The organism is Pseudomonas sp. p50(2008), from assembly GCF_015351605.1.
Taxonomy (GTDB): domain Bacteria; phylum Pseudomonadota; class Gammaproteobacteria; order Pseudomonadales; family Pseudomonadaceae; genus Aquipseudomonas.
The window spans coordinates 458,290-515,960 of sequence record NZ_JACMYF010000005.1; the positions used below are offsets into that span (position 1 = coordinate 458,290).

A 57,671-nucleotide genomic window follows, 5' to 3' on the forward strand; every position below is an offset into this window, starting at 1 on the left:
ACGTGTGGTGCTACCGAGCGTTGGCACCTTTGCCGATGGCGTGGCCGTGGCGCAGATCGGCGCTTATGGATTCGAGGTTTGCCGGTTTTGTGTCGATGAAGTCATCACCGTCAGCAACGATGAACTCTGCGCCGCGATCAAGAACATCTACGACGATACCCGCTCGATCACCGAACCTTCCGGTGCGCTGGCGGTGGCCGGTATCAAGAAGTACGTGGCGCAGACACGAGCAAAAGGACAGACGCTGATCGCCATCGACTCCGGCGCCAACATCAATTTTGACAGTTTGCGGCATGTGGCCGAACGCGCCGCGTTGAACGGCGCTCCGGCCTGAGGCGACCTTTACTCTTGAACGGCTTTTTCGACTTTGCTCGATGCAGACCAGACCCGATAGCGGACGTCGACGTCTTCAGGCACGTAGAGCACGATAGGCAGCTTGCTGTTGTACCGCAGGAGGAATCCATCGCCTACGACCGGTACAAAGTCTTGTTTCGACTTGCCATCCGGACAGGCCATCATCGTGCTCATCGGGCCGATGACTTTTTCGAGTCGGTAAAACGGATAACCCCATCCTTCAAGATTCTTCTCCTCAAGAATGCCGCCTAGGCGCTGACGATTGCAGTCCACCGTCAGCGTCTTGCCGGCGAGGATTTCAACCTGGAAGTTCTCTTCCTGAGGTTGGGACGGGAGATGAATGACCTGCCGGGTGAAACCCTGTTCAGGTTTCGGGAACGGCGCGACTTCTTCGAGTTTGGCAGCGTGTACAACGGTGGACAGCCCGGCAATTATTAGCCCGACGGTCGTGTTAAAGGTCACAGAACCCATGATGCCTCCTTGCTTGTGAGTGGGGTGAGCGGATACTGGATGTATTCCCCGCATTCTTGCTTTCGTTGCCGCTTATAGCAAACCTGTTATGAGAGGGTTGCGTTTTGCATGTGCCCAAACTGGGTTTCTTGCAAATTGCATGAGGCTTTTTTCAGTCGGGTCGCTAACGCATTGATTTGCCGATGAGCTGCACGGCGAACTTCAAGGCATGAATTATGCTGTATCTGCTCCTAAGCCGACCGTGCAGTTTATTGAGTCGGTGTCGAGTTTGATTGGCTATCTCAAAATTAAGGAGAGGGTCGCCATGTTTTTGTCTGCCTTGGAACTTCGTAACATTATTGAAAGTAGCTTTCTGCCGAGACGCTGCCAATGCACGCTGACACCCGATCTTTCGATGACCATAAAAGTCTATTCCGACGGTGCGACGGATCAGCTTGATTTGTGTAAAACCGGAATAGACGCCAAGCAACTCAATGGGAGCCGGGAGATCAATGACCTGATCGCGGGGTTGCGTTCGGACATTGACCATCGAACGCATCTTCAGACACTCCATCCCGATCGAAAAGCCCTGTAGTTGCTCGCCGTAGAATCCCACACCTCAATGTCTGGCCTGGCAACCAGGCCAGACATTGCTTCAATTCTGATAGCTGCACGCATCGGATAATTTGCGATAGGTGATTTCTGCGGGTTTGCCCGTGTTGTCGATGTATTTCATTTCCGCCGTCACCACTTTGCAGTCCAGTGTCGAAGGTTCGGTCAAGGCGACCACCTTGGACACGTGCAATGGCATTCCATAGTGATAGGGCACGGCTTGCGTCTGCGCGGGGTCGCTGGCGTTTGCGATTCCGGTAAATGCCGTGAAGGCGAGGGAAGAAGCGAGCAGTACAGTGCGCACGTTCATGAACTTTCTCCAATGCAGAAGGCTGTCAACTCGACGAGACGATCGTCGGGCCTGCCGCACTGGGCGTCAGAGAAGTCTGAGGGCGTGCGGTCCAGTAAAGTTTTGGACCGCAGTGTTAAGGGATGGTTAACCTGCTTGAGCGCCGCCTGTCGGCTGGTAGAAAGGGATAGATATTCAACATTGCTACCGCCTGATAATCCGCTATCGCGAGCAGGCTCACTCCTACAAGGGTTTGAGGTTATATCGAGCTTTTGGCCGACACACACCGAATGAGGGAGCGAGCTTGCTCGCGATGAGGCCATGGCTTCATCAAAGATCCAATTGATGCCGATACGGCAGATCCGGCCCCGTCTTGCTGCAGGTCAACGCTGCTGCTTGCACTGCAAATTTCAGCATCGCCTCAATCTGCTCACGCGCCAGCCGCTGCACCCCCTCCACCGAATCCATCTGCTGCTCGGTCAGCCACGCAATCAACGCGGCCTGAAAGGTGTCGCCTGCGCCCACCGTGTCAGCAATGTCCACCGGGCGCGCCGCCACCGACCATGAACCGTGCTGCCGACTGAACACCGTCGCGCCTTCGCCTCCGCGCGTCAGGAACACCAGCTGGCAGCGATGTTCCAGCCAGCCCTCGATCACCCGTTGCGGGTCTTGTTCGGGGTACAACAGGCTCAGGTCTTCGTCGCTGACCTTGATCAGGTCGGCAAGCTCGACCAACGTCGCGATGCGAGAACGCCACAGCTCAATGTCGGGCTCAGGATTCAGCCGCACATTCGGGTCCAGGCTGATCAGACGCTTGCCACTTTCACGCTGCACCAGCGCCAGCAGCGTGTCGGCAATCGGCTGCACCACCAGCGAGAACGAGCCAACGTGCAATCCCTTCACCTCAGATCCCAAGGGCGGCAAGTGTTCCAGTTTCAATTGTCGATCCGCACAGCCTTCACCCCGAAAGCTGTAGTGAGGCGAGCCGTTTGCACCCACTGCCACCATCGCCAGGGTGGTCGGTGCGGCGAAATCCACCAAAAAATCCGGGCGCACCCCTTCGTCTCGCAGTACTTGCTGCAGGCGCCTGCCCAGATAGTCGGTGGACAACCCAGCAAACAGCGCGGCTTCCGCGCCTAAACGGCGCAAGCCTACCGCCACGTTGAACGGCGAGCCGCCAGCGATGGCCTTGAAATTAACCCTAGAAGCCAGACCGCTGGCATCGTCTTCGCTGAAGAAATCGAACAGCGCTTCACCACACACCAGATACATAATTGTTCGCTCTTTAAAGTGTTGCGACATGCCGTTGATAGCGCTCATAAGCCTGCTCGAACGCTGCCACATTGGCGGCAATCGGCAGGGTTTCGCTGGCCAGGTCGAGCTTTACACAGCGCTCGCACAGATCCGCCAGGCTGTCCTCGTGTCCAGTTGCCCAGGACGTGCACCAAGCCGCCTGAATCGCCGCGCCGAGCGCTGCGGCTTCACTTTGCTCGGTGCAGATCACTGGCGTGTTCATGATATCGGCGACCATCTGCCGCCAAACCGGGCTTTTCGAGCCGCCGCCGATCAGGCAGATGCGCAGGCTTTTTAAGCCATTGTGGCGTAACAGGTCCAGCCCGTAGCGCAAACCAAAGGTGGTGCCTTCGACAACGGCGCGACACAGATTGGCCTGGGTCAGGTTGGTCATGGTCAGCCCCAGCAGGCTACCGGTGGCGTGGGGCAGGGCGGGCACCCGTTCGCCGTTGAGAAACGGCAGCATGCAAATGCCATCGGCGCCGATCGGAGCTTGTGCAATTTGTTCGTTGAACTGCTCGATAGTCAGGTCGAACAGCTCACGAATCACCCCAGTGGCGTTGGTCAGGTTCATGGTGCAAATCAGTGGCAACCACCCACCGGTCGAGGAGCAGAACGTCGCCACCGACGCATCCTTGCTGACTTTCGGCTGATCGGCGTAAGCGTAAACCGTCCCCGAAGACCCCAGGCTCATGGTGATGGCGCCGGGCTTGATGTTGCCGGTGCCAATGGCACCCATCATGTTGTCACCGCCGCCGCTGGAGACTGTTGCTTTCGGGTTGATGCCCAGGCGCTCTGCGATGCTCCCAAGGACGGTACCGACCGCTTCATGAGCGTCTATCAACTCCGGCAGTGCGGCTTGCAAACGTCCGGTGGGATCAATGTCGCGCAGCAGCTGCAAATCCCACTGACGGGTGCGCACGTTAAAGTAGCCGGTGCCGGATGCGTCGCCGTATTCGCTGCAACTGCGGCCAGTGAGCCAGTAATTAAGGTAGTCATGGGGCAACAGGATGCGTGCGATTCGGGCGAATATCTGTGGGTGCTGTTCCTTGGTCCAGAGCAGTTTGGAAACGGTGTAGCCGGGTGCGATGACAATGCCGAGACGTTCCAGGGAGCCTTCTTCACCGCCCAGATGAGCCAGCAGGCGTTCATTCTGCGGGGTGGATTCGGTGTCACACCACAACTTGGCCGGACGCAGCACCTGACCTTGATGGTCGAGCAGGACCAGGCCATGTTGCTGCCCGGAAACACCGATGCCGAGGATGTCCTGACCGTCGACATTGGCCGCGAGCAGCGCACGGCGAGTCGCCAGGCAAAAGGCCTCGGTCCATTCATGTGTGTCTTGTTCACGCCGGCCATTGGCGCCGCTGATCAGCGTGTGCGGAGCGGCTCCCTGGCCTATGACCTGACCACTGACAGCGTCGAGGATGATGGCTTTGGTGCCTTGGGTGCCGCAGTCGATGCCCAGGAACAGGTGTTGGTTTGCCATGGGAGATCCTTGGGTCTTCAGTTCGATATGAATACACATTCAGCCTATAAGTTGCCTGCTAGTCCGCCTTCGCGGGCAAGCCCGCTCCCACAGTGTTCGGGGATGTAACACAGGTGTGTGAACGACATTTAACCCCGTGGGAGCGGGCTTGCCCGCGAAGGCGACTTCAGCTTCACCCCATCAAGCCAACACCCGCTCCAACGTCCGCGACACCCCCACCTCGCGCAAACTGTTGCAGCACCACTCAAACGCCGCCACAAATTCGGGAGAGTCTGGAATCGCCGTGCCAAAAATCTCCTCGACCGCCAACAACCGCTGCGTGATCAGCGCATCCTCCGCCACCAGCGCCTGGCAAAACACCGCCCGCGGATCGGGGATTGAAAACGTCTCCCCATACTCATCGACACCCTTCAGATACAACGCCCAAGCCGCCACCACCAACGCTGCACGCCGTGTGTCCCGGCCATCGGCAATCAACCGATTGATGGTCGGCACGGTGAACTTGGGAAACTTCGACGAGCCATCCGAACACACCCGCTCCAGTTGGTCGGCAATCGCCTGATTGGAGAACCGCTCAACCAGCGTGTTCTTGTAATCGGTCAAGTCAATTCCCGGCACGGGCGAGAGTTGCGGCGTCACGTCCAGGTCCATGTAGGCACGCATGTAACGCACGAACAGCGGATCGTTCATGGTTTCGTGAACGAAGCGGTAGCCCTTCAGAAACCCGAGATACGTCAGCGCCAGGTGGCTGCCGTTGAGCAGTTTGATTTTCATCTCTTCATAAGGCGTCACGTCGTCGGTGAACTGCACGCCGACCTTCTCCCAGGCCGGGCGTCCGTTGACGAACCGGTCTTCCAGTACCCACTGCACAAAGGGTTCACAGACCACCGGCCAGGCGTCGTCCACCGCGTGTTTGTCAGCCAGTTGCAGGCGATGTTCGGTGCTGGTCATCGGCGTGATGCGGTCGACCATGGCATTGGGGAAGCTCACGTTGTCAGCGATCCAGTCGCGCAGATCAGCATCACGCAATTCGGCGAACGCCAGCAGGGCTTTACGGGTGACGGCGCCGTTGTGCGGCAGGTTATCGCAGGACATCAAGGTGAACGCCGGGATGCCGGCGGCCCGCCGTCGGGCCAGCGCGGCGCAGAGGAAGCCGAACACGGTTTTCGGATTGTCCGGGTTCGCCAGATCATGCTGGATCTGCGGCAGATGGGCCATGAACTCGCCGTTACTGTCATCGATGCAGTAACCGCCTTCGGTGATGGTCAGCGAGACAATACGAATCTGCGGGTTCGCGAGTTTGGCGATCAGTGCCTCGGCGCCATCTTCAGCCAACAACATGTCGCGTATCGCGCCGATGACCCGGACTTCGGTGTCGTCGGTGTCGCCCAGTTCGAACAGTGTGAACAGGCAATCCTGCTCCTTGAGGTCATCCCGGGCGCGACGGTCTTCGGCACGCAGGCCTATCCCGCAAATCGCCCAGTCCAGACCTTCGCCGGTGTTCATCAGCGCGTCGGTGTAATACGCCTGGTGCGCACGGTGAAAACCACCGACGCCGATATGCGCGATACCCTGGCGAGTGTCGCTGAGCGTGTAGGAAGGCAAGACCACCTCAGGAGCGAGGCGATGCATATTCTGTTTATTGAGTTTCATCACAGGCTCTCTAAGATCAGGCCGCTGCACGCAACGGGCGCGTCAACGCCACGCCGTCGGCATCGAACAAATGGCAGTGTTGAGCATCCAGGTGCAGGCTCAGGGTCTCGCCATAACGGCTGGCCAGGTCGCCGCGAACGCGCATCGTCAGTGCTTCACCCGAGGAGGTGACGACATGGCAGAAGGTGTCGCTGCCCAGGCGTTCGCTGACATCGGCGGTGACGTTGAGTGTGCAATCACCGGTTTGCGCAAGCTCCAGATGTTCTGGGCGAATGCCCAGGGTCACGGCGCCACCGACGCTCAGGTTCGCGCCGGACAGCGGCAAGGTAATACGCGTGCCGGCGTCCAGCAGCACTTCGCAGCCCTGGCCGTCGGTGCGGGTGATCTTGCCTTTCAGGAAGCCCATTTTCGGCGTGCCGAGAAAGCCTGCGACAAACAGGTTGGCGGGCTGGTGATAGAGGTCCAGTGGCGAGCCCACTTGCTCGATCTTGCCGCCATTGAGCACAACGACTTTGTCAGCCATGGTCATGGCTTCGACCTGGTCGTGGGTGACGTAGATCATCGTCGCTTGCAGGTCTTTATGCAGTCGCAACAACTCCAGACGCATCTGCACCCGCAGTGCGGCGTCGAGGTTGGACAGCGGTTCGTCGAACAGAAAAATCTTCGGGTTGCGCACGATGGCCCGGCCGATGGCCACGCGTTGACGCTGCCCGCCAGACAATTGTTTAGGCTTGCGTTCCAGCATCGGCCCGAGTTCGAGGATGCGGGCGGCTTCACCGACTTTCTTCTCTACCTCGGCTTTGGATACGCCGGCCAGGTCCAGGGCAAACGACATGTTTTTGCGCACGCTCATGTGCGGGTACAGGGCGTAAGTCTGGAACACCATCGCGAGGTCGCGCTTGGCCGGGCTGACTTCGGTGATGTCACGGCCATCCAGTTCGATGGTGCCGCCGCTGACTTCTTCCAGGCCCGCAATCAGGCGCAACAGGGTGGATTTGCCGCAACCCGACGGGCCGACGAACACCACGAATTCCTTATCGTTCACTTCCAGGTCGATGCCCTTGATGATGGAAAAGCCTTCGAAGCCTTTTTGCAGATTCTTGATTTTCAGGTTGGCCATGATGATGGGCCTCCGCAGTATTGTTATTCGTTTGAGCCGGGCGAGCTTTTTTGCAGGAGTGAGCCTGCTCGCGATAGCGGAGTGTCATTCAACAATGATGTCGACTGACACGGCCTCATCGCGAGCAGGCTCACTCCTACAGGGAATCGCATTGGGTTCGGGATCTTCATTTCACAGCGCCAAACGACAGGCCGCGCACCAGTTGTTTCTGGCTGATCCAGCCAAAAATCAGGATCGGCGCGCAGGCCAGCGTCGAGACTGCCGACAACTTGGCCCAAAACAGACCTTCGGGGCTCGAGTACGAGGCAATCAGCGCGGTCAGTGGCGCGGCTTTCGACGAGGTCAGGTTCAACGACCAGAACGCCTCGTTCCAGCACAGGATCAGCGACAGCAGTACCGTGGACGCCAGGCCACCCTTGGCGATCGGCAACAGCACGCGGACCATTTCCTGCCACAGCGTGGCCCCGTCCAGACGCGCGGCTTCGAGGATGTCTTTGGGGATGTCTTTGAAGTAGGTGTAAATCATCCAGACCACGATCGGCAGATTGATCAGCGTGTAGATGATGATCAACGCGATGCGCGTATCCAGCAGCCCGAAGCTCTTGGCCAGCAGGTAGATCGGCATCAGCACGCCCACCGGTGGCAGCATTTTGGTGGAGAGCATCCACAGCAACGTGCCTTTGGTGCGTTGGGTTTCGTAGAACGCCATGGAATAGGCCGCAGGCACCGCGATCAACAGGCACAGGGCGGTGGCGCTGAAGGAAATCACCACCGAGTTCCAGGCAAAGCTGAAGTAATCGCTGCGCTCATTGATGTGCAGGTAGTTCTCCAGCGTCGGCGTGAAAATGAACTGCGGAGGCGTGGCGAAGGCGTCGATTTCGGTTTTGAAACTGGTCAGCACCATCCAGAAGATCGGGAAGAAAATCAGGATCGCGATGGCCCAGGCCAGGGTGCCGAGCAGCAGGCTTTGCAGGCGACGGGATTGTTGAAGAGTCATGGCAGGCCTCAGGCTTTGTCTGTCAGGTTTTTGCCGATCATGCGCACCAGGATGATCGCCGCGATGTTGGCAATCACCACGGCGATCAATCCGCCCGCCGATGCCATGCCGACGTCGAACTGCACCAGCGCCTGGTTGTAGATCAGGTACGCGAGGTTGGTCGAGGCATAGCCGGGTCCACCGTTGGTGGTGGTGAAGATTTCGGCGAACACCGAGAGCAGGAAGATGGTTTCGATCATCACCACCACAGCAATCGGCCGAGCGAGGTGCGGCAGCGTCAGGTGCCAGAAAATCGCGATCGGCCCGGCACCGTCCAGGCGTGCGGCTTCTTTCTGTTCCTGGTCGAGGGACTGCATGGCGGTCATCAGGATCAGGATCGCAAAGGGCAGCCATTGCCAGGACACGATGATGATGATCGACAGCAGCGGGTAGTGCGCCAGCCAGTCCACCGGTTGCGCGCCGAACAGTTTCCAGACGTAGGCAAGAATCCCCGAGACCGGATGGAAAATCAGGTTCTTCCAGATCAGGGCGCCAACGGTGGGCATGATGAAGAACGGCGAGATCAGCATGACCCGAACGATGCCGCGACCGAGAAACTCACTGGCCTCCAGCAACGCACTGATCAGTACGCCGAGTACGACGCTGATCAGCAGCACACTGCCCACCAGCAGCAAAGTATTGGTGGCCCCGGGCATGAACCCCGAGTCGGTCAGGAAATAGGTGAAGTTCTCCAGCCCCACGAACTCGTTTTCGCCCGGATTGAGCAGGTTGTAGCGAATCACCGAGAAATAGACGGTCATGCCCAGCGGCACGATCATCCAGAGCAGCAACAAGGCTACGGAAGGGCTGACCAGAAACCAGCCGGGATTGGCCAGCCGGCTTTTACGCACCGGCTGGGGAATGTCCATGTGAGCTTTGGCAGTTGAAATATTCATGGCTTTAAACCGATTCTTGCAGACCTATGAGAATTCAATGTAGGAGCGAGCCTGCTCGCGATGGCGGTTGATCAGCCACCCACATTGATTGCATTAGTCCTGTGGGAGCATGGCTTGCCCGCGATTGCCGCGACGCGGTGTTCAGATGAACCGCGTTATCGTTCATCGCGAGCAAGCTTTGCGCCTACAGCGTGCGGGATTACTTGGGATAACCGGCGCGCTTCATCTCTCGTTCAGTAGTCTGCTGGGCGGCGGCCAGGGCCTGATCGACCGAGGTCTGACCGATGAGCGCTGCCGAGAACGATTTGCCCACCTGGGTGCCGATGCCCTGGAACTCGGGAATCGTCACCAACTGAATACCGATGTAAGGCACAGGCTTGAGCGTCGGCTTGCTTGGGTCCGCCGCTTTCAGCGACTCCAGCGTCACCTTGGCGAACGGCGCGGCGCTCATGTACGCCTCGCTGTAGGTCGAGGCCCGAGTGCCTGGTGGCACGTTGGCGATGCCGTCGGTTTTGGCGACCAGTTCACCGTATTCCCTGGACGTGGCCCAGGCGCTGAAGGTTTTCGCCGCGTCTTTCGCCTTGGAACTGGCCGGAATCGCCAGCGCCCAGGAATAGAGCCAGGCCGAACCTTTGTCCGTCACCTGATGCGGGGCATAGGTAAAGCCGACGTGGTCGCTGACTTTGCTCTGGGTCTTGTCGGTGACGAACGAACCGGCAACGCTGGCATCGACCCAGATCGCGCATTTGCCGCTGTTGAACAGCGCAAGGTTTTCGTTGAAACCGTTGCTCGACGCGCCCGGCGGGCCGGATTTTTTCATGATGTCGACGTAGAAATTCAGCGCGTTTTTCCACTTCGGCCCGGTGAATTCCGGCTGCCACTTTTCGTCGAACCAGCGCGCACCGTAGGCGTTGGCCAGGGTGGTGATCAGGGCCATGTTCTCGCCCCAACCGGCTTTGCCACGCAGGCAGATGCCGTACTGTTCTTTGTCTTTGTTGGTGAGTTTGCTGGCGAACTCACCGATCTGCTCCCAGGTCGGACGCTCGGGCATGGTCAGGCCGGCATCCTTGAACAGGTCGGTGCGGTAATAAGTGATGGAGCTTTCAGCGTAAAACGGCAGGGCATACAACGAACCCTTGACCGAGAGGCCTTCACGCACGGAAGGAAACACGTCGTCGAGCGCATACGCGGCGGGCAAATCCTTCATCGGCTCCAACCAGCCCTTGGCGCCCCAGAGTGCGGCTTCGTACATGCCGATAGTCAGAACGTCGAACTGACCGCCCTGGGTCGCAATGTCCGTGGTCAGGCGTTGGCGCAGGACGTTTTCTTCAAGCACCACCCAATTGAGCTTGATCTCCGGATGCTCGGCTTCGAAGGTTTTCGAGAGCTTTTGCATGCGGATCATGTCGCTGTTGTTGACGGTGGCGATGGTCAGGGTCTGGGCGCCGAGGCTGACGCTGCTGAAGGTCAGGCAGGCGAGGGCAAGCAGAGCTTTTGCAGAAGGTTGCATCGTGCACTCCTTTTCTGCACCCGAGGGGGGACAGAAGGACAGTTATTGTTTTTGTGTCTGCCGGAGACCGGAAGAATGTGCACTGATTACAACGTTCAATCGAGCGCGTGACAAATTGTTCATCGCACTCAAACCGATACTATTTTGCACTGACAGGCGGTTGCGAAGATGCCACGTCGGATACTTCTGTACCAGCTGCCGAAGGCTGCGTTCGAGTGCGCAGCGCTCGCCGAATGTGGGTCATACGGCGAATCCAGAGATTAAAAAACGGAAACGATGGCGCCTGCTGCGCAGGTGAACGCAGCCTTCGGCAGCGGCTACAGGAGGAAGCGTCAGTGCTGGTTTTGCTCAGTCAAACGCTGCACCGCCAACCGCCGATAATGCGAAGGCGTCATGCCCTTGAGCTGTTGAAAGCGTCGATTGAAATTGGAAATATTGTTGAAACCCGACTCAAAGCAGACATCGGTCACCGGCTTGTCGCCGTCCGCCAGCAATTCGCAGGATTTGCTGATGCGCAAGCGGTTGACGAACTCGATGAAGCAGCGCCCGGTGGCTTGCTTGAACACACGGCTGAAATACGTCGGCTTCATCCCCAGGTGCGCGGCGACTTCTTCCAGGGGCAGTTCCCGTGCGTAATGGGCAAAGATGTAATCGACCGCGCGGTTGGTGCGGTCAACGTTATGCTCATCGGCCAGTTGCGATGTGGTGGCGCCGGACAGCAATTGGTAATCGTCCGAAGCGGCCAGCAACTCCAGCAAAATGAAAAAATGCCCGAGGCGGGTCACGCCTTGGGTGTCGGCGATACGCTGCATCAGGCTCATCGCCTGGCGGATCGTGCGCTGGCAGCGGAATTCGATACCGTACTGCGCACGCTCAAGCAGTGGCGCCAGGGCCTTGAGCTCGGCGAAGACCAGGTGACCACTGTCGAACAATTCATCCGTGAAATTCACCAGCATGTCGCGCTTGGGCACCACCTCGTCTTCGGCGACCTGGCTGATCCAGTTGTGGGGCAGGTTGGGGCCGGTGAGAAACAGGGTTTGCGGGTAAAAATTGCCGATGTAATCGCCGATGAACACCTTGCCGGAGCTGGCAACGATCAGGTGCAGTTCGTATTCCTTGTGGAAATGCCAGCGCACCAAAGGGCAGGGGAAGCCATGCTGGCGATAGATGATGGACAGACCGTTGTGGTCGTCCATCAACTCGTAGGAGGGGTCGGTAACTCTGGCTGCTCGGCTCATGTCAGGGCGCTTTTATTGTTCTCGCACGCTGATCATGCCTCGTTACGGGTGGTTCATGCCACCCGTAGGAAGGGTCTGACGGTTTTTTGCTTCAATCCACTGCGCCATGTATTGCGTGCTCTTGTGGTGATGGTGGCGCAGCATGCTCCCGGTGAAATTGTCCCTTCTGATCGTGTTTATTTGCTGCTGACAGGCCTGGAGGCGGGCGATCAGCGCCGGGCCATGATCGGTCTTGAGGTAGCGGCGCGACAGCAGTTCCACGCCTGCGGCCTGTGCGTCAAGCCAGGTTTTTTCGTCCTTGTAGAGTTGTACTGCGCTGTCTGCAAATTGCTGTGCGGTGCGGGTTATCGCGCCTGGCCAGGGTTCTTCGCCGTGCATGCCTTCTGCACCGACGGGCGTGGTGACATTGGGCGTGCCGCAGAGCATGGCGTCCACCAATTTGCCTTTGATGCCCGCACCGAATCGTAGCGGCGCGACGCACACCCGCGCCGCCGACATGACTTGCAAGGCATCTTCGGCCCAGTTCATGACATGAAACCCTTGCGCGGCATTGTGTAACGCCGTCGCTTTGGGCGGTGTATAGGCGCCGTAGATGTGGAGTTGGGCAGTGGGCAATTGCTGACGAATCAACGGCCAGATCACCGTTTTAAGCCAGAGAACAGCATCCCAGTTCGGCGCATGGCGGAAGTTGCCGATACTCAGGAAATTCGCCCGCTCTTCGAAGGGTAGGAATGACTGAGTCGGCAAATCGACCATCAACGGGCACCAGTGCAGCAAGTTGCGAGGCACGTTGAACTGCTCAACCAGTAACTCGATTTCCACTTCGGAAATCATCAGCGTCAAGTCACAACGATAAATCGCTGCCAGTTCCCGTTTGGCTAGATCCGTATCGGCCATGTGCTCAAACTCTTCACGCAACGCGGGCGCGAACAGTTCGTTGAAATCGTGGTTATCGTCGCTGACCTTCAACCGGTCCTTGAGTCGTTGGTGTCGGGCGTGTCGCAGACTCTGCAGGTCCGAGGTTTCGAGCACGCGCAAGGCATCGGGGCACTGTTGCTCAACGCGCCAGCCAAACTGTTCTTCCATCATGAATTGATCGAACAGCACGATGTCCGGGGCCAGTTCGCTGACAAAGGTGTCAAAACTGCTGTTGTTCAACTCGATCGGCACTTGGCGAATGCCCAGTGCCGTCAGGTCTGCCGGATGTTCGCCCGCGCCGGCGGGACTGCTGAACGTGATGTCCCAGCCTTGTTGCACAAACGCCTCGAGGATTTGCATGACATGGCCACTGGCCGCCGAAGAGCGGGGTTCGGGCCAGACGTAACCAATGACCAGGACTTTGGTTGCGTGGGGTTGACTCATGAGGCATTCCTTGAAGCAGGCAGGGGCGCAGTGAAAATAAGGCGTGATGTTAACCCATAGCGCAAAACGGTCCTGGACCGCGGCGCTGGATATTGATGGTTTATTCGCGTGCGAGGATGCTTGTGACCTTGTCGCGCAATTGATCAATCGAAAACGGTTTGCCTATTACCGACATCCCCGCCGGCACATCAATGCTCTCGGCATAACCGCTGGCAAACAGAATGGGTAATGTCGGGCGGACCATTCGCGCCTGGGTGGCCAATTCCCGACCGTCCATCACCGGCAGACCGACATCGGTCATCATCAAGTCAATGTGCTGATCTTCATCATTAAGAAACTCCAGCGCTTGCTCGCAGCCGTCTGCCTCAAGCACTTTGAACTCCAGTTCCTCCAGCACATCGACGATCAGCATGCGCACGATGTCATCGTCTTCTACTACGAGAATGATGGACGCGTTGGAGGACATAGTGGGTTCCCAAAGAATAAAAGTACGGTGGCCGGGCGATCAAATTCGCCGGAGTCTTGCTTGAGTAATCGACGGGACCCGAGAAGTTCCCGTGGTGACAGAAAAAGAATAGACCCGCAAGCGCGGCAAGGATAACCGGTCCGTTGCGCGGTAGCAGCTGAATGTAGGATTTTGCGCAAAAACGTGTCAGAAAATTGGATCAAAGCAGCCGTTTTGGGGCAAACTCCGTGGTTTTCAATAGTTCGACAAGGCTGCCCCATGACCTCTGCGTCCTCGGTTGATGAGCAACGTTTCCGTAAACTTCTGAGCCGTAACGTCAGCCTGCCGCTGGGCGTAGGCCTGGTCAGTGCCGTGTTCTTCATTTCGCTGATCACTTATCTGCTGTCGACCATTCAATGGGTCGAGCACACGGACAGGGTGATCAATAACGCCAATGAAGCGGTAAAGCTGACCGTCGATCTGGAAACCGGCATGCGCGGCTTTCTGCTCAGCGGTGACGAGAAATTCCTCGAACCCTACGAAACCGCCCGCCCCAGACTCAAAGTCGCGCTCGATACGCTGCTGGAGCTGACCGCCGACAACCCGGTTCAGACCGATCGCCTTCATCGCCTCGAAGCGTTGCAGGGCGAATGGGCTGACTATGCACAGTCAATGATTGACATGCAGCGTACCAGTGGCGACTACCGCGGTGCGGTCAAGGCCGGGCGTGGCAAGCGGCTGACGGATGAAATCCGCAAGCAGTTCGAAGACGTGATCGACATGGAGCAGCAGTTGCGCACCGCGCGCAATAACGAGGTGAGCCGCACCACGATCTGGAGCATCACCCTTTACCTGCTGTTCGTCGCGGCGATCAGCGGACTGTTGGCCTACATCGGCCGGCGGGATCTGCTCAACCTGTCGCAAAGCTACGGTGCCAATCTTGCCGCCCAAGAGGCCAGCGCCCAACGCCTGGAGCAGCAAGCCTGGTTGCGCAATGGCCAGACCGAGCTGGCAGAGCAGGTCCTCGGACAGCTCAGCCTGAATCTGCTGGGACGCAATATCCTGCAATTCTGTGCGCAATACCTGGGCACGGCGGTGGCGGCTATTTATGTTCGCGAAGAACACGGCGGCCTGAAGCGCGTCGCGAGTTACGGCTTTTCCCGGGAGCAGGAAGCGCTTGATCAACATATTTACAGCGATGAAGGGATTGTCGGTCAGGTGGCGCAAACGGCGCGCCTGATTCGCCTCGACAGCGTCCCGAGCGACTTTTTCAAAGTAAGCTCCGGCCTCGGCGAAGGCTTGCCCCACAGCGTGCTAGTGGTGCCGACCAGTGATGACGAACGAGTCAACGGCGTCATCGAATTGGGCTTCCTGCGCCCATTGAGCGACCGCGATGTCGAACTGCTCGAATTGATTGCCGGCAACATCGGCACTTCCATAGAAGCCGCACGTTATCGCCAGCGATTGCAGGAAGTGCTGGCCGAAACTCAACAGCTCAACGAAGAGCTGCAGGTCCAGCAGGAAGAGCTCAAGACTGCAAACGAAGAGCTTGAAGAGCAATCGCGAATTCTCAAGGAATCCCAGGCGCACCTGGAAACCCAGCAGGTCGAGCTCGAGCAGACCAACGAACAGCTCGCCGAGCAGGCACAGATCCTGTCGGATCAGCGCGACGCCATGGACCAGAAGAACACCGAGCTCAATCACGCCCAGACTCAGCTGGAAGAGCGCGCCGATGAGTTGCAGCGTTCGAGCAAGTACAAATCCGAATTCCTCGCCAACATGTCTCACGAACTGCGCACGCCGCTGAACAGCTCGTTGATCCTGGCCAAGTTGCTCGCGGAAAACCCTCAGGACAATCTCAGCGCCGAGCAGGTCAAGTTTGCCGAGTCGATCTATTCGGCGGGCAATGACTTGCTCAACCTGATCAACGACATCCTCGACATTTCCAAGGTCGAGGCCGGCAAGCTTGAAGTGCGGCCGGAGAACACCAGCGTCGCTCGCCTCGTGGACGGTTTGCGCGGGATGTTCCAGCCGTTGGCAGCGGACAAGCATCTGGATTTCCAGATCGAGCTGCAGGCCGGGTCGCCGATGATGATCTACACCGACCGCCAGCGCCTGGAACAGGTGATCAAGAACCTGTTGTCGAACGCAGTGAAGTTCACCGAGAAAGGCACTGTGACCCTGACGGTGGCGTCGCAGCCAAACGACGGCATCGCCTTTGTCGTGCGCGACTCTGGGATTGGTATTGCCGCCGATCAGCAGGAAAGCATTTTCGAAGCTTTCCGCCAGGCCGATGGCACCACCAATCGCCGTTACGGCGGCACTGGCCTGGGCTTGTCGATTTCTCGCGACCTGGCGGCATTGCTGGGTGGGTCGATCAGCGTCACCAGCGAACCAGGGCAGGGCAGTGTGTTCACCCTGGTACTGCCTCAGCAGTATGTCGAGCCGGGTGAAATACCGGTTGAACCGATGAGGTCTTCACCTGTAGCCGTCACACCGCAGGCCATTCCCGCTGCGTTGGTACCCCTGATAGCCCCGGTTGATATCCCGCGTTTCAACGATGATCGCACCAAGGCACCGTTCACCACGCGCTGCATTCTGGTGGTGGAAGATGAGCCGAATTTTGCGCACATTCTCTACGACCTGGCCCATGAGCTGGGTTACCAGTGCCTGGTCGCCCATGGGGCCGACGAAGGCTATGACCTGGCCAAAGAGTACCTGCCGGATGCCATTTTGCTGGACATGCGCCTGCCGGATCACTCCGGCCTGACGGTGTTGCAGCGCCTCAAGGAACACGCGGAAACCCGGCACATCCCGGTGCACGTGATTTCCGTCGAGGACCGGGTTGAAGCGGCCATGCACATGGGCGCTATCGGTTATGCGGTCAAGCCAACGACGCGCGAAGAGCTCAAGGATGTGTTTGCCCGTCTCGAAGCCAAGCTGACCCAGAAAGTCAAACGCGTGCTGCTGGTTGAAGACGACGATTTGCAACGGGACAGCATTGCCCGCCTGATCGGCGACGAGGATATCGAAATCACCGCCGTCGGTTTCGCTCAGGAAGCCCTCGACCTGCTGCGCACCACCATCTTCGATTGCATGATCATCGACCTGAAGTTGCCGGACATGCTCGGCAACGACCTGCTCAAGCGCATGTCCACCGAAGACATCTGCTCGTTCCCGCCGGTGATCGTCTACACCGGACGTAACCTGACCCGGGACGAAGAGGCCGAGCTGCGCAAGTACTCGCGTTCGATCATCATCAAGGGCGCGCGCTCTCCGGAGCGCCTGCTGGATGAGGTCACACTCTTTTTGCACAAAGTCGAATCGAAGTTGTCCCATGAACGCCAGCGAATGCTCAAGACCGCGCGCAGTCGTGACAAGGTCTTCGAGGGTCGCAAAGTGTTGCTGGTGGACGACGATGTGCGCAACATCTTCGCCCTCACCAGTGCGCTGGAGCAAAAGGGTGCAGTCGTGGTCATCGGCCGTAACGGTCGGGAGGCGATTGAAAGGTTGAATGAAGTCGATGACATCGATCTGGTGCTGATGGACGTGATGATGCCGGAGATGGATGGTTTCGAAGCCACCATCGAGATCCGCAAAGACCCGCGCTGGCGCAAGCTGCCGATTATTGCGGTGACGGCCAAGGCCATGAAGGATGATCAGGAGCGCTGCTTGCAGGCCGGCTCCAACGACTACCTGGCCAAGCCCATCGATCTGGATCGCCTGTTCTCGCTGATTCGCGTGTGGTTACCGAAAATGGAACGCATTTAGTGGAACGCAATCATTCAGAGCGAAATAGCGAAATCGAACTGCGGTTGCTGATCGAGGCGATTTTCCTCAAGTACAGCTACGACTTTCGCGACTATTCCGGTGCTTCGATCAAGCGCCGGGTTCAACACGCGTTAGGCCAGTTCGAGTGCGCCACTATCTCGGCCCTGCAGGAAAAAGTCCTGCACGATCCGACGGCGTTCATGCAGTTGCTGCAATTGCTGACGATCCCGGTCAGCGAAATGTTCCGCGACCCGTCGCACTTCCTGGCCATTCGCCAGGAAGTGGTGCCGCTGCTCAAGACGTATCCCTCGATCAAGATCTGGATCGCCGGCTGCAGCACGGGCGAAGAAGTCTATTCAATGGCGATTCTGCTGCGCGAAGAGGGTTTGCTCGATCGCACCATCATCTACGCCACGGACATCAATCCGCGCTCGCTGGATAAAGCCAAGCAGGGAATTTTCTCTATGGAGAATGTCCGGGCGTACACGGCCAATTACCAGCAAGCCGGCGGCCAGCGCTCGTTCGCCGATTACTACACGGCGGCCTATGGCTATGCCATTTTCGACAAGTCGCTGTGCGAGAACGTGACCTTCGCCGACCACAGCCTGGCGACCGACAGTGTGTTTTCGGAAACTCAATTAATTTCATGTCGTAACGTATTGATTTACTTCAACAAAAAGCTTCAGGATCGAGCGTTCGGTCTGTTCCACGAATCACTTTGCCACCGCGGCTTTCTGGTCCTCGGCAGCAAGGAAACACCGGAGTTTTCAGGCTTTGGCAGGCAGTTCGAACCCTTGGTCAAACAAGAACGGATTTACCGCAAATCATGAACGATGCCCTGCAGCTGCCTACAATTAAAGCCATCGTGATCGGCGCCTCGGCGGGCGGTGTGGAAGCGTTGCTGAACCTGCTGAGCCCGTTGCGCGAAGGTTTCGTGCTGCCGATTATCGTGGTGCTGCACCTGCCTGACGCACGTCGCAGCCAGCTGGCTGAAGTGTTCGCCCGTCGGGTCTCGATGCGCGTGCTGGAAGCCGATGACAAAACGCCGATTGAAGCGGGCACGTTGTATTTCGCTTCTCCCGGTTATCACTTGTCGGTCGAGCAGGACCGCAGCTTTTCCCTGAGCCTGGAAGACCGCGTTCATCATTCGCGGCCCGCGATCGATTACCTGTTCGAGTCCGCCGCTGACGCCTATGGCGAAAACCTGGCTGCGGTATTGCTGACGGGCGCCAACCGCGATGGCGCGAATGGGCTGGCCAAGGTCAAGTACCTGGGCGGCCTGACCATTGTGCAGGACCCTGACGAGGCCCAGGTGGCGACCATGCCATTGGCTGCACTGGATGTGCACCAGCCGGATCACATTCTCCCCCTACGCGGCATCGGCCGTTTGCTTGTCGAGCTGGAACGAATCGCATGCTAAGTAATATCCAAGCCAAACTGCTGATCGTTGACGATCTGCCGGAGAACCTGTTGGCGCTCGAAGCGCTGATCAAGCGTGAAGACCGCATGGTCTACAAAGCCTTGTCCGCGGACGAAGCCTTGTCGCTGCTGCTGCAACACGAGTTCGCCATGGCCATCCTCGATGTGCAAATGCCGGGCATGAACGGCTTCGAGCTGGCCGAGCTGATGCGCGGCACCGAAAAAACCAAGAACATTCCGATTGTCTTCGTCAGTGCGGCAGGCCGTGAGCTGAACTATGCGTTCAAGGGCTACGAAAGCGGGGCCGTGGACTTCCTGCACAAGCCGCTGGACATCCATGCGGTCAAGAGCAAGGTCAATGTGTTTGTCGACCTGTATCGGCAGAGCAAGGCCATGAAACAGCAGGTCGAAGCCCTGGAGCAGAGCCGCCGGGAACAGGAGGCGCTGCTTGTTCAATTGCAGAGTACCCAGCGGGAACTGGAGCAGGCGGTGCGCATGCGCGATGACTTCATGTCCATCGTTGCTCACGAAGTACGCACGCCGCTCAATGGCCTGATCCTTGAAACCCAATTGCGCAAAATGCACCTGGCCCGGGATAACGCCGCTGCGTTTACCCTGGACAAGATGCACGCCATGGTCGACCGCGATGAGCGGCAGATCAAAAGCCTGATCCGCCTGATCGAGGACATGCTCGACGTTTCACGGATTCGCACTGGCAAGCTGTCGATCCGGCCGAGTCGATTTGACCTGGCGGCGCTGGTGCGTGGCCTGCTGCAAAATTTCGCCCCGCAGATCGACGCTGCCGAATCCTCGGTCACTCTGGACGCCGAGGAATCGGTCATCGGCCATTGGGATGAATTTCGCATCGAACAAGTGATCTCAAACTTGTTGACCAACGCGTTACGGTACGGCGCCAAGAGCCCGATCAGCGTGAAGGTGTACAGTGAGAACGGTCAGGCGCGGGTCGAAGTGCGGGATCAGGGGATCGGTATTGGTGAGGAAAACCAGAAGCGAATCTTCCAGCAGTTCGAGCGCGTCACGGCCAAACACGCCGTCGCCGGATTGGGCCTGGGATTGTTTATTTCCGAACAGATTGTGACTGCCCATGGCGGTACCATTACCGTCGAAAGCCGGATTGGCGAGGGCGCCCTGTTTCGCGTTTGTCTGCCGCTGTAGGAAAACAGCCAGATAAACGCAACCTCTGATCGACCCCACGGTCGTATCAGCAGCTATTGACCGAACAAAGGCTTCCCCATGAGTGAAGATGCGCAAGACGTAGTACTGGTCGTCGAGGATGACCCCTCGATTTTGATGGTGTTGTCCGCCTATCTGGCCGGCGAGGGCTACCGCGTGCTGCAGGCCGAAAATGGTGAGCAGGCGTTCGAGATCCTGGCGAGCAAACCGCACCTGGACATGATGATTACCGACTTCCGCCTGCCGGGTGGCATCTCGGGCGTGCAGATTGCTGAACCCGCGGTGAAGCTGCGACCGGAACTCAAGGTGATTTTCATCAGCGGTTATCCGCAGGAAATCCGCGAGACCGACAGTCCGATCACCCGCAAGGCGCCGATTCTGGGCAAGCCGTTCGATCTGGATGTGTTGCAGGAATTGATGCAGGAAATGCTGTCTTGAAACACCGCGAACCCTGTTGAAATGCCGCAAAAAATCGCGACATACCCTGGAGCTGCCGAAGGCGCCGATCTTTTGATCTTGCTTTTATAAAATCAAAAGATCGACGCCTTCGGCAGCTCCTACAGGGTCATCTCGGCTTATCGGCATAATGGGTCAGATCCGGATCATTTCCCGCACCTTCGCCGTCAACAGATCGAAGGTGAAGGGCTTGGTGATCATCTGCATGCCGGGGTCAAGAAATCCGCCGCGCACCGCAGCGTGCTCGGCGTAACCGGTGATGAACAGGACCTTGAGTTCCGGCCGGTATTGCCGACCTATTTCCGCCAGTTGTCGCCCATTCATACCCGGTAACCCGACATCGCTGATCATCAGGTCAATACGCTGGACCGAGTCCAGGATAGGCACCGCGCTGTTCGCATCACCCGCCTCGACAAACGCATACCCCAAGTCACTTAACACTGAACTGACCAGCGCCCGAACGGCAGGATCATCTTCAACGATCAGGATCGTTTCGCCGTTCTGGGCAAAGGGCGCGTAGGGCGTTTCTGCCGGCGAATCAAACGGCACATCGCCGCCGAATCGCGGAAGGAACAGGGTGACGGTCGTACCTTTGTCGACCTCGCTGTCGATCACCACATGCCCGCGTGATTGCTTGCTGAAGCCATAGATCATCGACAACCCGAGGCCAGTGCCCTGGCCAATGGGTTTGGTGGTGAAAAAGGGATCGAAAGCACGGTTGATGGTGCTTTGGGGCATGCCACAGCCCGTGTCCGTCACACTCAGCACCACGTAATCGCCGGGTTCGAGATTGCTATGGGCATCGGTAAATGATGCATCCAGATGCTGATTGGAGGTTTTCACCACCAGCTTGCCGCCATTGGGCATCGCGTCCCGGGCATTGATCACCAGATTGAGCAGGGCGCTTTCCAATTGATTGGGATCGGCCTCGGCCACCCACAACCGATCGCTGAGCTGCATGTCCAGGTAGATGCTCTCGTCGATGCTGCGCTGGAGCAATTCGCCCATCGACACCACCAGGGTATTCATCTCGACCGGTTTTGAATCCAGGGACTGGCGTCGGGAAAACGCCAGCAGGCGGTGCGTCAGACCGGCGGCGCGGTTGGCCGAGGTCACACCCAGATCGATCAAACTGTCCAGATCATCCACACGGCCACGGGCCAAGCGCCGGCGCAGCAGCTCCAGGCTGCCGATGATCCCGGTCAACATGTTGTTGAAATCGTGGGCAATGCCCCCCGTGAGTTGTCCAACTGCTTCCATCTTCTGGGATTGGCGCAGCGCTTCTTCATTGTGCCGCAGCTCGGCGGTGCGCTCCTCAACCTGCTGTTCCAGGGTTTCGAGGGTGTTTTGCAGGCGCAATTCGCTTTGACTCAAATCGATCAAGCGGTCCCTGGCTTCATATTGTCGTCGCCGGCCGCGCAGTGCGGTAGTCACCAGGCTGATCAAGGTCACGGGGTGAAAAGGGCGCTCGAGAAAGGTGACGTTGCCCAGTTGCGGGCCGAATCTGGACGCCGGGTTTTGCTCGGGGCCACCGTGATAAGTCAGCAACACGATGGGCAAATCGGACCAGGCCGGCTGTTGTTCGATCAGCTCCAGCAACGGATCAAGATCGCCCCCCATCAAAGCCTCGGAGGAAATCAGCAACAGGCCTGCGCCTTTTGCAATCTCGCTGCACAGCGATGGCAGATCCCGCGTGATGATGCCGTCGAAACCGGCTTCGTTGAGCATCATCAGAGCAATTTGGCTATCACGTCCCAGCGGCGCGAGGATGATCGCGCGCTCGGACATTGCTTCGCGGACCGTCAAGGGAGTTCATCCCCGAGCAGTGGTTTGCTCGCGCCCATGTAGGTCGGGACGCCGCGCAATACGCCTTGGAACGCGTCCAGTGGTTCGCCGATGGTCATGCCTTTTGCACTGATGCGGTATTCGCGAATGGTCGATTCATGGCTGCCGGTACGTTTTTTGATGATTGAGATGGCTCGGCGAACCTTGCCCAGTGCTTCGAAGTAACGCAGCAGAATCACGGTATCGGCCAGGTAGGTGATGTCCACCGGCGCCTGCATGTCACCGACGAGGCCATGCTGGGCGACCGTCATGAAGGTCGCGGCGCCTTGGCGATTGAGGTACAGCAGCAGTTCGTGCATGTGCAGCACCAGGGCGTTTTCTTCAGGCATCGCTGCCTGGTAGCCGTTGATGCTGTCGATGACGACCGTCTTGATTCCGCGTTCATCTACACAACGGCGAACCCGGTGCGAAAACTCGCCTGGCGAAAGTTCCGCGGCATCGACTTGCTCGATCAGCAGGTTGCCGGTGGCTTGCAGGGCTTGCAAATCGATGCCCATGTTTCTCATGCGCTCGAACAGCAGGCCGAGTTCTTCGTCGAAAATAAACAATGCAGCCTTTTCGCCCCTTGCCACAGCGGCTGCGGCGAAAATCATCGAGATCAGCGACTTGCCGGTACCGGCGGGGCCGAGGATCAATGTGCTGGAACCGGTTTCTATGCCACCACCGAGCAGGGCATCCAGCTCTTTAATGCCGCTGGTCAACTGCGTACGCACGTATTTGCCGCGATGTTCGGCAGCCACCAGCCGGGGAAACACGTGCACGCCGTCACCCATGATGGTGAAGTCGTGGAAGCCACCCCGGTATTTCTGACCGCGGTACTTCACTACGCGTATCCGCCGACGTTCAGCGCCGTAGTTGGGCGTCAATTCTTCAAGGCGAATAACGCCGTGAGCAACGCTGTGCACGGTTTTATCAAGGGATTCAGTGGTCAGGTCATCCAGCAACACCACCGTGGCGTCATAGCGCACGAAGTAGTGTTTGATGGCGAGAATCTGACGGCGATAACGCAGGGAACTTTGGGCCAACAGACGGATTTCGGAGAGGCTGTCGAGCACGACCCGGGTTGGTTTTACCCGTTCGACCACTTCAAAAATCTGTTTGGTCGCTTCGCCTAACTCAAGGTCGGAGGAGTACAGCAGGCTCTGTTGATGTTCTGCGTTAAGCAGACTTTCCGGCGGGGTCAGTTCGAAGATATGGATATGCTCATCGAGCTCCCAACCATGGGACAGCGCACCCTGGCGCAATTCACGCTCGGTTTCCGAGAGCGTGATGTACAACGAGCGCTCGCCGGCTCGTGCGCCGGCCATCAAAAAATGCAACGCGACGGTGGTTTTACCGGTACCGGGTTCACCCTCCAGCAAAAACACGTGGCCGCGGGACAATCCGCCGGCCAGGATGTCATCCAGACCATCAATGCCAGTGGCGGCTTTTGCACTGAACAACTCGTTAGATGTAGACAAAAAATGCCCTCTCATGACTAGGGGAAGCGAGGCAGCAGGCCTGAAGTGCCTGAATGGACTGCCTGTTCACTTGACCTTTTGCCGTTGCGGCGGTTCCACACAATTTGTGTGCACAGCGAATTGTAGGCGTCATGGGGCTGCGTAAATGGCTTATGCACGATCTCAGCGGGAGCAAAGCTTTATTGGCGATCGCTCAAAGCCCTTGCTGCAACGCCGGATCATCGGGATTCATCTGTTCAAGCTGTGCCAAAAGGATCTGCACATTCTGCAGTTGCCCGCTTTCTTTCCAATAGTTGATCAGCAGCACACGGGCCTTGCGATCAGCCGGGTGGCGCTGGACGATCTCCTGCAGCTGCTTCTGCGCCGCCTCCAGCTCCTGCTCATCGTGGAGGGTGGTGGCGAGGTCGTAACGGTAATCCTTGTTGTCCGGCTCCAGCTCCACGGCCTTGGACAGGCCGAGCACGGCGTATTCGCTTTGCCCGTGATGCAGCAGCCACATCCCCAGGGCATGTTGCAGATACGCCGAGTCCGGCTGGGCTTTCAACTGCTTGGCCAGCAGAAGCCGGGCCGCATCGCTCTGTCCTTGCCTGTCCAGCACATCGATCTGCATCACCAGCGCCGGCAGGTTTCCCGGGGCCAGGCGCAAAGTGTTGTCCAATGCCGTTTGCGCCTCTTTCAGTTCGGCGTTGTGCACATGCAAACGGGCCAGTTGATACTGATTGTCAACGCTTTGGAGTTGGCTCTTCAGGTCTTGTTCCCAGGCATCGATGGCTTGCTCCAGTGGCCCGAAATACAACCCAAGGTCATCCGGCGAAAGCCCGAGCAACGCATTGACCGCGGCGTAACGCACGTTTTGTTCTTCATCGTCGAGCAACGGCCCGAGCAATAGGCTGCGCTGGCCATTGGGGACCAGGCCGCTGATGCTTTTGATCGCCGCGATGCGCACGTCGGGCGACTCATGCTGCAAGTCCGCATCCGCCAGCTTCAGGGCCACGGAACTGGGGTAGTTAGGCAACTCGGCATGCAGCCAGATACGGCGTTTTGGGGAAATATCAGGACGGGCCAATTGCTGATAGAGCACGCGCGCTGCGCCGGGTTTTCCGGCGCGAGCCTGGTCCAGCGCTTCGCTGTAACCGCGTTTGATTGCTTGTGGCACGACAGGGGTAGTGTTGCGCAGGAAAAACCAGGCAATCACGAGGGCGAACAGCACGCAGAGGCTGATGATCAGGTAGCGGCGAGACTGGGGCATGCAGAAATCCGTTGCTGGCAAGCGAGTGCAAAGTTGCCAGCTTCGGTCAGGCAGGGCCCTGAGTCAAACCCTGGCTCAGTTCAGCACATACTCCACCGGTTCGAGCGCTGGCGGCAGGTCGGTTTGCCGCTTTCGCAGCGGTTGCAGTGTAGAAGTATGGCGAGCGTCCAATCGCCAGGATTGACGGGCTCCTCAATGGTATCCATCGCTATCACTGTCGTTCAGCCAGGTAGTCAGTCGTCGCCGCAACAATGGCGTTTTTTGAAAGAGGTAAAAACAGCAGCATTTTAGGCTTGTTGAAATGAACCTGCCTGGACCGAACAATCTGATGCTTGCCCCTCGTAACACCACCACTGTCGGTGCTTCGCCACAGCTACCTTTCTCCAACCCCATTGGACGACTGCAAACCCGGCTCTCCAGTGCGGTTTTGAACACCGAGAGTAGCCCTGAACTGATACGCCTCCCGAATATGGGTATAAGCGCAAAGAAGAATGCTGAAATACCTGCGCCACAATTGGACGTTTCGTGCCATTCCTTCAAGCCGGAATTCATTTCTCAGGGGGATGTGGATACTCGATGGACTGCGCTCAAGGAATACTTGACGGGTGCAACCCTGCAGGAGCAGGAAATACTGGAAGTCCTGAGCAGTGGCATTCTGCAAACGGACACAGGCAGGGCCATTAGCGAGCTGTTTGAAAACGCCTTCATTCGCTCGATCAGGTCCCGGGGAAACTTGAGTGAAGCACGACTCAAAGTCATCGTAGATGTCCTGTGCCATTTACCACCTGGCCAATGGCAGGCAGCGCTGGGAGAACAGGCAAGGTTTTCAAGTGATCATCGTGCCGATGGTGTGATGGGGTTTATCCAGTCCAGACTGGATGCTTCAAGCGCTGAGCGGGACGAGAAAATTGCCCACCATCACTTGGTCTCCGATGAACAGTGGGACGCCATCAAGAACATAATCCAGGACGTCGGGCGATATGTTCGTTCCAGCAATAAGGTGCTGCACAGCGCTTTTCAGGTGCTCCAGGACCACCGAGACTTACGTCCATCTCCAAAGGATGCACAAAACCATTTGGAGGACGTAAAGCACGCACTTCGTGATTCATCATCCGGCGAGCGCAGGCGTTGGGATGATTCCCTTATTGATAAGGTCGAAGCCGTCTACGATCAGCTCAAACCCGGGTATCAGGGAGCGTCTGCGGAATCGCAGGCAGTAAACACGGATGAATTGATATCGCTGAGGTTTTTCAACACGCCCACACCTGTCGTGAAGGGACAATTCTCACTACTGGAAGAGCTGCAAGGCTTTGAGCGTCACGCCAACTTTTACACGTACGTCAGCACAACTGGGCCGGTTATTGCGGAGGGTTTTTTTGCCAGGTTCCTTTACGCCTGCAATGCACTGGATACGTTCGGGGCCTTGAGGCTGGACGCTAGTCATATAACCACCAGGCCCGCTTCGATCCCAAGTAGTCACGCCTGGAAAAATGGTGAGTCCGATCTTCCCAAGTCACCGCTTACGCCAGACCCGGAACAGCCCCAAGCCGACGCCATGGATCCTTTGGCCGGGGTAGGCCAGTTCGCGGCACAAGTGGATGAATTGCTGAGCCGGTTTTTCCGCAATGCTGTGCCTTGGGACAGCGCCCATGCCCAAGAGGAGGTGGAGCTGGAGACCATGCTTGAACCGTTTGGAGAGACGCCTTATCAGCCTACAACGACTGGTTTGCCTCCCGATACGTTCACACGCATTTCAGCGGATATGGACGTTCTCAAGGAGCAGCTGGGTAATTGGCTCTCCCGGATGAGCTCCAGCTTGCTCGGCACGGGTGCCGCGGTCTTAAGTCGAACGGGCGATTTGATAGAGCAAAACCCAGGTAAAGCGGTGGGAATGTTTGCGGCCTACATGGCGGTCAGTAACTTTTATGCCAGCTGGTTTCTGCCTGAACCGGAGGAAGCGGGGGATCCTTTACAGGGTGTCCACATCCATCCCGATCCTGTGCCTGACGAAGGAGCCATGGCCCACGAATATGCCATAGAGGGCATTGAAGACATATTCGAGCTTTTTCCAGTATTTGCAGCTGAAGTAAAACAGCTGATAAACAAGACGTCTTACGAGGTGCCCACCGACGATCCAGAGTTGATCGAAAAGCTGGAGGAGTTACTGCGGCAACCTGTTCCCGGTCACCCCAATGTAACCTATGGGGACTATCTCGACGAAATCACTGTAGGGGCAAAGATAGACGCTCATGATGAGTTCGAGGCAGATGACGTCAGCGACTTAAAGGTCAAGCCTGTCGTCACTACTGAGACTCGACTGTTTGTGGCCGACAAACCGGCACACGTAATTAGAACGCGCAGTGTGGATGAAGGGTTGGGCATGTTTTCTAATGTGCAAACGTCAGAGAGTGGCGTCGAAGCGCACTCATATGCGCACTTACTCATTCATGCAGGTCAGCGTACTGCAGATGCCGAGGTCGGTATTGGTCCGGGCGAAGAATTTGTACCGGGTTTCACGATAAGCCAAGTGGCCAGTACGTTTAAAGATGATTTTGCTGAGATGCAAATATTATTGGATTCTTCATTGTTTATTCTGTCGGAGGTGGAGAAATTAGTTTCCGAATCAGATATATCTGATCATCTAAAAAGAACAACAACCGCTACATCGACTTTCCGTTTTGAATATGTAACGCCACTTCCAATAGGTAAACATGTCGATATTTTTCAGGAGCATATAAGGGATGAAAGATTTACCCTGGCGGGGTTGATGGCGGGGCAGCATGATAAAGCAAAAAAAGACCTTGAACGGATGACGGTTCATTGGCCCTCAGGATACACCCAGCATTTTAAGGACGCTGTAAAGAATATTAATCTTGCAGCAGAACACAATAAGCGTTTGGACAGAATGCTTTGGAAGCCACACACCTATAAGCTTTGGAAAGCTGCATTCGATGTTAATTTGAAAAAGCTGTTGACTGAATATCTCGAAAGCCCAGCGGCGTCCGAGGACGCAATAAATATTATCAAGAGTTTTTTGAAGGGGGAAACCCGGGTCAGACCTATTGCTATTAAAAATGGTGCGTTTAGTGATGAATTTCATGTGTCTGATGCTGTTTTTTTAACGAGTAAGGGTAAGAGGACGGAAGGGTTATTTGTTTTTCTGGGGGGGAACGCAACGGTTATCGAGAGCCCCGTTGAGCTATTTAGAGAAGGTGGAAAATCAATAGAGGAGTTCCCACAGTTGAGCAGTGAACTGTCGAAACGAATCCCCCTGAAAATCCTGCTGGGTCGCGACGATGACGATTTTAAGTACAGTCAAGGACGATCTGTCTGGAGTCATGGTATAGATTATAAATGGCCATATGAACCCATTGTTATTGGTCGTATAGATGGTCCTAATCACTATCGCGAGCAATACGATGTTTTCAAAGTTCTATTCTATAGTGCGACTGTCAAAGCCCGGGATAATATGGACACCAGGACGTCCACGTGGGATGAGCGATTCATTGATAAACTATTGGACGTGTTAGCAGATACATTAAGGTATTGCGCAATTTTATCGGGTTTTCCAGGGGCCCCTACCGCAGGGCTTGCTTTCTTGCTTGGCGCGGGTGCGTCAGCAGTTAAATACACGCAAGGAGAATTGAATGATGACCCCTCGGAGGGCAATCGACTCAAAGCCGCAGCGATTAAGGGGCTTGTTACGCAAATCGCTGCTCCTTACATAGGCCAAGTGTTTGGGAAAGTGCCTAATGAAGCAGAGCTATTTCGCATTACTCTCAAAGTCTATCAATTATTAAAGCTATCGCAGGATTTGCCAAAAGAGATAACCCAATTTTTTCCGGAGTATGGGCATCACTCAACGCCACTTGAGCTTAGCGCCAAACACGTTGAGAAATGGATTGCCCCACGCGTCAAAAACCCTTTGCTTGTTCAGGAAAAATTGACCCGAAAGTTCACCAATAAGCGGGTTTCGGATCGGCTTAAATCGTTGAGCAAGAAGGGGCCGGAAGCTGCACAACGTCTCATGGATCGCTCGCGCGTCCTGTATTTCAGCGGCCCGAAAGAGGGATTTGTCTATCGCGGGTTCACGTTATGCGGGGACCTGAGATCTCCTCAGGAGGTGTTCGCTCAGGGTTTTAAAATGAATGCGCCGGTGAACAACATTCAGGACATCAACGGTATGAACGCCAACAGTGGAGCAGATTCCGGCTTGAAAGCGTCCGGATATTACGATAACAACGGTATGGGTGCTTTTCACCAGGGTGGAAAGTCAGGCGGGTACACCTATTTGATCGATGGCAGAGCGATGAATGGTTATGACGTCGCACGCAACAGGAACTGGCAGGCTGACTCCGGATCGCGCACGGGTAATGACCCTTATCAAATAGTCTATGCGCAAGATATTCCAGGTTCGATGATGTTGGGCGCCTACGACAGCGCTGGTAAGTTCATACCCAATCAAAGTGCATTGAATCGTGCCATTGGAAAGAGCAGTCCCGGTTCCAGTGCAGACGAAATTCCATTTCCTTTAGCGCCATTGGTTCACGCCAATAACGCCACTCAAACACCTCTAAAACCTCAGGCATACTAAATGTAGTCGATATCCTTTACCGGGTAATCCGTCGCGTGTAGCAGGCGGTTAGGGCGGGTGCACAAACACATCCCGTTCGTCCATGCAGTGACTACGCTTGCTGGGAGATGACTCCACGAGTGTTCCCATGCAAGCGTTGCTCCAGTATTTCAAAGCGATCCTCAATCCCGGGCCCAGCGTGTTTTTGTTTGCCTTGAGAACCGTCGCGGCCGGGTTGCTGACGTTGTACCTGGCCTTCCTGTTCGATCTGGACCAGCCCAAGTGGTCAATCATGGCTGTGGTCATCGTCAGTCAGCCGCTCGGCGGCATGGCGCTGGCACGCAGTTTCGGTCAGGTCATTGGCACCACCTTGGGTGCCATCGTCGCGGTGGTGATCATGGCGATATTTCCCCAGGCGCCACTGCCTTTCATTCTGACCCTTGCCCTGTGGCTGGCCCTGTGCACGGCCGGCGGCACCCTGTTGCGCTACACCAGTTCCCAAGCGTTTGTGCTCAGCGGCTACACCGCGGTGGTGGTGGCTTTGCTGGCGGTGCCGGATCAGGACGGTACGTTCCTGCTGGCGGTGACACGCGTGACGGAAACACTGTTGGCGGTGGCCTGTGTATGCGTGGTCAGCCTGCTGACGGCGCGACCGGAAACGGTGGCCCGGGATTACTTCACTCGCATCAACCAAGTGATCAAGCTGCTGGCGACCCACGCTGCGGCGGTCATTCGCACGGAAGAAAGTGAAGAAGAATTCCATCGGCGGCAAATGCAACTACTGGGCGAAATCAGCGCCCTCGAAGGCGTGCGTCGGCACTTGTATTTCGACGCGCCACGGCTGCGCAGTGCCAATGGACTGGTGCAGTTACTGGGTAATCAACTGGTGCTGTTGACCTCACGGCTGACGGCGTTGCGGCATCAGCGCCAGTTGCTGACTGAGCGCCTGGAAGGAGAGTTGACCGAAGAGATCCAACAGATTCGTGCTGAGGAATTGCGTTTTCTCGATGAGTTGGCGCAGGAGGGGCGTTCGCTATCGACTGAGTCCCGCCACCATTTCACGGTGCTGCAGCAACGGTTCGATGATCTGGCCTACAGGGCTGAGCAGTTGACCGAAACGATGCCGGCCACCGTGCGCTCGCTGGCGTGGGCGCTGCGCTGGGAGCAGGCGCGGTTGCTGGAACAGTTGGGGCAGATTCTGGAACTGAGTGACGCGATTCAGGAAGAACGCCAAGCCAGTTCGGTATTTCGCGGCCAGGACAATCCCCTGCACCTGGATTTCACCTTGGCGGCGATGAACGCCACCCGGGCCTTTACGGCGTTGGTAGTGGCCGGTCTGATCTGGATCGAGACCGGTTGGGACGGGGCGCGGGGCGGGATGATTCTGGTCGGTATCTTGTGTTCGCTGATGGCAACCTTCCCGCGACCGTTGCTGGCTGCGCAAAGTTACGCCAGGGGCCTGGGCCTGGCGTTGGTGGTATCGGCAATCTACCTGTTCATGCTGGTACCCATGATCAGCAACTTCGAGCTGTTGGCCTTGTTGTTGGCACCGTTGCTGTATGCCGTGGCCGTTGGGCTGGCCAGCCCGGCCACTACGGGAACGGGTATTGGCCTTGGGCTGTCGACGTTTTTGATGGTGGGCCCGCAAAACGTCGGGATCGGCCAGAATTCTGCGATCCAGTGGTTCGAATTTGCCGGTGCGTACATCTGTGCGACGACACTGGCGCTCAGCGTCTATGCGCTGATTTTTCCGTTCAGGCCCGCTCTGCGGATTCGCCGTCTGTACCACGAAAACCGCGAGCAGGTGTACGCCTTGCTGAAAACCCCGGCCACCGATGAGCAACAGTTTGCCTTCGAAAGCCGTATGGTTGATCGGTTGACCATGATGCTGGGTTTGCTGCCTGCGGTTACCGACAAACAGTCCCGAACATTGTTCGAATTCAGTCTGGGGTGCATGGCAGTGGGCGTGGCGTTGAACCAGCTCAGGCAACAAGCCCTGCGCAACACCTTATTGAGTGCCGATGTGCAGCACCGCTTGCTGGCGACGGTTCAGGACACCGGGCGTTTGCTCGCGGGTCGGCCTGGCCTTGCGCTTGATCCGGTGCTCAGCGCCTTGCGTCATCTGGGCGATCATTTGGATACCTTGCACGCAGGCGTCCATGAACACCTCTGGACGGTGTTTCGCATGCGCGTGGCGTTGCTGATCGTCGTGTCGTTCCTGGAACGACACAGGGAACACTTTCAACCTGTCGACCCGGAAGGAGTAGCCGACTTTGCCCATTGATCTGGAAATAGGGGGCGTCTACTTACCGCCCATTGCGCAGGCCCTGTTGCTGGCCTTGCCGATTTTTTTGGTCGTGGACTGGATGCTGCGGCGCATCGGTGTACTGCGTTTCGTCTGGCACGAAGCCTTGTTCGAAGGCGCGCTCTACGCCTGCGTCTGCGCGACGCTGATTCTGCTGATGGGAGCCTGGTGACTTGAAAAAACTACTTCCCCGATTGACGACCGTCGCAATTGTATTGCTGGCCTTCGTGCTGGGCTGGTTCGCCTGGGAGCATTACACGCGCGCGCCGTGGACTCGAGACGCGCGGGTGCGGGCCGATGTGGTGACCTTGTCTGCCGATGTGTCCGGGCGCATCGTCAGCCTTGTCGTTCAAGACAACCAGCACGTCGAAAAGGGCCAGGTTTTGCTGGAGATCGACCCGGCGCGTTACACCCTGGCGGTCGAACATGCCCAGCGCGCGGTGGAGGTGTCCAAGGCAACGCTCGGTCAGTCCGAAGCGACGATTGTGTCCAGTGAAGCCTTGCTCAGACAGCGCGAAAGCGAAGAGCGCCGGCGGCGTACGCTCAAACAGGGGTTCGCGATCTCGGGCGAAGAGTGGGAGAAAGCCAGTACCGAGGTGGCTGTTGCCAAGGCCGAGTTACTGCGCAATCAGGCCAATCTGGGGTTGGCCCAGGCCAATGTGCAGTTGGCCATTGCGGCGCTGACTCAGGCCGAACTGGACTTGCAACGCACCCGAGTGGTGTCCCCGGTCACTGGCTATGTCACCAATCTGCTGACCCGTGAGGGCGACTACGCGACGGCGGGTGGAGCGCTGCTGGCGCTGGTCGACAGCGATTCGTTTTATGTGAGCGGCTACTTCGAGGAAACCAAGCTGCCGCGCATCGAGGAGGGCGATCGCGTGCGGATCGAGTTGATGAGTGGCGAGAGGTTCGGTGGCACGGTGCAAAGCATCGCCTTTGCCATCGCCGACCGGGAAAACCTGCCGGGCGGCCGTTTACTGGCGAATATCAATCCCAGTTACACCTGGGTGAAACTGGCGCAACGGGTGCCGGTGCGGATCCGGATCGACGCGGATTACGCCGCGAAACACCGCTTGCGTGCCGGGACCACGGCCACCGTAACCGTCATGGAAACCCGAGACGCTCAAAATCAACACTAACCCCTGTAGGAGTGAGCCTGCTCGCGATGGCGTCATACCTGTCGACGTCATCGTTGCCTGACACACCGCCATCGCGAGCAGGCTCACTCCTACAGGGGATGTATGTCCGGCGCAGATTTTTTTCACCGCTGATCAAAGGTGGGATTGTGATGAATTCAATAATCGTGCAGACAAAAAAAGCCCCGCGACCGAATGAGACGCGGGGCTAAAAAATGGTCGGTTGCGACCAACCAAAGGGGCCTTTGAAACGGTTACTTCGAGGCGACTGTTTCCGGTGCCCAGCCGCCGCCGAGGGCTTTGTAGATGGCGACGATGCCCCGGTACAAATCGACTTCGGCCTGAGCCTGGGTGTCTTCTGCGGCCAGTCGTTCACGTTGGGCGTCGAGCAGGACGAGGAAGTCCGCCGTGCCTTCGCGGTAGCGAATCTGCGCCAGGTCGGCCGCCGCGCGGCTCGATTCACTTTGACGAATCAGCGAAATCAGGCGTTGCTGGCGTTTGCCGTAGTCGCTGAAGGCATTTTCAGATTCTTCCAGCGCCAGCAGCACTTGCTGCTCGTAGGTCGCCAGGGCGCCTTCGGCATCCGCATCGGCACCGCGTAAACGGGCGCGCACGCTGCCCAGATCGAACGCCGCCCACGTGATGCTCGGGCCAAGTGCCCAGGCGTTGGCCGCCGAGGAACCGATCTGCGAGCCACGCCCGGCGGTGAAGCCGAGGAAGCCGCTGAGGCTGACCCGAGGAAACAGGTCTGCCTTGGCCACGCCGATGCGCGCCGTGGCCGAAGCCAGTTGGCGTTCAGCGCTCAGGATGTCCGGACGCCGCTGCAGCAACTCGCCCGGGTTGCCAATCGGCAGCGCCTTGGCAATGGCCGGCAAGTCTTTCGGGCTCAGGTCCACGGTCAGTTTGTCCGGACGTTCACCCAGCAGCGTGGCAATGCGGTTTTTCTGCCGCACCTGTTCCGCCTGCAATTGCGGCACGCTGGCTTCGACCGACGCCAGCCGCGCATCGGCGCGCTCCACGTCCAGCTGATCGCCCACACCGGCGTCACGCAGGCTGACGGTGATCTTGCGCGACTCCTGCTGATTATTCAGGTTGGCCAGGGCAATTTTTTCCCGCAGCTGCGCGCCGCGCAATTGACCGTAGGCATCCACGAGTTCGGCAATCATGGTGACTTGCAGTTGATACAGATCCGCCTCGAACGCCTGCTGCTCGGCGTCGGCCGATTCCAGGTTGCGCTGGATACGGCCAAACAGGTCCAGCTCCCACGCCATGTCCAGGCCCAGGTCGTAGCGTTCGCTATTGACCCGTTGGGTGGTCTGGCCTGGAATCTGCCCCTTGGCCAGGTCACTGCTGACCCGGCTGGTGATGGTCGGCATGGCGTCATTGCTGACGTCATCACGAATTGCCCGGGCGGCTTTCCAGCGCGCGAAGGCGACGCGCAGATCGCGGTTGCCTTGCAGCGATTGAACCACCAACTGGTTAAGCGTCGGGTCTTCGAACTGCTGCCACCAGATGCCTTCGAAACGCGAACGGTCGTAGTTCTTCTGACCGGCCGCGCCGTCGGTGGCGGTGGTGATGTTGGCCGGCTCAGTGGCGGGGGTCTTGTAGTCCGGGCCGACGGCGCAGGCACTCAGGGCCAGCACCAGAAGGCTCGGAAGGAAGGCTTTCAGGCTCATTAGTGCGCCTCCGGTTGCTGTTGAAGATTCAGCGCCTTGGCGGCTTTACGCTTTTCACCACGCTCCACGAAATTACGGATCAACACGTAGAACACCGGCGTCAGCAACAGACCGAAGAAGGTCACCCCAAGCATCCCGGAGAACACGGCGACACCCATGGCGTGGCGCATTTCGGCACCGGCACCGCTGGAGAACACCAGTGGCACAACACCCATGATGAACGCGAAGGAGGTCATCAGGATTGGCCGCAGACGCAGACGGCACGCTTCGAGCACCGCATCGAGCGGGCTCATGCCTTCGTCCTGCTGTTTATCCTTGGCAAACTCGACGATCAGAATCGCGTTCTTACAGGCAAGCCCCACGAGCACAATCAATCCGATCTGGGTGAAGATGTTGTTGTCGCCTCCCCAGGCAATCACACCGGTGATGGCCGACAGCAGGGTCATCGGTACGATCAGGATCACTGCCAGTGGCAGGCTCCAGCTCTCGTATTGAGCGGCGAGTACCAGGAACGCCAGCAGTACACAGAGCGGGAACACGAACAGCGCGGTGTTGCCGGACAGAATCTGCTGGTAGGTCAGGTCGGTCCACTCGTAGACCATGCCATTGGGCAATTCGTCCTTGAGCAGTTTCTCGATCGCTTGTTCGGCCTGGCCGGAGCTGTAGCCGGGGGCTGCCGCGCCGTTGATTTCAGCAGTAATGAAACCGTTGTAGTGCATCACACGGTCCGGCCCCGAGGTGTCGCTGACCTTGATGAAGGTCGCCAGCGGGATCATCTCGCCCTTGTTGTTGCGCACTTTCAGCTGGCCGATCTGGTCCGGCTCGAGACGGAACTGCTGTTCTGCCTGAACGTTAACCTGATAGGTACGGCCGAAACGGTTGAAGTCGTTGGCATACAGCGAGCCCAGGTAGATTTGCAGGGTGTCGAAGATGTCGCTGACGGCCACGCCGTGGGTCTTGGCTTTTTCTCGGTCGATAGCCGCATCGACCTGGGGCACGTTCACGGTGTAGCTGGTGAACAGGCCGGCCAGTTCAGGCACGTTGTGGCTCTTGTTGATGATGTTCATGGTTTCTTTGTACAGCTCGTCGTAGCCCAGGTTGCCCCGGTCTTCGATCTGCAGGCGGAAGCCACCAATGGTGCCCAGGCCTTGTACCGGCGGTGGCGGGAAGATCGCCATGTAGGCTTCCTGAATCCCGGCGAACTGGCCATTCAACGCACCGGCAATCGCGCCGGCGGACATGCTCGGGTCTTTACGCTCGTCGAACGGTTTCAAGGTCACGAACACGATGCCGGCGTTAGGACTGTTGGTGAAGCCGTTGATCGACAGGCCCGGGAAGGCCACGGCGCTTTCTACGCCAGGCTGTTTCAGGGCCAGGTCGGACATACGCTTGATCACGTCTTCGGTACGGTCAAGGCTCGCCGCATCCGGCAGTTGGGCGAAGGCCACCAGGTATTGCTTGTCTTGGCCAGGCACGAAACCGGTCGGGGTGTGGGCGAAACCGAAGAAGGTCAGCACCATCAGGCCGGCGTACACCAGCAGGGCGATACCGCTGCTGCGGATGACCCGGGCGACGGTCCCGACATAGCCATGGCTGGCGCGTTCGAAGAACCGGTTGAACGGACGGAACAGCCAGCCGCCCAAGAGCTTGTCCAGCACTTTGGTAAAGCGGTCTTTCGGCGCGTTGTGGCTCTTGAGCAGCACGGCGGCCAGGGCAGGGGACAGGGTCAGCGAGTTGAACGCCGAGATCACGGTCGAGATGGCGATGGTCAGGGCGAACTGTTTGTAGAACTGGCCGGTGAGGCCGGAAATGAACGCCGCCGGGATGAATACCGCACACAGCACCAGCGCCGTCGCGATGATCGGCCCGGTCACCTCACGCATGGCTTTCTTGGTGGCTTCTACGGGCGTCTCTCCCAGCTCGATGTGCCGTTCAACGTTTTCCACCACTACGATGGCGTCATCCACCACGATGCCGATGGCCAGCACCAATCCGAACAGGGAAAGGGCGTTCAACGAGAAGCCGAACAGGTGCATTACAGCGAACGTACCGATCAACGACACCGGCACCGCTACCAATGGAATGATCGAGGCACGCCAGGTTTGCAGGAACAGAATCACCACCAGGACAACCAGAATCAGTGCTTCGAAGAGGGTGTGAACCACTGCCTCGATGGAACCGCGCACGAAAATGGTCGGGTCATAGACGATGCTGAAGTCCATGCCTTCCGGGAAGCTCTTTTTCAGTTCGGCCATCTTGCCGCGCACTTCATTGGAAATGTCGATGGCGTTGGAGCCTGGACGCTGGAAGATCGGAATCGCCACCGCCGGTTGGTTGTTCAGCAACGAACGCAGGGCGTATTGGCTGGAACCCAGTTCAATGCGGGCGATGTCCTTGAGGCGCGTGATTTCACCGTTGTCGCCGGAACGAATGATGATGTTCTCGAACTCTTCCTCGGAAACCAGACGTCCCTGGGTGTTGACCGACAGCTGGAACGCGGTGGCATTCGGTGCAGGAGGAGCGCCCAGTGCACCTGCAGCGACTTGACGGTTCTGCTCACGAATCGCACTGACGACATCGGTGGCGGTCAGGTTGCGCGAAGCGGTCTTGTTCGGATCGAGCCATACACGCAGCGAGTAATCGCCCATGCCGAACAACTGCACATCGCCGACACCGCCCAGACGTGCCAGCTCATCCTTGATGTTGAGCAAGGCATAGTTGGACAGGTAGAGCATGTCGTAGCGTTTGTCCGGCGAGGTCAAGTGCACAACCATGGTCAGGTCGGGCGATGCCTTGTCGACGGTGATGCCAATGCGCGTCACTTCTTCTGGAAGCTTGGGCTCGGTCCGGGTCACGCGGTTCTGCACCTGCACCTGAGCGTTGTCCAGGTCAGTGCCCAGCGCGAAGGTGATGGTCAGGGTGATCTTGCCGTCAGCGGTGGACTGCGAGGACATGTACAGCATGTTCTCGACGCCAGTGATGGCTTGCTCCAGCGGAGCGGCCACGGTTTCACCGATGACTTTAGGGTTGGCTCCCGGGAAGTTGGCGCGGACCACAACGGTCGGCGGCACGACTTCCGGGTATTCGCTGATCGGCAACTGGAACAGCGAGATGGCACCGGCGATCAGGATCAGCAGCGACAGCACTGCTGCGAAGATCGGCCGCGAAATGAAGAATTGGGAAAAATTCATCGGAGTTGTCGTCCCTTAACCGCGTGGAGTCGCGACAGCCACTTTCACAACCGAACCCGGCGCGACCTTGGCAGGTGCGACTTGGGGCAGGTTGCTGGCTTCCAGCGCTTGTCGTTGTTGAGCGAGAGCCGCGAGGGTTTGTTCGCTGGCCATAGGGATCACTTCAGGGGAGACCGGAGAACCAGGACGCACCCGTTGCAAACCTTTGACGATGACGGTGTCATCCTTGGACAGGCCGTTACGCACGATGCGCAGACCTTCGATCTTCGGACCCAACTCGACGGCGCGGTAGGCGGTTTTGTTGTCAGCGTCCATCACCAGCACGAACTTTTTACCCAGGTCGGTACCGACTGCTTCGTCGTTGATCAGCACGGCGGAATAGGTGCCGCTGCCGACCAGTTTCAAGCGTGCGTACAGGCCAGGGGTGTAGGTACCGTCGGTGTTGTCGAACACTGCACGACCGCGGATGGTGCCGGTTTTCGGGTTGACCTGGTTGTCGACGAAGTTCATGACGCCCTGATGCGGGTTGCCGTCTTCGTTGGACAGGCCGAGGTAAACCGGGGTGGTTGCGCCGCGTTTCCCCTGACGAGCCAGTTGGCTGTATTTGAGGAATACACGCTCGTCAGCGTCGAAGTAGGCGTAGACCTTGTCAGTGGAGACAACACTGGTGAGCGCCGTGGTGTCGGCGGTGACCAGGTTACCGGCGGTGATTTCCGCACGGCTGACACGGCCGCTGATCGGCGCGGTCACGCGGGTAAAACTCAGGTTCAGTTTGGCGAGGTCCAGTTGCGCCTGAAGGGCACCGACCGCCGCGCGGGCTTCCTGGGAGGCGCTGGTGCGCGAATCGGCCAGCTCGGCGGAAATCGCATTGCTGGTACGCAGGCGCTCACCGCGTTGGGCTTCGTTTTCGCTGCGGGTGGCGTTGGCGCGGGACTGGGCAACCAGGGCTTCGAGGCGGCGGACCTCGGCCTGGAACGGACGCGGATCGATCTGGAACAGCAGGTCGCCTTTCTTGACCAATGCGCCTTCGGTGAAGGCCACTTCGTCGATCTGCCCGGAGACCCGAGGGCGTATTTCTACAGTTTCCGGGGCTTCGAGGCGGCCGGTGAATTCGTCCCATTCGTTGACGGGTTGTTCGAGCACCTTGGCCACGCTGACCTTGGCAGCAGGCATGGCGGCCGCCGTATCCGGAGTCTTGCCGCAGGCGCTCATCACCAGTACGGCCAACAAGGCCAACGGGAAGCGCAAATGTTTAAGTGACTGTTCCATGGATGCATCCGCCAATGTATTGAGAATGGACGGATGATGCTCGGCAGGGTTGTATCGCACGAATCGAATGAAGCAAAGGTAACTATCATTCGGAATGATATAAGACCGAAGTTAGCCCTCTAGTCTGCACCTTTCGTTAGGGGGCTATCAATTGGTTTGATGACAATTCAGTGTTGCGGGAAGTGCAAAGGATAGGCTGGAAACCGAGGCGCGGCCATCGCGGGCAAGCCACGCTCCCACAGGGGCGAGAAAACTACGCGAAACGGTCTGGATGCATCACTCTCCGCCGGTTTCCACTTCCCGTTCTTCGAATGCAGAGCGCACGGCTTCCACCACACGTTCCGCCCGGTGAGCGTCAGCCAGTTGCGGATACGCTTTTTTCAATTTACCGGATACCTGCCAGCCTTGTTCCTTGAGTGAGCGAATGATGCGGTTGGCGTCCTGATCCGGCATTTCCAGCACCTCTTTGAGTCGCTCCTGGGCGCGCTGGAAAATGACCAGCACGCGCGCTTCCTCGACCATCTCGGTACGGACCGTATGCGCCACGACCTGCGCCGTGTACAGGACATGCTCCGTCAAATCGGGATAGCGCCACGCGAATTGCGCATCGGCGTAGTCATCGAAGACAAGGTTGCTGCGGGTGCCGTCCTCGTAGACGACTAGTTCGCCAAACCGATAAGACGCTGCATAGCGTTGCATGAACGGTCGTGAAAACACCTCCAGCGTACGATCGTAGCGCGCCCGGAAATCAATCGAACTTGTAATGGTGGCCGACACCGGCAGGATCACGCCATCAGGCACCGCCCGGTCACGGATCAGGCTGTCGTTGATCAGGAAGCGATGAATCCGGCCATTGCCGTCGCGCATCGGATGGATATACACAAAGGCGAAGGCGATTGCACCTGCTCGAGCCAGCGGCTCGGCGCCACGTGTTGCGTGCTCGAATGCTTTCAGACCGTCGAGCAGTTGTGTCACTACCTCAAATTGCGGCGCAATGTAGTGCACGATGTCCTCGCGTATGGTCGCCTGTCCCACGAAGACTGGGGAGCGCCGCAGGCCCAGCCCTAATGCCTCATGACCTAAAATAGCGGCTTGCAATGTGTGCAGGCTGTCGTTGCTCAACGGGTCTTCGATGTGGCCACAGTACTGGGCAATCACATGGGCAAACCGCTGAATCCTGTCGGCCTTGTCTGCCTCTCTCTCGATCAGAAAGCTCGCACGAGACTCCTTGAATGTCAGCCAGCTGGCGGTGCGCATCAGGATATCGGCGCCAAAGGTTTGATTCAGCTCGCGAAGTGCCGCATCCAGGTCAAATTGCAACGCTTCCTGCACGGTCTCGGTACGGCGGACCAAGGGGCAGAACTCCGCCACGCCGGGCAGATTATCGTTGATGCGCCAGCGCCGTATCCGCCGTGGCTCGACTCGGGTGAGGTATTTCTTTGACGAGATGGCATCGACATAGCCGCCATTGGTGACATCTGGCACATCCAGATGAGCTTCGGTCAGCCACTCATAAAGGAATCCGGTGCGGCGGGCGTATTGGCCAAAGGGCGATTGTCGGCACCAGGTTTCGATGGGCTCTGGGCCAACAACAGCAAACAGGCGGGCAAAAAATTCGAGGTGAATTTCCTCGTATTTGAGCCCAAACTCGAAATGCCCCGCGAAGTCGTCAGAAGGCTGGTAGCTGGCGGGATACTTGCTCTCGACATGCCCGTTGTTCTCGCGGCTCATGCGTGTCGTACCCATCACCGATTCGACACGTAGGGGTTGTGCAAGCGCGATACCGTAACGATCCGCGAGTGCCTTGAAGCCTACTTGCATGGTTGAATCCCCTAACGAGCACTAAAAAATGATAGCCAGAAGGGGATACTACGCGAAAACGATAATTTGATGGGCATGAAGACTGTGCTTACGTGTCCTCGAGAACCCGCACAGTCAAAGACTGTCCGGATCCCCAAAAAACATCTGAATCCGCGACCGTAACCAACGCTCGCCCGGATCATTATCCTGCGATCCGCGCCAGGCCATGTGCAATTCAAAAGTGCGTGTCGGCAACGGCGGATCTTCCGCACGTACACCCCCAGCCGCCGTCAACGCCTCAGCCGTGTAATCCGGCACGGTCGCGACAATATCGGTCCCGGCGAGCAGGGTGCTCAACCCGTTGAACTGCGGTACCGCGAGCACCACATGGCGTTTGCGCCCGAGCTTCTCCAGCTCTTCATCAATAAAGCCGCTCAGGTCGCCAGCGAACGACACCAGCGCATGAGGCCGCGCGCAATAATCATCCAGGCTCAACGGGCCCGGCACGGTGTCGGCACGCAACAGCTTGGGCTGGCTGCGTCGCAGGACCTTGCGCTTGGCATTGGCGGGGAGATCGGTGGTGTAGCTGACGCCGATGGAGATCTCGCCTGAAGCCAGCAGTCCCGGCATCAGGATGTAATTGACGCGACGCACCACCAGCACGATGCCGGGGGATTCGGCGCGCAGGCGCTTGAGCAGCATCGGCAGCAGGGCAAATTCCACGTCGTCCGACAGGCCGATACGGAACACCGCCGTACTGGTCGCAGGGTTGAACTCGGACGCACGACTGACCGCAGTGGAAATCGAATCCAGGGCCGGGGAGAGCAGGGCAAAGATCTCTACCGCCCGCGCGGACGGTTCCATGCTGCGCCCCGTGCGCACGAACAACGGATCATCGAACAGCCCGCGCAGGCGCGAGAGCGCCGCGCTGATCGCCGGCTGGCCGAGGAACAGTTTTTCCGCAGCGCGGGTCACACTGCGTTCGTGCATCAATGTTTCGAATACGATCAACAGGTTCAGGTCGACACGACGCAGGTCATTACGATTCATCTGGAGTCCTGGCAGAGTCTAGGCTTGACGAGAGCGGTCATATGAGAACAATGGCCGGCATGAATCTTACGGGGAAAGGCTGGTACTCTGCACCGAATAATTCAGTTTACGTGCAACGGCCTTCCAGCTTTCACGACAACCGTTGATCCTGTCGATGCTGCGGAATCAATGACAGGCATGTCGACTATTAATAGCCACTGATAGTCTTGGGTAGAAAGCCCAGATAGAGTTCAGGGCATTAGAGGTTTCTTTGACGAGGTTTGCGATGTCACGCACGATCCGTTTTCACAAGTTTGGTCCAGCCGAGGTGCTCAAATGCGAAGAGCATGCGGCAGCACTCCCTGCACCGGGCGAAGTGCAGGTGCGCGTCGAGGCGATTGGCATCAGTTGGTACGACATTCTGTGGCGCCAGAACCTGGCGTCGTCCCATGCCAAGCTGCCTTCGGGCCTTGGCAGTGAAATGTCCGGCGTCGTCACTGCAGTAGGTGAGGGCGTGGATGACTTGGCGGTGGGTGACAAGGTCGCCAGCTTCCCGGCCGAAAGTCCCAACGATTACCCGGTCTACGGCGAACAGATTGTTCTGCCGCGCACAGCATTGACCCGATACCCGGATGTGCTGAGCCCGATTGAAGCCAGTGTGCATTACACGCCGCTGTTGATTGCCTATTTTGCCTACGTGGATCTGGCACGGGTCAAGCCCGGGCAGTTCGCCCTGGTGACTGACGCCAGTCACTGCGCTGGTCCGTCATTTGTCCAGTTGGGCAAAGCGCTGGGCATACGGGTGATTGCGGCAACGAAGAGTGCAGATGAACGCGACAACCTGCTGTCCCTGGGCGCCGAGAAAGTCATCGTCACCGAGGAACAGGATCTGCTGATGCAGATCAACAAGATCACCGATAACCGCGGTGTCGATGTGGTGTTCGATGGCCTTGGCGGGCCGCAGATGTCTTTGCTGGGGGATGTGCTTGCCCCGCGTGGCAGCCTGGTGTTGTACGGACTGCAAGGGGGTAACCAGACCCCGTTCCCGGCATGTGCAGCGTTCCAGAAGAACATTCAGTTCTTCGTGCACTGCATCGGTAACTTCACCGGCAAGCCGGAGTTGGGGATTGTCCAGGATCAGGTGGCGCTGCAACGGGCGTTGCGTGATATCAACCAGCTGACCGCAGACCGTGTGCTGCTGCCGCTCAAGACCCGGGTCTTTCCGTTTGCCGAGTTTGTCGAGGCTCATCGCTACATGGACGAATGCCCATGCCGCGAACGAGTAGCTCTGCAGGTTGAGCCGGCGTAAATTCGGCCCAATGAAAAGTCCGTGCTTGCACGGGCTTTTTTTTGTCCGTCGCACGTAAAACGGGACAACCATTCAGTACTGCGCTTACCGGCCAGGTAACTGAACTGGTTTTTGCTCTTGATCTGTATCTTCTAATCAGTCTGTAAGCCTTGATAATTGAATGATTGCTTTCATCTCAAGGAATGAGTCATGACTGAGTGTCAACTCAATACTTTTAACCACGTTATTTTGATATATGCCGAACATTCTGTTCGTCGTTCTCCAGTTGCCGAAAAAACACGGGTGACTTTCTTCCTTATTTCTTGTGCTCCCTGTCTGTGGGACGCTGTCGGAAATTTCCTAAGATATCTGAAGACATCTCAAGCCCGCGCCCTTGCGGGGTGTTCGGGCCATTCGCGTTCAAATAAAGCTTGTTCGAGCTTTATTTATTTCAAGTAATGCCACAAACCTTAAGTGCTAGCATTTAGTAATAAAACCCTGTCTTCGAATCAAGGCGGGCAAGGCACGTCGTAAAAGTTATCGCGCTGCGTGCGATATCGAACTTACAAGTATCAGGTACATAAATATGACCAGCATCCATGATCAAGCCATGAACCATGTCTACCAGCAAATATTGCAACGGTTGATGGGATTCTTCTCTCGCGCCGAACGTACGGCATTGCAGCTCTTGATCCAGCGCTTGATGGTGGCAGCGGGGGGCACAGAGCGGATTGGCACTTACAAGGTGCTGGCGATCCAGTCCGGGTCTCGCGACAGCTGCTACACCCTTGCATTGCTGCGTGCCGCCCAGCTGAGTATTGCCGGTCGGTCGCCCGCCACGTTTCAATTGAGGGTGGCGTCGTTACAGCTGAACGGCACCAGCGCGACGTCGCTTGAAAACATCCACCGCAGCTACAGCGCCTTGTTCCTGTACGACGATCCTCGCGTCGAAGTGCTGATGGTCGATAATCGTGAGGTCCTGCCATTCAGTCATCCAACGCCGATCTCCGATGCGGGCTTTGAGGCCAATCGACTCAATTTTCTGATGGTGGGCCATCGTCGTCCACGTGAAGGCGCGCTTGACCTGTGGGATAACGGGTACCTGGCCACTGGCGAGTTCTATGGACAGATTGCCCGCTGGGACAGTGGTGTCGATGCATTGATCTGCAGCGAAACGCCTCGCCAGCAGAAGCAATTTCTCGAAGGACTGAAACGGGCGACGACCAAAGCGGGATGCCGTCCGACCATTCACCATGAGCCCAGCTACGAGGCATTGTTTGCAATGCTCGATGAGCTGCGGGGTGACTGCTACCGCGCGTTCTATCCGGAGCTTGATCAGGTGCAATGGCGACCTGCGGAACATTTTGAATCCTGTCGCCGAACCACCTTCATTGACACCAATGACCTGTTAATCAGTGACCTGGAAGAACGCTGGCCGCTGCTTACCGAGTTTCTTGGCTATCGACCGGACGCGCTGCCGGCACCGTTTGCCGAAAACGAATACGTCAGCCTCGGCATATCCGCTCACCTTCGGGGCTTGCAGGAGTGTTTCATGCACGGCGGAAGCTATGACGCGGGCGTTACCGAGCTCTTGCAGCGGGCATTGGTGATGATGCGTCGCAAGCAGGCTCCGGACAGTGCGTGTCAGCAGGCAGAAAAACTGTTTGGCAAGCTGGCGACTCAACCAGATCAGCGTGATTTGGCAGCGGCAGAGGCGCAAAAAAGCCACGGCTTGAGCGAGGCCCAACTGGTGTGCCTGCTTTTTGCGCCTTTTGTCGACAAAGGCAAAGGGCTTGAGCACTTTCTGCGTCGGTGTCATCCGGGAATGTTGGTGGCCATGCCGGACTTGCATCGGGCAATGCAAGGCGAACCGGTGCCCGAGCAGATTCTGCAATGGATGATCGACGTCAGCGGGTTACCCATCAGTCTGATTGGCAAGCTTTATCGCATGGCACCCCTGGCTGACGATACGTCGAACGTTCACGCAGCAACCAGCGACGGTAGCATCGCCTTGGCGGGTGAATGGTCCGCAGGACGTTGAGCGGGGTGCGGGAAACCGGCTTTGCCTACCAGGCGGTGTACCGGTACTTGACTCATCTGATCAACGAGTCTGCCAACGACGAGCGCATCCGGCTCCCATCGCTTCGTCAGTTGGCAGACCGTCTGAGCGTGTCGATTTCGACGATTCAGTACGCCTACTCGCTGCTGGAGAAGGAAGGGCGGGTTTACTCGGTTGCCAAATCGGGCTATTACGCGCTGCCGGTGTCCTCGATTGACACCCTGGTGGGCGGGCGCGATTTACTCGAAACCGTCTACGTCAATGCCAGGCGTCCTGCAATGCTTGTCCTCAGTGCGGATGAGCCGACATTGTTGCAGCCCCTGGACAGTCCACTGTTGCTGCTGGAGAGAGAGCTGCTGCGGCAATATCCGCGTCAGCCGCAATCTTGTGTGCAGCCTTGCGGTGAGCTGGAACTGCGCGCGGCGCTGGCAGCGCGTTACACCACCTCACCCCAGCGTTGCTGGCACGCGGATGAAGTCTATATCGGAGCGGATCTTCGGGGTGTGCTGGAAATTCTGATCGCGGTTCTGGGCCTGCGGCACAAGACGGTGGTAGTTGAATCGCCGTGCGACTGGACCATTCTGCGCTTGCTCCAGGCCGCTGAAGTACAGGTGATCGAACTACTGGTGCGGGCAGATGGCAGTCTGGATGTTGACTCGCTCAAGCAGATCCTCGAGATGAAAAACGTTCAGCTGGTGCTGTTGTCCTCAAGGTTGAATATGCCGCGAGGCAGTTTGGCGCCCGACGACAACCGCCAAGCCATTGCGCAGTTGCTTGAGCAGCATGGCAGCTGGGTGCTGGAGAACGATTGTCACGGCGAGCTCGGTTTCGAACCGGATGGTCTGCGTTTTCGCGATCTGCTGAATCCAGACCGATTGATCGTGTTTTCCACGTTCGAGAAAGTAATCGGCCCGGAAGCACCTTATGGCTACGTGCTTTCCCGGCATTTGCGCGACGAACTGCAACGGCAATTCCTGTTGCGCTCGTTTCGCCTGTCACCGTTTCGCCAGAAAGCAATTGCGCGCTTGTACAGCAACGGGCGCATCGATCAGCACCTGCAGGTGCTGCGCCGGTTGCTCAAGGACCGTTCCGTGCAGATGACTCAACTTCTGCGCGAGCGCTTGGGTGATGCCTTGCATGTTGTCGAGCCACAAGGCGGCGCGACCCTGTGGGTGCGCTCGTTGCGTCAGGTCGACATCAGGCGCGTGTTTCAGCGATTGCTCCAACGGCATGTGCTCATTGCGCCGGGTGAGCTGTTCAGTCTTCAGGATTTGCACGGGCAGCACCTGCGCCTGAGCCACACCTTTGGCGGCGACCATGACCTGCCCGCCGCATTGGGTCTTCTGGGCGATGCGCTGCGTCTGGAATCGATCGACTGAGCAGGGCAGTCAGCCCTCTTCGAATGGCCGTGGATCGATCCCATCGCGTTGTGGTCAAACTGCCAGTAAACTGCGATCCAATTCCTGAACCAATCGATTCCAGAGGTTTTGCATGACACTCAGTCCTTTTGCGGGCAAACCGGCACCGGCAGAACTGTTGGTCGACATCCCGCGACTGGTTACGGCCTACTACACCGGCCAGCCTGACGCCGGCATTTCCACCCAGCGCGTGGCTTTCGGCACGTCAGGGCATCGGGGCAGCTCGTTCGATTTGAGTTTCAATGAATGGCACGTCCTGGCCATCAGCCAGGCGATCTGCCTGTACCGCGAAGCGCAGGGCATCGATGGCCCGCTGTTCGTCGGGATCGATACCCACGCACTGTCCACCCCTGCAGGGGCCAGCGCCCTTGAAGTGCTGGCAGCCAACGGCGTGACGGTGATGATCGCGCAGGGCGACGAGTACACCCCGACGCCCGCCATTTCCCACGCGATCCTCTGCTACAACCGCGGCCGTACCTCGGGGCTGGCCGACGGCATCGTAATCACGCCGTCGCACAATCCTCCGCAAAGCGGCGGCTACAAATACAACCCCACCAATGGCGGTCCGGCTGATACCCACATCACCAAGTGGATCGAAGCCAAGGCCAACGAACTGCTGAGCAACAAGCTGGCTGGCGTCAAGCGCATCAGCTACGAGCAGGCGTTGAAAGCCGGCACGACCCATCGCCACGATTACCTCAATACCTATGTCGCCGACCTGATCAACGTGATCGACTTCGATGCCATTCGCGACGCGAAATTGCATTTGGGCGTTGATCCGCTGGGCGGAGCAGGGGTGCGTTACTGGTCGGCGATTGCCGAGCATTACAAACTGGATCTGGAAGTGGTCAACCAACAGGTCGATCCGACATTCCGCTTCATGACCGTCGACTGGGATGGCCAGATTCGTATGGACCCATCATCGAGCCATGCCATGCAAGGTCTGATTGGTCTCAAGGAACGCTTTGATGTGGCGTTCGCCTGCGACCCTGACCACGACCGACATGGCATCGTGACCCCCTCCGGTGGCCTGCTGGCGCCAAACAGCTACCTGGCGGTCTCGATCGATTACCTGTTCCAGAACCGCCCGCAATGGCGCGCCGACGCCGCCGTGGGCAAAACCGTGGTCAGCAGTGGCCTGATCGACCGCGTCGCCAAGCGCCTGGGTCGTCGTCTGTACGAAGTGCCGGTCGGCTTCAAATGGTTTGCCGACGGTTTGTTCGATGGCTCCCTGGGCTTTGGTGGGGAAGAAAGCGCCGGTGCTTCGTTCCTGCGTAAGGATGGCGGCGTCTGGAGCACCGATAAGGACGGGCTCATTCCTGCGCTGCTGGCTGCAGAGATGACGGCGCGTACCGGCCGTGATCCGAGCCAGGCATATCGCGCCTTGACCGACGAACTGGGTGAGCCGTTCTCGGTACGGGTCGATGCCAAGGCCAATCCTGAGCAGAAAGCCTTGTTGAGCAAGCTGTCACCCGATCAGGTGACGTCGACCCAACTGGCGGGCGAAGCCATTCAAAGCATCCTCAGTCACGCACCGGGTAACGATCAGGCGATCGGTGGTTTGAAAGTCATGACCGAAAACGGCTGGTTCGCCGCACGTCCATCGGGTACCGAGGACATCTACAAGATCTACGCCGAGAGCTTTGTCAGTGACGACCACCTCAAGCAATTGGTGGCAGAAGCTCAGACGTTGGTGGATGGTGCTATTTCCACGAAATAAACGCGGATACGGTGTAGAGGGAGGTTAATCCCGCTCTGCTGATATCCGGGCATGAAAAAGGGCGACCCTAACCGGTCGCCCTTTTTTTGCCTTGCCTTCAAGCAATCAAGCCACATCCACCAGAACCACTTCGCTGTCCTCAATGGCCGTCACGCGCAGGACCTGTTCATCCGCAATTGCCACACCGTCTCGAGCTTTTGCGCGTAACCCGTTGATTTCAATAAGGCCGGTTGCCGGTACCAGATAAGCCCGTCGCCCTGCGTCCAAGTGGTATTCGGCAGACTCGCCGGCTTTCAAATTCGCTGCCACCAGGCGGGCGTCCGCACGGATTCGCAGACTTTGATCGTCGCCGGCCTTGCCGCTGGCCAGGGTCACGAAACCTTCACGCTGACCTTTAGGGAACGGTTTGGCTCCCCACGACGGGGCTGAACCGGCTTCATTCGGAATAATCCAGATCTGGAAAATCCGCGTCTCGCTCGATTCCAGGTTGTACTCGCTGTGCGCGATCCCGGTACCGGCACTCATCACCTGCACATCACCAGCCTCGGTTCGGCCCTTGTTGCCCAGATTGTCCTCATGGGTGATCGCACCTTCACGAACATAGGTGATGATTTCCATGTCCCGGTGAGGGTGTTTCGGGAAGCCCGTTCCCGAAGCAATCACATCATCATTCCAGACCCGCAAGTTGCCCCAGTTCATGCGCTTGGGGTCATGGTATTCGGCGAATGAAAAGTGGTGATGCGCATCCAGCCAACCATGATGGGCGCCGCCCAGGGAGTTGAAAGGTCTGAGTTCGAGCATGGTCGTCTCCGGAAAGGGTTTGTTGATGGCGACCATCATCTACGAGCAACGCATCGATAAAAAGCGTAAAAAATGCCTCATTACAATCGAATAATTCGATGCTGTTTAAAATGGAAAATGGCTCATCCAACCTTCACTTCACTCTACAACTCGATGACCTGTAAGCATTTTGCTAGAACTCAATGGCAAATGAAGACACCATAGCGCTCAACAGCCTCACACCCTGGAGTCAGTCCGCGTGCCGCAACACACCCCCGATCTCCCCCCCGAACTTCGTCCCCTGGCAGAGATGCCTTTGCTCAAACGCCTGGCCGCCCGGTTTTTTGGACATGGCCTGACGCGCTTGCGTGCTCAGCACCGTGCCTCGTGGTTGCATGGGCAGGCAGATGGCTTTCGCAGCGGCCACAGCGCGGGTGTGGATTACGGCTACAAGGAAGGCAAACTCGAAGGTCTGGAGGAGGGGCGACAGGTCTTGCTGATCCGCGACTCGCGCTCCACCGAGCATCGTGCCCCGAACGTGGACGACAACCTGTTCGACGATTGGCGCCTGCCTCTGAGTGCCGAACTCAAGAAGCGCATGAAGGCCGATGTTGCCCGATTACTGCCAGCGCATGCCCAGCCAAGTGCTGCGCAGTGGAAAATGATCTTCAGCGACACGCCCTCAACGTCGGTGATAGCCGGCGCGGGCGCTGGCAAGTCGACGACGCTGGTGTTGCGAATCGTGCTGCTTGTGCACTATCTGGGCTTCGAGTTGAGCTCCATGACCGTAGTGACCTTCACGCGGGAATCGCGCAAGGATTTCATCAATAAACTGGTCGAGCTGTTCGCCCTGTGGGGCCGGGCGCTGAGCGTGAAAGAGGCGCGAGAGCTCGTTCGTACGTTTCACTCTCGAATCCTGCCGATGGTGCGCAGCCTGCCAGGCTTCGAACGCCTGCAAGCTTTCGAAAACCTTAGCCATCGCACGCAAAATGCTGATGAGGATGTCGACAGCAACCCCTTCGACCTGCGCATCAACGATGCTCAACGCCAGCAACTGAATGCGTGCTATCACGGCTTGCACACGCGCGATGAACGTTTTCGCGAGTTGATCAGACCTCTGTCTCGCCATGCCCTGCAGCTCAAGGAGCTGGAGCGCGATCACCCGGACGTGCAAAAGCGCATGGCCGTGACCGAATTGGCCGCCAAGCGCGACGAAGAACTGTGCGATGCCATTGAAGATTTGTGGTTTCGCGCTGGTGCCTGGCCGATTAAAGGGATCGAACCGAATCGCCAGTCGTTCGATATCAACGGATCAACATTTCATTGCCACGGCTACATTCCGAGCCTTGATGCCTGGGTGGTGCTGGGGTTCGACCCAAAGGAAAACCCGCAAGTCAGCCGCCCTGGCGCCAAGCTAAGCGTACGGGCGGAGTGGGCAGTCAAGCGCACCCTGTTTCAAGCTTTCTGTCGTAAACCATTGATATGGTTGGATAACTACGAATCATCGAAACGCGTGTTGGCGTCCCTTGCCGGTGACGCAAGTGCCGGGCCGGGCTTCGACTACAAGGTCAAGGGTGAGCTGGGTTCAGCTCCGTTACTGGACTGTTTTGTCGCTGCCGCAGGGTTTATCGAAAACCTGGGGCTGGATGTGCCGACGGCTGTGGGCCAGATGAGTTTCGCCAAGGACGACCCGGACCGGTTTTTCTTCGAGGCGCTGAGCCTGTATTGGCGAGCACTGGAAGACCATCTGCTGGATCAGAAACCACCGGTCATGACTTATAACCGGATGTTTGCGCTGTTCAGTGAGCATTCACCGGAAAACCTCAAGTTACTGAGCGATGAACTGCTGCGGCCAATGTCCCACCTGATGATCGACGAATTTCAGGATGTCTCGCCACAAATCGTTTCCTGGATTCGCGCAAGCCTCGCGCAGATCCGCAGTCGAGGTCCGGCGATGCACGTGGGGCGCGGGGCGCAACGCTCGTCGTTGCTCTGCGTGGGCGATGACTGGCAATCCATTTATGGATGGCGCGGCAGTTCACCCACGTATTTCATGGAATTCGCCAAAGAGTTCCCGTCGCCAAGCACGACAAAAGTGATGCTGAGCGACAACTACCGCAGTCATCAAGCCATCATTGATGCCGCCGAACATATCGTCCGTGCCGCGCCCGCGATTGCTGGAAAGAAGGCCAAGGCCAGTGGCGAACCCAAAGAACTCGTCCCCGTGAGCGTCTTCGATCGGGATGATCAGAGCATGGCCAGTCGGCTGAATGAGCATTACAGCAAGGGTGATTCAATCTTGATGTTGTATCGAAAAAGTAGCGATAAGCTATTGATAGAGCAGCATATTCAGTCGGTAGTTAATGTGGATTCTAGCTTGCCGTATGAGTCGAGGCGATTGAAGCAGCTCACGTATCACAGCGCGAAGGGGCTTCAGGCCGATGCGGTTTTCCTGCTGGGTGATTGTCAGCACCTGACCAGTTCGCCTTACAAGAACCAGGTCTATCGCATGGCGGGCCTGGGCAAGGCCGGCGACAGTGAGGCGTATGACAACGCACAAAAAGACGAAATCCTGCGCCTGGCTTATGTCGGCATCACCCGGGCGGTGAGCCATTGCTATTGGTACGTCGATGCTCAGGACACTCAGGCAGTGAACATGCCAAAAGCCTCCGACCGGATTGGCAAGGGCAAGGCATTCTTCGCCGATTACCGCAGATAACCTGTAAGAGCTGTCGAGTGAAGCGAGGCTGCGGTCTTTTGATCTTCAAAATCACCAAACCAAAAAAAGCCCACAATTGTGGGCTTTTCAAACACGCTCAACACTTCACGCATAACTCCTGAACGCCGCCGGCGGAATAAAAGCCTCAAGCTCATCCTCCACCGCTTCGATGATTCTCTCCACATCCGCCGCATTCATCACCGTTGCGCAAGGAATGCCGGCAATGGCGATCATGGTCTCGCCACTCGCTCGATCAAACAAACGGGCAATCATGCTGCCCGGCGCATCCATGCTCGCCTCGAATCCCATGGGATGAAAATGCCAGCGCATCAGCTGGCAGGCGTTTGGAAAAGTAACCTTGCTAAAACCTCTATTCATGTGTTGCCCGCCTTCTTAATCGAGCGCTTCCGTTAGCTCATGTTAGGAGGGTAGAGCCTTCATTGGCTCAACCGGTGATGACATTAAAAGTAGCATCCAGATGTGAAAGTCTCGTGGTTTTTTCAAACCGTTTGGCGATTGCTTTCGCTTTTTTTGACACAGGTCACGCATCATCGATCATTGGGCGATATGCCACTATCGGCCTATCCCTACATTTGTCGTTGAAGCCCAGTCCGAACTTGGGCAAGCTCGGCTTTTTCCCGTTGAGACCCCCTATGCACGCCGACGATGACGGCCCACTGCAAACCCTGACCACCGGCGAGACGGTGATGCGTTACCACTTGCGCTGGAAACACCGGGACCTGGACGGCGTCATGGCGCTGTATCACCCGGACGTTCAATACAGTGATTTTTTCCAGAACCGTGTGATGGGCCTGGATGAATTGCGTGATTACGTGCGCGATAGCATGCCCCGTGACCCGGACGAAGCCCTGGAGCATTCGGACCGTATCCGCCTGGATGGCAACACGGCGTTCATTCAGTACCGCATCACACTGCGCGGCGGTGAGGGACTGGTGTCGTTCAGGGCAAGTGAAGCGATCACAGTTCGGGACGGATTGATCTGGCGAGTCAACGAATACGCCTCGCTGGTTCGCGAGCAGGTGTCCAGCCAAGCAGTCGCCAGCAAGCGCGCGGCGGTCAGCCGGTTGGGGTTGTCACCACGCCAGCTGAGCTTCATGGCCGAAGACCTGCAACAGTACTTCCAGCGTCAGCAACCTTACCTGGACCCTGAGCTCGACCTGCAACGGGTAGCGCAGGAATGCGGGTATAGCCGTAACCAGATCTCCTATCTGTTGAATCAAGTGCTTGGCCAAAGCTTCTACCGGTACGTCAACCAGGCGCGTTTGCACCACTTGCTGGCGGCGCTGGATACCGCGACGCCCCCGCTGCGTGTGGATGAGCTGGCCTTTGCCGCAGGGTTTAACTCGTTGTCGGCGTTTTACAGCTGTTTCCGCCAGCACACCGGGCAATCGCCGAAGGCCTACGTCAAACAAATTTCTTTGCGTGCACGCGCGCAAGACAGCCACTGAGACCACGCACTAGGATCAACGCCATCGAAGTTTGAGTGGCGGAGTCTTGTATGCCGGCGTGGCGCACTATCAGTTTGTGGATGGATCAACTGGACGATCCCCTGTTGCCGCGCCCCGCGCTGGAACAGGACCTGGACGTCGACGTGGCGATCATTGGCGCCGGGTACACCGGGTTGTGGACCGCCTATTACCTCAAGCGCCTGGCGCCGGGGTTGAACATCGCCATCGTCGAAGCGCAAACCGCCGGTTTCGGCGCGTCCGGGCGCAATGGCGGTTGGCTGATGGGCAATCTCCTGGGCGAAGACCGTTTACTCGCAGCGTCATCGCCGGAACAGAGACGGGCATCGTTCGATTTGCTGCACAGCATTCCCGATGAGGTCGAGATCGTCATCGAACGTGAAGGCATCGATTGCGATTATCGCAAGGGTGGTGCGCTGTATTGTGCCGCGCGTTATCCGGAGCAGGAAGCCAGCCTGAGGCACTATCTGGACAGCCTTTATCGCCAGGGACTGACTGAAAAGGATTACCGCTGGCTCAGCCCTGAGCAGCTGGCCCAACAGATCCGTGTCGCCAAACCCTACGGTGGAATCTACGCACCGCATGTCGCGACCATTCACCCGGCCAAACTGGTCCGTGGGCTGGCCCGGACGGTTGAGGGCATGGGCGTCAGCATTTATGAGAACAGCCCGGTTACCCAGTGGCAGTCGGGCTCACTGCGCACGGCCAAAGCCCAGGTTCGCAGTCGGTGGATTGTGCCGGCGGTTGAGGGGTACTCGGTTACCTTGCCGCCGTTAGGCCGTTATCAATTGCCGGTACAAAGCCTGATCGTCGCCACCGAACCGCTGTCCGCCGCGACCTGGGACGAAATCGGCCTGAGCCGTGGCCAGGCCTTCAGCGAAAGCAGCCGCCAGGTCACTTATGGTCAGCGCACCGCCGACAACCGCCTGGTATTCGGTGCACGGGGTGGCTACCAGTTCGCCGGCCAACTGCGCCACAACTTCGACCTGACCACCAGCGAAGTGGAACTGCGGCGTTACCTTTTCGGCGAACTCTTCCCACAACTCAAGAACGTCCAGATCACCCATGGCTGGGGCGGCAACCTGGGCATGTCACGGCGTTTCAAACCGCACATGCTTTGTGATCAGGCCAGCGGCATTGCCTTGTCCGGTGGCTATGGCGGGGAGGGCGTGGGTGCCAGCAACCTCGGTGGTCGAACGCTTGCCGACTTGATCCTTGAGCGCGACACCGAGCTGGTTCATCAGCCTTGGGTCATTCCCCAAGGCGGTCTCGACGCACTCAGGGCGTGGGAGCCCGAACCGTGCCGCTGGCTGGGCTACAACGCGATCATTCGCAGCTTCGTCCACGAAGACCAGACCCTGGCCAATCCGGCCACTGCGCCATGGCGTCGCAAACTGGCGAGCGGCGTGGCGGGGTTCATGGAAGGTTTCATGCACTAAACGGCGTTTTTCAACGACAGGTAATCCCATGAGCATCACGCAATTCAAGAACACCGCAGCACTGATACTCGAAGAATCCAATCCAGTTGCCGTACCGCTCGGAACACCCGTGGCGGTAGCCTCGACCACCAGTGTCGAGCGCGACGACGGCGTCGAAACCGGTGTGTGGGAGTGCACCCCAGGTCGCTGGCGGCGCCAGATCGTCGCCCAGGAATTCTGCCATTTCATCCAGGGGCGCTGCACCTTCACCCCGGACGACGGTGAGACCTTGCACATAGAAGCGGGTGACGCACTGATGTTGCCCGCCAACAGTCTCGGCATCTGGGATATCCAGGAAACCGTGCGCAAAACCTACGTTTTGATTTTTTGATCCTTTGATTGCCTGCCAATAACAACAAGCCCCTACAGGAATCGACTCATGAAGCGAAAGACACTGGCCCTGGCGCCCCTTGCACTCGTCGCGACCCTCAGCCAGGCGGCGGAGACGGTGAAGATCTACAACTGGTCGGACTACATTGCCCCCGATACCACGAAGAACTTCCAGAAAGAAACCGGCATCGCGTTCACCTACGACGTGTATGACAGCAACGAGACGCTGGATGGCAAGTTGATGACCGGCAAATCCGGTTACGACGTGGTGTTCCCCTCCAACCATTTCATGGCGCGGCAAATTCAGGGTGGGGCGCTGAAAAAGCTCGACAAGAATCAGCTGCCGAACTGGAAAAACCTCAATCCGGTGTTGCTCAAGGCCCTGCAAACCAATGATCCGGGCAATGAACACGGCTTCCCGTATCTGTGGGGAAGTACGGGGATCGGCTACAACGTCGCCAAGGTCAAGGCGGTGCTGGGCGACAACGCACCGGTGGACTCCTGGGACCTGATCTTCAAGCCCGAGAACATGGAAAAATTGCAGAAGTGTGGCGTGGCGATTCTCGACAATGGCCCAGAACTGTTGCCTGCTGCCCTTAACTACCTGGGCCTGCCGCACCACAGCAAGAACCCTGATGACTATAAAAAAGCTGAAGCGCTGCTGTTGAAAGTCCGGCCGTATGTGAGTTATTTCCATTCATCCAAATACACCAGCGACCTCGCCAACGGTGATATCTGCGTGGCAGTGGGGTTCTCCGGCGACATTCTCCAGGCGGAAAATCGCGCCAAGGAAGCCAACAACGGCATCGAGATCGGTTACAACATTCCCAAGGAAGGCGCCGCGATCTGGTTCGACATGGTCGCCATGCCCGTCGATGCACCGGATGAAAAGGCCGGCTACGCCTTCATGAACTACTTGCTGCGCCCGGACGTCATGGCGAGCATCAGCAACTATGTGCATTACGCAAACGGCAACGAGCAAGCCGATAGCCTGATCGAACCGGCGATCAAAAACGACACCAAGGTTTATCCAAGTCCGGAAATGATGGGCAAGTTGTTTGCGTTGGAAGCGATGCCGTTGAACATCGACCGGATCCGTACGCGGGTGTGGAACAAGATTCGGACGGGGAGTTGAGGGGTCATATTTTGTAGTTGATCGTGGCTAACTTGTGCGCAGGGACGCGGTAAGTTCCGAGCCTCTTTCACAGTTGAGGGGCAAGGAATGCCTTACTGCTTGAATGCGGGTCGGTTACGCACTGGCCGCTTTTCAGAACCCGGCCGAATCTATCTCATCACCGCTGTCGTCGATAAACGGCAGCCGGTTTTCTCTGATTGGCGGGTCGGACGCCTGGTTGTCTCGCAATTGCGTCAGGCACAAGAAGCGGGATGGGCGGACTTTTTAACGTGGGTTGTGATGCCGGATCATATGCACTGTCTGGTGCAACTCCGGGACCAAACCTTGGCCGGGTTGATGTGCCAGGTAAAGTCGCGCAGCGCCGCCGCCGTCAATCGCGCGTTAGGCCGAAAAGGACGCCTTTGGCAGAAGGGCTACCATGAGCGTGCGGTTCGACGTGAGGACGACGTGAAAGCGCTGGCCAGGTATGTCGTTGCGAATCCGATCAGAGCAAAGCTTGTTTCACGCGTTCATGATTACCCGCTGTGGGATGCGTGCTGGCTATAGCAATCACGACCGCTTCGCCGTCGAACGCAGCCTTCGGCAGCTGCTACACAGAGCGCGCTTACACCACGACCCTGTAGCAGCTGGCGCAGCCTGCGTTGGGGCGCGAAGCGGCCCCGATTTTCAGGGAGATATCAAAGCGTCCTGAATGCGACCGCTTCGCCGTCGAACGCAGCCTTCGGCAGCTGCTACACAGAGCTCGCTTACTCCACGACCCTGTAGCAGCTGGCGCAGCCTGCGTTGGGGCGCGAAGCGGCCCCGATTTTCAGGGAGATATCAAAGCGTCCTGAATGCGACCGCTTCGGTCGAGCGCGACCCCGGAGCCAACGCAGCTTTCGGCAGCTGCTACACAGAGCGCGCTTACACCACGACCCTGTAGCAGCTGGCGCAGCCTGCGTTGGGGCGCGAAGCGGCCCCGATTTTCAGGGAGATTTCGAAACGTCTTGAATGCGACCGTTTCGGTCGAGCGCGACCCCGGAGCCAACGCAGCCTTCGGCAGCTACTACACAGAGCTCGCTTACACCACGACCCTGTAGCAGCTGGCGGAGCCTGCGTTGGGGCGCGAAGCGGCCCCGATATTCAGGGAGATATCAA

42 protein-coding genes and 1 pseudogene (1 of these 43 running past the window's edge) are annotated in these 57,671 nt (G+C 57.8%); 21 read left to right on the plus strand and 22 right to left on the minus strand.

The genetic code is table 11. The features are described from left to right. Positions 1–316 (plus strand): annotated as a pseudogene (gene ilvA, locus H7698_RS16765) (threonine ammonia-lyase, biosynthetic) (its annotated part extends 680 nt beyond the left edge of the window); the annotation flags it as partial. Positions 317–342: 26 nt separating this feature from the next. Here ilvA and eco read toward each other — a convergent pair. Further along, on the minus strand, positions 343–825 hold the full coding sequence (gene eco / locus H7698_RS16770; RefSeq protein ID WP_194692162.1) for a serine protease inhibitor ecotin: 483 nt from the start codon (positions 823–825) through the stop codon (positions 343–345). A 304-nt stretch (positions 826–1,129) separates the two neighbouring features. Here eco and H7698_RS16775 point away from each other — a divergent pair, with 304 nt between their 5' ends. Further along, the gene (locus H7698_RS16775) at positions 1,130–1,399 is read left to right on the plus strand and encodes a DUF1652 domain-containing protein (RefSeq protein ID WP_162438220.1); all 270 of its coding nucleotides are present in this window, start codon (positions 1,130–1,132) and stop codon (positions 1,397–1,399) included. 60 nt (positions 1,400–1,459) lie between these two features. On the opposite strand, the gene H7698_RS16780 is transcribed toward H7698_RS16775, so the two are convergent. From H7698_RS16780 to H7698_RS16830, 11 genes are all read right to left on the minus strand, one after another. Continuing rightward, on the minus strand, positions 1,460–1,726 hold the full coding sequence (locus H7698_RS16780) for a DUF2790 domain-containing protein (protein WP_194692163.1): 267 nt from the start codon (positions 1,724–1,726) through the stop codon (positions 1,460–1,462). Positions 1,727–2,035: 309 nt separating this feature from the next. After that, positions 2,036–2,977 (minus strand): carbohydrate kinase family protein, encoded by a 942-nt coding sequence (locus H7698_RS16785; RefSeq protein WP_194692235.1) that lies wholly within the window; start codon positions 2,975–2,977, stop codon positions 2,036–2,038. Between the two features lie 13 nt (positions 2,978–2,990). Further along, complete coding sequence (gene xylB, locus H7698_RS16790) at positions 2,991–4,487, minus strand: xylulokinase (protein WP_194692164.1); 1,497 nt, start codon at positions 4,485–4,487, stop codon at positions 2,991–2,993. Positions 4,488–4,667: 180 nt separating this feature from the next. After that, on the minus strand, positions 4,668–6,140 hold the full coding sequence (locus H7698_RS16795; RefSeq protein ID WP_194692165.1) for a mannitol dehydrogenase family protein: 1,473 nt from the start codon (positions 6,138–6,140) through the stop codon (positions 4,668–4,670). A gap of 16 nt (positions 6,141–6,156) precedes the next feature. Continuing rightward, the gene (locus H7698_RS16800) at positions 6,157–7,260 is read right to left on the minus strand and encodes an ABC transporter ATP-binding protein (RefSeq protein WP_194692166.1); all 1,104 of its coding nucleotides are present in this window, start codon (positions 7,258–7,260) and stop codon (positions 6,157–6,159) included. A 166-nt stretch (positions 7,261–7,426) separates the two neighbouring features. Next, on the minus strand, positions 7,427–8,257 hold the full coding sequence (locus H7698_RS16805) for a carbohydrate ABC transporter permease (protein ID WP_109786963.1): 831 nt from the start codon (positions 8,255–8,257) through the stop codon (positions 7,427–7,429). Positions 8,258–8,265: 8 nt separating this feature from the next. Next, on the minus strand, positions 8,266–9,192 hold the full coding sequence (locus H7698_RS16810) for a carbohydrate ABC transporter permease (RefSeq protein WP_194692167.1): 927 nt from the start codon (positions 9,190–9,192) through the stop codon (positions 8,266–8,268). 199 nt (positions 9,193–9,391) lie between these two features. After that, positions 9,392–10,702 (minus strand): ABC transporter substrate-binding protein, encoded by a 1,311-nt coding sequence (locus H7698_RS16815; protein ID WP_194692168.1) that lies wholly within the window; start codon positions 10,700–10,702, stop codon positions 9,392–9,394. A 332-nt stretch (positions 10,703–11,034) separates the two neighbouring features. Further along, positions 11,035–11,940 (minus strand): AraC family transcriptional regulator, encoded by a 906-nt coding sequence (locus H7698_RS16820; RefSeq protein WP_162438203.1) that lies wholly within the window; start codon positions 11,938–11,940, stop codon positions 11,035–11,037. Positions 11,941–11,982: 42 nt separating this feature from the next. Next, complete coding sequence (locus H7698_RS16825; protein ID WP_194692169.1) at positions 11,983–13,302, minus strand: glycosyltransferase; 1,320 nt, start codon at positions 13,300–13,302, stop codon at positions 11,983–11,985. A 100-nt stretch (positions 13,303–13,402) separates the two neighbouring features. Further along, positions 13,403–13,768: a response regulator gene (locus H7698_RS16830; protein WP_194692170.1), complete on the minus strand. Its 366-nt coding sequence runs from the start codon at positions 13,766–13,768 to the stop codon at positions 13,403–13,405. Positions 13,769–14,026: 258 nt separating this feature from the next. Between H7698_RS16830 and H7698_RS16835 the strand changes: the two genes are divergently transcribed. The 5 genes from H7698_RS16835 (at position 14,027) to H7698_RS16855 (ending at position 20,569) form a co-directional block, all read left to right on the plus strand. Further along, complete coding sequence (locus H7698_RS16835; RefSeq protein ID WP_194692171.1) at positions 14,027–17,518, plus strand: response regulator; 3,492 nt, start codon at positions 14,027–14,029, stop codon at positions 17,516–17,518. Then, entirely contained in the window at positions 17,518–18,348 is an 831-nt protein-coding gene (locus H7698_RS16840; protein WP_162438207.1) for a CheR family methyltransferase, read from the plus strand. The genes H7698_RS16835 and H7698_RS16840 overlap by 1 nt, the downstream gene beginning before the upstream one ends. Next, on the plus strand, positions 18,345–18,938 hold the full coding sequence (locus H7698_RS16845) for a chemotaxis protein CheB (RefSeq protein WP_194692172.1): 594 nt from the start codon (positions 18,345–18,347) through the stop codon (positions 18,936–18,938). Before H7698_RS16840 ends, H7698_RS16845 begins: the two co-directional genes overlap by 4 nt. Continuing rightward, positions 18,932–20,113, plus strand: coding sequence for a hybrid sensor histidine kinase/response regulator (locus H7698_RS16850; protein ID WP_194692173.1), 1,182 nt, complete (start codon positions 18,932–18,934; stop codon positions 20,111–20,113). The genes H7698_RS16845 and H7698_RS16850 overlap by 7 nt, the downstream gene beginning before the upstream one ends. 78 nt (positions 20,114–20,191) lie before the next feature. Beyond that, complete coding sequence (locus H7698_RS16855) at positions 20,192–20,569, plus strand: response regulator (RefSeq protein WP_162438210.1); 378 nt, start codon at positions 20,192–20,194, stop codon at positions 20,567–20,569. A 153-nt stretch (positions 20,570–20,722) separates the two neighbouring features. On the opposite strand, the gene H7698_RS16860 is transcribed toward H7698_RS16855, so the two are convergent. The 3 genes from H7698_RS16860 to H7698_RS16870 form a co-directional block, all read right to left on the minus strand. After that, positions 20,723–22,393: a response regulator gene (locus H7698_RS16860; RefSeq protein ID WP_194692174.1), complete on the minus strand. Its 1,671-nt coding sequence runs from the start codon at positions 22,391–22,393 to the stop codon at positions 20,723–20,725. Beyond that, positions 22,390–23,892 carry an ATPase domain-containing protein gene (locus tag H7698_RS16865; RefSeq protein WP_162438212.1) on the minus strand — a complete coding sequence of 501 codons (1,503 nt, stop codon included), beginning with the start codon at positions 23,890–23,892 and terminating at the stop codon, positions 22,390–22,392. The genes H7698_RS16860 and H7698_RS16865 overlap by 4 nt, the downstream gene beginning before the upstream one ends. Before the next feature lie 193 nt (positions 23,893–24,085). Beyond that, positions 24,086–25,141 (minus strand): tetratricopeptide repeat protein, encoded by a 1,056-nt coding sequence (locus tag H7698_RS16870; protein WP_194692175.1) that lies wholly within the window; start codon positions 25,139–25,141, stop codon positions 24,086–24,088. Positions 25,142–25,442: 301 nt separating this feature from the next. On the opposite strand from H7698_RS16870, the gene H7698_RS16875 reads away from it, so the two are divergent. From H7698_RS16875 to H7698_RS16890, 4 genes are all read left to right on the plus strand, one after another. Then, positions 25,443–29,735, plus strand: a complete 4,293-nt coding sequence (locus H7698_RS16875) for a hypothetical protein (RefSeq protein ID WP_194692176.1) — start codon at positions 25,443–25,445, stop codon at positions 29,733–29,735. A gap of 127 nt (positions 29,736–29,862) precedes the next feature. Next, complete coding sequence (locus H7698_RS16880; RefSeq protein ID WP_194692177.1) at positions 29,863–31,998, plus strand: FUSC family protein; 2,136 nt, start codon at positions 29,863–29,865, stop codon at positions 31,996–31,998. Next, entirely contained in the window at positions 31,988–32,191 is a 204-nt protein-coding gene (locus H7698_RS16885; protein WP_162438217.1) for a DUF1656 domain-containing protein, read from the plus strand. Before H7698_RS16880 ends, H7698_RS16885 begins: the two co-directional genes overlap by 11 nt. A gap of 1 nt (position 32,192) precedes the next feature. Then, entirely contained in the window at positions 32,193–33,158 is a 966-nt protein-coding gene (locus tag H7698_RS16890) for an HlyD family efflux transporter periplasmic adaptor subunit (protein WP_194692178.1), read from the plus strand. 251 nt (positions 33,159–33,409) lie between these two features. Here H7698_RS16890 and H7698_RS16895 read toward each other — a convergent pair whose 3' ends face one another. From H7698_RS16895 to H7698_RS16915, 5 genes are all read right to left on the minus strand, one after another. Next, positions 33,410–34,831: an efflux transporter outer membrane subunit gene (locus H7698_RS16895; protein ID WP_194692179.1), complete on the minus strand. Its 1,422-nt coding sequence runs from the start codon at positions 34,829–34,831 to the stop codon at positions 33,410–33,412. Beyond that, positions 34,831–38,022 (minus strand): efflux RND transporter permease subunit, encoded by a 3,192-nt coding sequence (locus tag H7698_RS16900; protein WP_162440028.1) that lies wholly within the window; start codon positions 38,020–38,022, stop codon positions 34,831–34,833. The genes H7698_RS16895 and H7698_RS16900 overlap by 1 nt, the downstream gene beginning before the upstream one ends. Positions 38,023–38,037: 15 nt before the next feature. Next, positions 38,038–39,291, minus strand: a complete 1,254-nt coding sequence (gene mexE, locus H7698_RS16905) for a multidrug efflux RND transporter periplasmic adaptor subunit MexE (RefSeq protein WP_194692180.1) — start codon at positions 39,289–39,291, stop codon at positions 38,038–38,040. A 276-nt stretch (positions 39,292–39,567) separates the two neighbouring features. Further along, entirely contained in the window at positions 39,568–41,112 is a 1,545-nt protein-coding gene (locus H7698_RS16910) for a Fic family protein (protein ID WP_194692181.1), read from the minus strand. Between the two features lie 114 nt (positions 41,113–41,226). After that, positions 41,227–42,141 (minus strand): LysR family transcriptional regulator, encoded by a 915-nt coding sequence (locus H7698_RS16915; RefSeq protein ID WP_162440031.1) that lies wholly within the window; start codon positions 42,139–42,141, stop codon positions 41,227–41,229. A 265-nt stretch (positions 42,142–42,406) separates the two neighbouring features. Here H7698_RS16915 and H7698_RS16920 point away from each other — a divergent pair, with 265 nt between their 5' ends. The 4 genes from H7698_RS16920 to pgm all read left to right on the plus strand — a co-directional run bounded on the left by H7698_RS16920 (position 42,407) and on the right by pgm (position 48,605). Continuing rightward, a complete protein-coding gene (locus tag H7698_RS16920) occupies positions 42,407–43,429 on the plus strand; it encodes a zinc-dependent alcohol dehydrogenase family protein (protein ID WP_162440032.1) in 1,023 nt (340 codons plus the stop codon). A 565-nt stretch (positions 43,430–43,994) separates the two neighbouring features. Further along, positions 43,995–45,449, plus strand: a complete 1,455-nt coding sequence (locus H7698_RS16925) for a hypothetical protein (RefSeq protein ID WP_194692182.1) — start codon at positions 43,995–43,997, stop codon at positions 45,447–45,449. Continuing rightward, positions 45,446–46,846: an aminotransferase-like domain-containing protein gene (locus H7698_RS16930; protein ID WP_194692236.1), complete on the plus strand. Its 1,401-nt coding sequence runs from the start codon at positions 45,446–45,448 to the stop codon at positions 46,844–46,846. Before H7698_RS16925 ends, H7698_RS16930 begins: the two co-directional genes overlap by 4 nt. A gap of 112 nt (positions 46,847–46,958) precedes the next feature. Then, the gene (pgm, locus tag H7698_RS16935; RefSeq protein WP_162440034.1) at positions 46,959–48,605 is read left to right on the plus strand and encodes a phosphoglucomutase (alpha-D-glucose-1,6-bisphosphate-dependent); all 1,647 of its coding nucleotides are present in this window, start codon (positions 46,959–46,961) and stop codon (positions 48,603–48,605) included. Positions 48,606–48,710: 105 nt separating this feature from the next. Here pgm and H7698_RS16940 read toward each other — a convergent pair whose 3' ends face one another. Next, positions 48,711–49,406 carry a pirin family protein gene (locus H7698_RS16940; RefSeq protein WP_162440035.1) on the minus strand — a complete coding sequence of 232 codons (696 nt, stop codon included), beginning with the start codon at positions 49,404–49,406 and terminating at the stop codon, positions 48,711–48,713. A 238-nt stretch (positions 49,407–49,644) separates the two neighbouring features. On the opposite strand from H7698_RS16940, the gene H7698_RS16945 reads away from it, so the two are divergent. Next, positions 49,645–52,104: a UvrD-helicase domain-containing protein gene (locus tag H7698_RS16945; protein ID WP_194692183.1), complete on the plus strand. Its 2,460-nt coding sequence runs from the start codon at positions 49,645–49,647 to the stop codon at positions 52,102–52,104. A gap of 105 nt (positions 52,105–52,209) precedes the next feature. On the opposite strand, the gene H7698_RS16950 is transcribed toward H7698_RS16945, so the two are convergent. After that, positions 52,210–52,482 carry a DUF1652 domain-containing protein gene (locus H7698_RS16950; protein ID WP_162440037.1) on the minus strand — a complete coding sequence of 91 codons (273 nt, stop codon included), beginning with the start codon at positions 52,480–52,482 and terminating at the stop codon, positions 52,210–52,212. Between the two features lie 275 nt (positions 52,483–52,757). Here H7698_RS16950 and H7698_RS16955 point away from each other — a divergent pair, with 275 nt between their 5' ends. The 5 genes from H7698_RS16955 (at position 52,758) to H7698_RS16975 (ending at position 57,080) form a co-directional block, all read left to right on the plus strand. After that, entirely contained in the window at positions 52,758–53,573 is an 816-nt protein-coding gene (locus H7698_RS16955; protein ID WP_194692184.1) for a helix-turn-helix transcriptional regulator, read from the plus strand. 50 nt (positions 53,574–53,623) lie between these two features. Beyond that, entirely contained in the window at positions 53,624–55,030 is a 1,407-nt protein-coding gene (locus tag H7698_RS16960; protein WP_194692185.1) for an NAD(P)/FAD-dependent oxidoreductase, read from the plus strand. 28 nt (positions 55,031–55,058) lie between these two features. Then, on the plus strand, positions 55,059–55,400 hold the full coding sequence (locus tag H7698_RS16965; protein WP_162440040.1) for a cupin domain-containing protein: 342 nt from the start codon (positions 55,059–55,061) through the stop codon (positions 55,398–55,400). 48 nt (positions 55,401–55,448) lie between these two features. Next, the gene (locus H7698_RS16970; RefSeq protein ID WP_194692186.1) at positions 55,449–56,534 is read left to right on the plus strand and encodes a polyamine ABC transporter substrate-binding protein; all 1,086 of its coding nucleotides are present in this window, start codon (positions 55,449–55,451) and stop codon (positions 56,532–56,534) included. Between the two features lie 87 nt (positions 56,535–56,621). Then, complete coding sequence (locus H7698_RS16975) at positions 56,622–57,080, plus strand: REP-associated tyrosine transposase (RefSeq protein ID WP_194692187.1); 459 nt, start codon at positions 56,622–56,624, stop codon at positions 57,078–57,080. Positions 57,081–57,671 lie beyond the last annotated feature (591 nt).

Excerpts from the sequence above, each read along its gene's own strand:
- H7698_RS16975 (WP_194692187.1), top strand. The coding sequence starts at position 56,622 with ATGCCTTACTGCTTGAATGCGGGTCGGTTACGCACTGGCCGCTTTTCA.
- H7698_RS16835 (WP_194692171.1), top strand. The coding sequence starts at position 14,027 with ATGACCTCTGCGTCCTCGGTTGATGAGCAACGTTTCCGTAAACTTCTG.
- H7698_RS16910 (WP_194692181.1), bottom strand. The coding sequence starts at position 41,112 with ATGCAAGTAGGCTTCAAGGCACTCGCGGATCGTTACGGTATCGCGCTT.
- mexE (WP_194692180.1), bottom strand. The coding sequence starts at position 39,291 with ATGGAACAGTCACTTAAACATTTGCGCTTCCCGTTGGCCTTGTTGGCC.
- H7698_RS16895 (WP_194692179.1), bottom strand. The coding sequence starts at position 34,831 with ATGAGCCTGAAAGCCTTCCTTCCGAGCCTTCTGGTGCTGGCCCTGAGT.
- H7698_RS16850 (WP_194692173.1), top strand. The coding sequence starts at position 18,932 with ATGCTAAGTAATATCCAAGCCAAACTGCTGATCGTTGACGATCTGCCG.
- H7698_RS16775 (WP_162438220.1), top strand. The coding sequence starts at position 1,130 with ATGTTTTTGTCTGCCTTGGAACTTCGTAACATTATTGAAAGTAGCTTT.
- H7698_RS16950 (WP_162440037.1), bottom strand. The coding sequence starts at position 52,482 with ATGAATAGAGGTTTTAGCAAGGTTACTTTTCCAAACGCCTGCCAGCTG.
- H7698_RS16920 (WP_162440032.1), top strand. The coding sequence starts at position 42,407 with ATGTCACGCACGATCCGTTTTCACAAGTTTGGTCCAGCCGAGGTGCTC.
- pgm (WP_162440034.1), top strand. The coding sequence starts at position 46,959 with ATGACACTCAGTCCTTTTGCGGGCAAACCGGCACCGGCAGAACTGTTG.
- H7698_RS16810 (WP_194692167.1), bottom strand. The coding sequence starts at position 9,192 with ATGAATATTTCAACTGCCAAAGCTCACATGGACATTCCCCAGCCGGTG.
- H7698_RS16855 (WP_162438210.1), top strand. The coding sequence starts at position 20,192 with ATGAGTGAAGATGCGCAAGACGTAGTACTGGTCGTCGAGGATGACCCC.
- H7698_RS16795 (WP_194692165.1), bottom strand. The coding sequence starts at position 6,140 with ATGAAACTCAATAAACAGAATATGCATCGCCTCGCTCCTGAGGTGGTC.
- H7698_RS16870 (WP_194692175.1), bottom strand. The coding sequence starts at position 25,141 with ATGCCCCAGTCTCGCCGCTACCTGATCATCAGCCTCTGCGTGCTGTTC.
- H7698_RS16820 (WP_162438203.1), bottom strand. The coding sequence starts at position 11,940 with ATGAGCCGAGCAGCCAGAGTTACCGACCCCTCCTACGAGTTGATGGAC.
- H7698_RS16960 (WP_194692185.1), top strand. The coding sequence starts at position 53,624 with ATGCCGGCGTGGCGCACTATCAGTTTGTGGATGGATCAACTGGACGAT.
- H7698_RS16805 (WP_109786963.1), bottom strand. The coding sequence starts at position 8,257 with ATGACTCTTCAACAATCCCGTCGCCTGCAAAGCCTGCTGCTCGGCACC.
- H7698_RS16915 (WP_162440031.1), bottom strand. The coding sequence starts at position 42,141 with ATGAATCGTAATGACCTGCGTCGTGTCGACCTGAACCTGTTGATCGTA.
- H7698_RS16845 (WP_194692172.1), top strand. The coding sequence starts at position 18,345 with ATGAACGATGCCCTGCAGCTGCCTACAATTAAAGCCATCGTGATCGGC.
- H7698_RS16780 (WP_194692163.1), bottom strand. The coding sequence starts at position 1,726 with ATGAACGTGCGCACTGTACTGCTCGCTTCTTCCCTCGCCTTCACGGCA.
- H7698_RS16815 (WP_194692168.1), bottom strand. The coding sequence starts at position 10,702 with ATGCAACCTTCTGCAAAAGCTCTGCTTGCCCTCGCCTGCCTGACCTTC.
- H7698_RS16825 (WP_194692169.1), bottom strand. The coding sequence starts at position 13,302 with ATGAGTCAACCCCACGCAACCAAAGTCCTGGTCATTGGTTACGTCTGG.
- xylB (WP_194692164.1), bottom strand. The coding sequence starts at position 4,487 with ATGGCAAACCAACACCTGTTCCTGGGCATCGACTGCGGCACCCAAGGC.
- H7698_RS16940 (WP_162440035.1), bottom strand. The coding sequence starts at position 49,406 with ATGCTCGAACTCAGACCTTTCAACTCCCTGGGCGGCGCCCATCATGGT.
- H7698_RS16875 (WP_194692176.1), top strand. The coding sequence starts at position 25,443 with ATGAACCTGCCTGGACCGAACAATCTGATGCTTGCCCCTCGTAACACC.
- H7698_RS16925 (WP_194692182.1), top strand. The coding sequence starts at position 43,995 with ATGACCAGCATCCATGATCAAGCCATGAACCATGTCTACCAGCAAATA.
- eco (WP_194692162.1), bottom strand. The coding sequence starts at position 825 with ATGGGTTCTGTGACCTTTAACACGACCGTCGGGCTAATAATTGCCGGG.
- H7698_RS16830 (WP_194692170.1), bottom strand. The coding sequence starts at position 13,768 with ATGTCCTCCAACGCGTCCATCATTCTCGTAGTAGAAGACGATGACATC.
- H7698_RS16880 (WP_194692177.1), top strand. The coding sequence starts at position 29,863 with ATGCAAGCGTTGCTCCAGTATTTCAAAGCGATCCTCAATCCCGGGCCC.
- H7698_RS16955 (WP_194692184.1), top strand. The coding sequence starts at position 52,758 with ATGCACGCCGACGATGACGGCCCACTGCAAACCCTGACCACCGGCGAG.
- H7698_RS16965 (WP_162440040.1), top strand. The coding sequence starts at position 55,059 with ATGAGCATCACGCAATTCAAGAACACCGCAGCACTGATACTCGAAGAA.
- H7698_RS16970 (WP_194692186.1), top strand. The coding sequence starts at position 55,449 with ATGAAGCGAAAGACACTGGCCCTGGCGCCCCTTGCACTCGTCGCGACC.
- H7698_RS16800 (WP_194692166.1), bottom strand. The coding sequence starts at position 7,260 with ATGGCCAACCTGAAAATCAAGAATCTGCAAAAAGGCTTCGAAGGCTTT.
- H7698_RS16900 (WP_162440028.1), bottom strand. The coding sequence starts at position 38,022 with ATGAATTTTTCCCAATTCTTCATTTCGCGGCCGATCTTCGCAGCAGTG.
- H7698_RS16785 (WP_194692235.1), bottom strand. The coding sequence starts at position 2,977 with ATGTATCTGGTGTGTGGTGAAGCGCTGTTCGATTTCTTCAGCGAAGAC.